The organism is Streptomyces lomondensis, from assembly GCF_014651035.1.
Lineage (GTDB): Bacteria > Actinomycetota > Actinomycetes > Streptomycetales > Streptomycetaceae > Streptomyces > Streptomyces lomondensis.
Genome location: NZ_BMWC01000001.1, coordinates 742049 through 799719, shown reverse-complemented (window position 1 = coordinate 799719; position 57671 = coordinate 742049). Strand labels below are relative to the sequence as shown.

The 57671-nt window shown below is 73.3% G+C and carries 45 protein-coding genes and 3 tRNA genes (2 of these 48 running past the window's edge); 31 read left to right on the top strand and 17 right to left on the bottom strand.

The window, feature by feature from the left end; translation table 11 throughout:
- Together IE255_RS03460 and IE255_RS03455 are read right to left on the bottom strand one after the other, a co-directional pair.
- Positions 1-603, bottom strand: partial view of a carbohydrate ABC transporter permease gene (locus tag IE255_RS03460; protein ID WP_190048588.1) — the 5' portion only. The gene continues 336 nt to the left of window position 1, outside the view; only the first 603 of its 939 coding nucleotides appear in the window; its start codon is at positions 601-603; the stop codon falls past the left edge of the window.
- Positions 600-1958: an extracellular solute-binding protein gene (locus IE255_RS03455; RefSeq protein WP_190048587.1), complete on the bottom strand. Its 1359-nt coding sequence runs from the start codon at positions 1956-1958 to the stop codon at positions 600-602. Before IE255_RS03455 ends, IE255_RS03460 begins: the two co-directional genes overlap by 4 nt.
- A 254-nt stretch (positions 1959-2212) precedes the next feature.
- Here IE255_RS03455 and IE255_RS03450 point away from each other — a divergent pair, with 254 nt between their 5' ends.
- The 3 genes from IE255_RS03450 to IE255_RS03440 are packed head-to-tail and all read left to right on the top strand — an operon-like array spanning position 2213 to position 5495.
- On the top strand, positions 2213-2878 hold the full coding sequence (locus IE255_RS03450; protein WP_190048586.1) for a toxin-antitoxin system, toxin component family protein: 666 nt from the start codon (positions 2213-2215) through the stop codon (positions 2876-2878).
- Positions 2875-4095: an MAB_1171c family putative transporter gene (locus IE255_RS03445; RefSeq protein ID WP_190048585.1), complete on the top strand. Its 1221-nt coding sequence runs from the start codon at positions 2875-2877 to the stop codon at positions 4093-4095. Before IE255_RS03450 ends, IE255_RS03445 begins: the two co-directional genes overlap by 4 nt.
- Complete coding sequence (locus IE255_RS03440; RefSeq protein ID WP_190048584.1) at positions 4092-5495, top strand: NAD(P)/FAD-dependent oxidoreductase; 1404 nt, start codon at positions 4092-4094, stop codon at positions 5493-5495. The genes IE255_RS03445 and IE255_RS03440 overlap by 4 nt, the downstream gene beginning before the upstream one ends.
- Before the next feature lie 198 nt (positions 5496-5693).
- On the opposite strand, the gene IE255_RS03435 is transcribed toward IE255_RS03440, so the two are convergent.
- Both IE255_RS03435 and IE255_RS03430 read right to left on the bottom strand, forming a co-directional pair.
- Positions 5694-6542, bottom strand: coding sequence for an SMP-30/gluconolactonase/LRE family protein (locus tag IE255_RS03435; protein ID WP_190048583.1), 849 nt, complete (start codon positions 6540-6542; stop codon positions 5694-5696).
- Positions 6539-7312, bottom strand: coding sequence for an IclR family transcriptional regulator (locus IE255_RS03430; protein ID WP_190048582.1), 774 nt, complete (start codon positions 7310-7312; stop codon positions 6539-6541). Before IE255_RS03430 ends, IE255_RS03435 begins: the two co-directional genes overlap by 4 nt.
- A 227-nt stretch (positions 7313-7539) precedes the next feature.
- Here IE255_RS03430 and IE255_RS03425 point away from each other — a divergent pair, with 227 nt between their 5' ends.
- Positions 7540-9555, top strand: coding sequence for a TerD family protein (locus tag IE255_RS03425; RefSeq protein ID WP_190049336.1), 2016 nt, complete (start codon positions 7540-7542; stop codon positions 9553-9555).
- Between the two features lie 31 nt (positions 9556-9586).
- On the opposite strand, the gene IE255_RS03420 is transcribed toward IE255_RS03425, so the two are convergent.
- Together IE255_RS03420 and IE255_RS03415 are read right to left on the bottom strand one after the other, a co-directional pair.
- Complete coding sequence (locus IE255_RS03420; protein ID WP_190048581.1) at positions 9587-10831, bottom strand: PucR family transcriptional regulator; 1245 nt, start codon at positions 10829-10831, stop codon at positions 9587-9589.
- Between the two features lie 3 nt (positions 10832-10834).
- Positions 10835-10987 (bottom strand): hypothetical protein, encoded by a 153-nt coding sequence (locus IE255_RS03415; protein WP_010042314.1) that lies wholly within the window; start codon positions 10985-10987, stop codon positions 10835-10837.
- 216 nt (positions 10988-11203) lie between these two features.
- Between IE255_RS03415 and pgfA the strand changes: the two genes are divergently transcribed.
- The 10 genes from pgfA (at position 11204) to IE255_RS03365 (ending at position 23098) form a co-directional block, all read left to right on the top strand.
- Positions 11204-12199, top strand: coding sequence for a cell envelope lipid trafficking protein PgfA (pgfA, locus tag IE255_RS03410; RefSeq protein ID WP_190048580.1), 996 nt, complete (start codon positions 11204-11206; stop codon positions 12197-12199).
- A gap of 218 nt (positions 12200-12417) precedes the next feature.
- Positions 12418-13569 carry a glycosyltransferase family 4 protein gene (locus tag IE255_RS03405; protein WP_190048579.1) on the top strand — a complete coding sequence of 384 codons (1152 nt, stop codon included), beginning with the start codon at positions 12418-12420 and terminating at the stop codon, positions 13567-13569.
- 107 nt (positions 13570-13676) lie between these two features.
- Positions 13677-14402: a class I SAM-dependent methyltransferase gene (locus IE255_RS03400; protein ID WP_190048578.1), complete on the top strand. Its 726-nt coding sequence runs from the start codon at positions 13677-13679 to the stop codon at positions 14400-14402.
- The gene (locus tag IE255_RS03395) at positions 14399-18571 is read left to right on the top strand and encodes an alpha-(1->3)-arabinofuranosyltransferase (RefSeq protein ID WP_190048577.1); all 4173 of its coding nucleotides are present in this window, start codon (positions 14399-14401) and stop codon (positions 18569-18571) included. The genes IE255_RS03400 and IE255_RS03395 overlap by 4 nt, the downstream gene beginning before the upstream one ends.
- Positions 18568-19815, top strand: coding sequence for a condensation protein (locus IE255_RS03390; RefSeq protein ID WP_190048576.1), 1248 nt, complete (start codon positions 18568-18570; stop codon positions 19813-19815). Before IE255_RS03395 ends, IE255_RS03390 begins: the two co-directional genes overlap by 4 nt.
- Entirely contained in the window at positions 19812-20546 is a 735-nt protein-coding gene (locus tag IE255_RS03385) for a class I SAM-dependent methyltransferase (RefSeq protein ID WP_190048575.1), read from the top strand. The genes IE255_RS03390 and IE255_RS03385 overlap by 4 nt, the downstream gene beginning before the upstream one ends.
- 15 nt (positions 20547-20561) lie before the next feature.
- On the top strand, positions 20562-21467 hold the full coding sequence (locus IE255_RS03380) for a hypothetical protein (protein WP_190049335.1): 906 nt from the start codon (positions 20562-20564) through the stop codon (positions 21465-21467).
- A complete protein-coding gene (locus IE255_RS03375) occupies positions 21464-21700 on the top strand; it encodes a Trm112 family protein (protein WP_190048574.1) in 237 nt (78 codons plus the stop codon). Before IE255_RS03380 ends, IE255_RS03375 begins: the two co-directional genes overlap by 4 nt.
- Entirely contained in the window at positions 21697-22524 is an 828-nt protein-coding gene (locus IE255_RS03370) for an FkbM family methyltransferase (protein WP_190048573.1), read from the top strand. The genes IE255_RS03375 and IE255_RS03370 overlap by 4 nt, the downstream gene beginning before the upstream one ends.
- Positions 22490-23098: a hypothetical protein gene (locus IE255_RS03365; protein ID WP_190048572.1), complete on the top strand. Its 609-nt coding sequence runs from the start codon at positions 22490-22492 to the stop codon at positions 23096-23098. Before IE255_RS03370 ends, IE255_RS03365 begins: the two co-directional genes overlap by 35 nt.
- A gap of 11 nt (positions 23099-23109) precedes the next feature.
- Here the strand turns inward: IE255_RS03365 and IE255_RS03360 are convergent, their stop codons facing one another.
- A complete protein-coding gene (locus IE255_RS03360; RefSeq protein ID WP_190048571.1) occupies positions 23110-23979 on the bottom strand; it encodes an ATP-grasp domain-containing protein in 870 nt (289 codons plus the stop codon).
- A gap of 161 nt (positions 23980-24140) precedes the next feature.
- On the opposite strand from IE255_RS03360, the gene IE255_RS03355 reads away from it, so the two are divergent.
- Positions 24141-25220 carry a MerR family transcriptional regulator gene (locus IE255_RS03355; protein WP_190048570.1) on the top strand — a complete coding sequence of 360 codons (1080 nt, stop codon included), beginning with the start codon at positions 24141-24143 and terminating at the stop codon, positions 25218-25220.
- Here the strand turns inward: IE255_RS03355 and IE255_RS03350 are convergent.
- Complete coding sequence (locus IE255_RS03350; RefSeq protein ID WP_190048569.1) at positions 25217-25921, bottom strand: FadR/GntR family transcriptional regulator; 705 nt, start codon at positions 25919-25921, stop codon at positions 25217-25219. The two genes, IE255_RS03355 and IE255_RS03350, sit on opposite strands and share 4 nt — an antisense overlap.
- 194 nt (positions 25922-26115) lie before the next feature.
- Between IE255_RS03350 and IE255_RS03345 the strand changes: the two genes are divergently transcribed.
- The 8 genes from IE255_RS03345 to IE255_RS03310 all read left to right on the top strand — a co-directional run bounded on the left by IE255_RS03345 (position 26116) and on the right by IE255_RS03310 (position 39032).
- Positions 26116-27384, top strand: a complete 1269-nt coding sequence (locus IE255_RS03345) for an SLC13 family permease (protein WP_190048568.1) — start codon at positions 26116-26118, stop codon at positions 27382-27384.
- Positions 27385-27433: 49 nt separating this feature from the next.
- Complete coding sequence (locus IE255_RS03340) at positions 27434-28879, top strand: acyl-CoA synthetase (protein WP_190048567.1); 1446 nt, start codon at positions 27434-27436, stop codon at positions 28877-28879.
- Complete coding sequence (locus IE255_RS03335) at positions 28872-30212, top strand: carboxyl transferase domain-containing protein (RefSeq protein WP_190048566.1); 1341 nt, start codon at positions 28872-28874, stop codon at positions 30210-30212. The genes IE255_RS03340 and IE255_RS03335 overlap by 8 nt, the downstream gene beginning before the upstream one ends.
- Positions 30213-30293: 81 nt before the next feature.
- A complete protein-coding gene (locus IE255_RS03330; protein ID WP_190049334.1) occupies positions 30294-30632 on the top strand; it encodes a CU044_2847 family protein in 339 nt (112 codons plus the stop codon).
- On the top strand, positions 30629-32317 hold the full coding sequence (locus IE255_RS03325) for a VMAP-C domain-containing protein (RefSeq protein ID WP_190048565.1): 1689 nt from the start codon (positions 30629-30631) through the stop codon (positions 32315-32317). Before IE255_RS03330 ends, IE255_RS03325 begins: the two co-directional genes overlap by 4 nt.
- Positions 32318-32385: 68 nt before the next feature.
- A complete protein-coding gene (locus IE255_RS03320; protein ID WP_190048564.1) occupies positions 32386-33396 on the top strand; it encodes an AAA family ATPase in 1011 nt (336 codons plus the stop codon).
- Positions 33397-33538: 142 nt separating this feature from the next.
- Positions 33539-37825, top strand: a complete 4287-nt coding sequence (locus tag IE255_RS03315) for an SAV_2336 N-terminal domain-related protein (RefSeq protein ID WP_190048563.1) — start codon at positions 33539-33541, stop codon at positions 37823-37825.
- 169 nt (positions 37826-37994) lie between these two features.
- Positions 37995-39032: a rod shape-determining protein gene (locus IE255_RS03310; RefSeq protein WP_190048562.1), complete on the top strand. Its 1038-nt coding sequence runs from the start codon at positions 37995-37997 to the stop codon at positions 39030-39032.
- A gap of 84 nt (positions 39033-39116) precedes the next feature.
- Here IE255_RS03310 and IE255_RS03305 read toward each other — a convergent pair whose 3' ends face one another.
- Positions 39117-40070, bottom strand: a complete 954-nt coding sequence (locus IE255_RS03305; protein WP_190048561.1) for an anti-sigma factor RsbA family regulatory protein — start codon at positions 40068-40070, stop codon at positions 39117-39119.
- Positions 40067-40423: an STAS domain-containing protein gene (locus IE255_RS03300; protein ID WP_229906266.1), complete on the bottom strand. Its 357-nt coding sequence runs from the start codon at positions 40421-40423 to the stop codon at positions 40067-40069. Before IE255_RS03300 ends, IE255_RS03305 begins: the two co-directional genes overlap by 4 nt.
- Before the next feature lie 186 nt (positions 40424-40609).
- Here IE255_RS03300 and IE255_RS03295 point away from each other — a divergent pair, with 186 nt between their 5' ends.
- The 4 genes from IE255_RS03295 to IE255_RS03280 all read left to right on the top strand — a co-directional run bounded on the left by IE255_RS03295 (position 40610) and on the right by IE255_RS03280 (position 45313).
- The gene (locus IE255_RS03295; protein ID WP_190048559.1) at positions 40610-41305 is read left to right on the top strand and encodes an ANTAR domain-containing protein; all 696 of its coding nucleotides are present in this window, start codon (positions 40610-40612) and stop codon (positions 41303-41305) included.
- A 125-nt stretch (positions 41306-41430) separates the two neighbouring features.
- Complete coding sequence (locus tag IE255_RS03290; protein ID WP_190048558.1) at positions 41431-41574, top strand: hypothetical protein; 144 nt, start codon at positions 41431-41433, stop codon at positions 41572-41574.
- 41 nt (positions 41575-41615) lie between these two features.
- Positions 41616-43424, top strand: coding sequence for a polyprenyl diphosphate synthase (gene uppS / locus IE255_RS03285; protein ID WP_372487565.1), 1809 nt, complete (start codon positions 41616-41618; stop codon positions 43422-43424).
- 125 nt (positions 43425-43549) lie between these two features.
- Positions 43550-45313, top strand: coding sequence for an eCIS core domain-containing protein (locus IE255_RS03280; RefSeq protein WP_268255751.1), 1764 nt, complete (start codon positions 43550-43552; stop codon positions 45311-45313).
- A gap of 93 nt (positions 45314-45406) precedes the next feature.
- On the opposite strand, the gene IE255_RS03275 is transcribed toward IE255_RS03280, so the two are convergent.
- From IE255_RS03275 to IE255_RS03265, 3 genes are all read right to left on the bottom strand, one after another.
- Positions 45407-45483: transfer RNA gene (locus tag IE255_RS03275), tRNA-Ile, on the bottom strand.
- Positions 45484-45672: 189 nt separating this feature from the next.
- Positions 45673-45745 (bottom strand) — tRNA-Asn (locus IE255_RS03270).
- A gap of 5 nt (positions 45746-45750) precedes the next feature.
- A tRNA-Asn gene (locus IE255_RS03265) sits at positions 45751-45823 on the bottom strand.
- Between the two features lie 158 nt (positions 45824-45981).
- Here IE255_RS03265 and IE255_RS03260 point away from each other — a divergent pair.
- From IE255_RS03260 to IE255_RS03245, 4 genes are all read left to right on the top strand, one after another.
- A complete protein-coding gene (locus IE255_RS03260; RefSeq protein WP_190048557.1) occupies positions 45982-46287 on the top strand; it encodes a YtxH domain-containing protein in 306 nt (101 codons plus the stop codon).
- 153 nt (positions 46288-46440) lie between these two features.
- The gene (locus IE255_RS03255; protein WP_190048556.1) at positions 46441-47886 is read left to right on the top strand and encodes an FGGY family carbohydrate kinase; all 1446 of its coding nucleotides are present in this window, start codon (positions 46441-46443) and stop codon (positions 47884-47886) included.
- Positions 47887-47988: 102 nt separating this feature from the next.
- A complete protein-coding gene (locus tag IE255_RS03250; RefSeq protein WP_190048555.1) occupies positions 47989-49722 on the top strand; it encodes an ABC transporter ATP-binding protein in 1734 nt (577 codons plus the stop codon).
- Positions 49722-51650: an ABC transporter ATP-binding protein gene (locus IE255_RS03245; protein WP_190048554.1), complete on the top strand. Its 1929-nt coding sequence runs from the start codon at positions 49722-49724 to the stop codon at positions 51648-51650. The genes IE255_RS03250 and IE255_RS03245 overlap by 1 nt, the downstream gene beginning before the upstream one ends.
- Positions 51651-51754: 104 nt before the next feature.
- Here the strand turns inward: IE255_RS03245 and IE255_RS03240 are convergent, their stop codons facing one another.
- The 4 genes from IE255_RS03240 to IE255_RS03225 form a co-directional block, all read right to left on the bottom strand.
- Positions 51755-53047: an RNA polymerase sigma factor gene (locus IE255_RS03240; RefSeq protein ID WP_190048553.1), complete on the bottom strand. Its 1293-nt coding sequence runs from the start codon at positions 53045-53047 to the stop codon at positions 51755-51757.
- A gap of 86 nt (positions 53048-53133) precedes the next feature.
- Entirely contained in the window at positions 53134-55047 is a 1914-nt protein-coding gene (gene dnaG / locus IE255_RS03235) for a DNA primase (protein ID WP_190048552.1), read from the bottom strand.
- Positions 55048-55076: 29 nt separating this feature from the next.
- Complete coding sequence (locus IE255_RS03230; protein WP_190048551.1) at positions 55077-56342, bottom strand: NAD(P)/FAD-dependent oxidoreductase; 1266 nt, start codon at positions 56340-56342, stop codon at positions 55077-55079.
- Between the two features lie 155 nt (positions 56343-56497).
- Positions 56498-57671 carry the 3' portion of a deoxyguanosinetriphosphate triphosphohydrolase gene (locus IE255_RS03225; protein ID WP_190048550.1) on the bottom strand. The gene runs 104 nt beyond the window's last position, so the window shows 1174 of its 1278 coding nt (coding positions 105-1278); its start codon lies off the right edge, out of view; it ends in the stop codon at positions 56498-56500.

Below are 57671 nucleotides of genomic sequence, written 5' to 3'. Positions count from 1 at the left end.
GTCGGGGATGCCCTGGAGCGCGGCGAGGTAGAGCAGGAAGCTGAAGCCGACCGTCCACCAGAGCGTGCAGACGACCACCGCGAGCATCGCGTAGGACTTGTCGGTCAGCCACGGCGTGTCGAGGCCGAAGACGTGGTTGATCATTCCGGTGCCGGGGTTGAACAGCCACTGCCACAGGTTGGCGGCGACGGTCGACGGCAGCAGGAACGGGGCGAAGAAGCACAGCCGCCACAGCCATTTGCCGCGCTCGATGTGGTGGGCGAGCATCGCGAGGAAGAAGGCGAGGACCGTGATGCAGGGCACGACCATGAGCGTGAAGTACGCGCTGTGGCCGAGCGTGTCCCACACCAGCGGGTCCTTGAGGGCCTCGCGGTAGTTGTCGAGGCCGACGAAGTTCGCGCTGTCGCCGGAGATGTTGGCGTCGGTGAAGCTGAGGTAGACGCCGCGCAGCAGCGGCCAGATCACGAAGAGCGCGAACAGGCTGAGGAACGGGGCGACGAACCAGCCGCCGTGCTGGAAGCCCTGCTTGCGGCGGACGGTGGCGGTGTGGGCGGCGGTCTTCGCGCGCGCCGGTGCGATGACGGTCTGAGCGCTGGTGGTCATGCGACCGCACCTCCCTGCGCGGCGGTCTTGCCGTCCATGGGGTTCTTCGTGGCGAGGAGCCTGGTGAGTTCGCTCTTCATGCGGCGGGCGGCGGTCTCCGGCTTGGCGGAGCCCATCGTGGAGGAGACGACGATGGGGCCGACGCGCTGGGCGAGGATGCCGGTGGATCCGGCGAACCACACCTTGGGCTCGGTGGCCTGGTGGTCCATGGCCGAGACGTACTCGTTCTGGGGGCTCATCTTCCGGTACGCGGCCGTGGACAGGACCGGCCGGTAGGCGGGGATGTGACCGCCGAGCGCCCACTGCTGGGCGTGCCGGACGATGTAGGCGGCGAGTCGGTGGGCGCCCTCGTTGGCGGGGCCGCCGCGGTCGGACTGGTGCGGCAGGACGAAGGCGTGCGACTCGGCGTGGGTGGCGGGCTTGCCGAAGACGGGCGGCAGCGGGGTCGCGCCGTAGTCGATCTTCGCGGTGTCGTAGACCGGCACCGACCAGTTGCCCTCCCAGACGAAGGGGGAGCCGTTGACGAACTGTTCGGCGCTCGCGGTGCCGCCGAAGCTCGGGATGGCGTAGCCGTCAGTGATGTGCCGGCGCAGGAACTGAAGGACCTGGGTGGCCTTGTCGGTGTCGAAGGTGACCTCGGTGTCGGTGTCGTTGAACCAGGTGCCGCCGAGCTGGGTGTAGAAGGCGACGAAGAACCACCACTGGAAGTTCTGGTCGCTGTTCCATATGCCGATGGTCTGCAGGCCCCTCTTGGTGGCCTTCTTGGCCTCCTTGAGCACGTCGAACCACTCGTCGGTCGACGTCACGGGCACCATCCGGCCGTCGTCGCCGAGCAGCCCCGCCTTCTTCAGCACGTCCTTGCGGTAGAAGCAGAGCTGGACGTGGCTGTCGAGGGGGACGGCGTAGAGGTTGCCGTCGATGACGCCGCGGTTCCACAGCTGGGGGTTGAAGTCCTGCTTGCGTACGCCGTACTTGGCGAGCAGGTCGACGTCCCAGGCGTCCAGGAGGCGGCCGGGCGAGAAGCCGGTGACCCGGCCCATGTGCATGACGCCGAGGTCGGGTGCGCGGTTGCCCGCGGCGGCCATGGCGAGCTTGGTGTAGAAGGGGCTGCCCCACTGGAGCGTGGAGTCCTTGACCGCGATGTCCGGATGCTCCTTACGGAAGGAGTTCAGCATCGCGATCATGTTGTAGCCGTCGCCGCCGCTGAAGAGGTTCCAGTACCGCACGCGCGTGTTGGCGTCCGAGGCGAGTGCGTCGGCTCCGGTGCCGAGTGCGGCGAAGCCGAAGCTGCCCGCGACGGAGAGCCCGCCGAGCCCGGCGAGAAGCTGCCTGCGATTCAGGCCAGGTCGTCCCATGCCCTGCCCTTACTGTTCGAGATCCCGAATAGTGCTCGTAACTTCGAACGGGACCGTAGGTTCGAAGCGCCTGCGCGTCAATGGGTCGGACAGGAAGTCGGGGCAGGACTTTTGGGTGAGTTCGGTCGTTCTCCGTTGAACTACGGACATCGGATCGCATGACGCGCACACTTTCAGGCGCGTAGGCTCGGACGCGCTGCCTGGGGTCCTCTTGAAGGGCCTTGGCCGTCGGCCGGTGGTGAGAAGGGGGAGCGATGGACATCGCGGGCGCGCGGAGGACGGTTGCCCGGGTCACCGCCGCGTTCCGGCGCTCGCGCAGGGGCTCCACCATGCGCGGCCTGGCCGAGGAGCTCGCCGCGGCGGTCCGGGCGAGACCGCAGTGTCCCACCGACGTGCGGTCGTTGTGCCGGGCGGTGTGCGAGGAGATGAGCGCGCGGCGCGGCGGACGGCCCGTCGAGCTGCGGTTCGAGCGCTTCCCCGACGAGATCGAAGTGACCGGCCTGTGGGTGGAGTTCCAGGACTTCGACCTCGTCATCGTCGAGGAGCGGGCCGAGGCGGTGCAGCAGTTGGTCATCCTCGGGCATGAGCTGTGGCATCTGTACGCGGGGCACGGCCACCACCATGTCGCCGGTACGGCGGCGGCCCGGGCCCTGGAACGGGAGCCGGGCTGGAAGTCCGTGGCGCTGGCGGTGGCGGCCCGGGACGGCTCGCGCGAGCGGGACGAGTCCGAGGCCGACGCGTTCGGGCACCGGCTGGCCGCCGTCTTCCGCTCCTTCGCGGAGGGCTGCCTCGCGGACGGCTCCCTCGCGGGCGGTTCCCTCGCTCATGGCCCCCTCGCGGGCGGGCGCGCGGCGGACGCCGCCCTCGACCCGGTGCGGCGGTCGATGGGCTACCGGGGACGCGGGGGCGGCGCGCGATGACCCACGCACGGGATGTCCTCGACGGGTTCGCCGTCTCCTTCTGGCTGCCGATCGGGGCGCTGACCCTCGCCCTGGTCATCAAGCTGCCCAGCCTGGTGAAGATGTGGCGGGACCCGATGCTGCGGGCCGTCGGCGGGCTGCTGCTGTTCGCCTGCGCGGTGTTCGTCTTCGCGTCCCCGTCGGTCATCGGCTGGACCAACCGTGTCACCGGCGTGCCCAACATCGCGGCGCCGCTGGTGTATTCGCTGCTCACCGCGTTGTGCGCGTCCTGGCTGCTGCTGATCGTCGCCTGGCGCAACGGCCTGTCCGACCGCTCCGGCTCGACGCGCCGCGCGGCCCGCTGGGTCGTCTTCGCCTACGCGGGTGTGGTCGTCGCCCTGTGGGTGCTGTTCTGGCTCGCGGACGTGCCCGTGGAACGCCGCCGGGACCTCGACACGTACTACGCGAACACGCCCTTCATGCGCGAGGAGATCCTGCTCTACCTGCTCGCGCACACCGTGGCCTGCTCGGTCACGGCCCGGCTGATCTGGAACTGGGTGCGCACCGACGGCCTCGACGCCTGGCTGCGCTGGGGCCTCAGGTTCCTCGGCGTCGGCTACGCGACGAACCTGCTGTTCGACGCCGCCAAACTCACCGCCGTCACGGCCCGGTTGACCGGCCACGATCTGGACTGGCTGAGCACCTACCTGGCACCGTCGGCCGCCTGCGTGTCGGCCACCATGGTCGCGATCGGCTTCATCATCCCGCACGGCGGCCAGTACCTGCACGAGCGGTGGCGCATCCGGCTCGCCCACTGGCGGCTGCGCCCCCTCTACCTGCTGCTGCGCACCGTGAACGGCGGCGGTGCCCCCTTCACCCCGCGCGCCACCGGCGAACTGCGCCTGATCCGCCGCGAGACGTACATCCGCGACGTGCTCCTCCAGCTGTCCCGGCATCTCGACGAGGATCTGCGGGAACGGTCCTACGAGGCGGCCCTGGACCTCGGGTTCGAGCCCGGCCGGGCGAAGGCCCTGGCCGCCGCCGTCACGATCCTGGACGCCGTCCCGGCCCGGGAGCGGCCCCCGCGGTCCGACAGCGCCGCCGCCCCGTCCGGCCCCGACACCACCTACCTGCTCCAGGAGATCCAGGCCGTGTCCCGCGCCCTGCGCCACCGCGACCACATCGAGGCGGTACGCTCGCGCGCGGCCGCCCCCGGGAGAGAGAACGCCCGCGCATGACTGACAGATCCGCCCCCGCCAGAACCGCCGTCGTCCTGGGGGGATCCCACTCCGGCATGCTCGCGGCCCGCGCCCTGGCCGATGTCGCCGACCGGGTCGTCGTCGTGGAGCGCGACACACTGCCCGCGGCGCCCGGCCCGCGCAAGGGGCTGCCGCAGGCCCGGCACGCCCACATGCTCTGGTCGGGCGGGGTGCGGGCCATGGAGGAGCTGCTGCCGGGCATCACCGGGGTGCTCCGGGAGGCCGGGGCGAACCGGCGCCCGGTCACCACGGACATCGTCGCCCTGGGCACGCGCGGCTGGTTCCGGCGCTGGGAGGAGTCCCACCACGTGGTCCTGGCCGGCCGGGACCTGCTCGACGCGACGGTCCGCGCGCGGGTCCTGGCCGACGAACGGATCGAACTCGTCGAGCGGGCGGAGGCGGTGGGCCTCACCGGCACGGACACCGCGGTCACGGGCGTACGGATCCGGCCGTCCGACGGTCCCGAGCGGACCCTCACCGCCGACCTGGTGATCGACGCCTCGGGCCGCGGCTCCCAGGCCGCGCACTGGCTGACCGGCCTCGGCCTGCCGCTCGCGGAGCGACGCGAGGTCGACGCGGGCCTGGCCTACGCCAGCCGCCTCTACCTCGCCCCCGCCGCGGCCCGCGACGACTTCCCCGTCGTCAACGTCCAGCCCGACCGGCGCGAGGGCGGGCCCGGGCGGGCGGGCTTCCTGCTGCCCATCGAGGAGGGCCGCTGGATCGTCACCCTGTGCGGCACGCGCGGCGGCCGGCCGTCCCCTCAGAACGACGACTTCGTCCGCTTCGCCCGCGAGGACCTGCGCCACCCGCTCATCGGCGACCTGCTCGCCCAGGCCGAGCCGCTGTCCGACGTGTCCTTCACCCGCACGACGGTCAACCGCCGGCACTTCTACGAACGCATGCCGGTGTGGCCCGCCGGCTTCGCCGTCCTCGGCGACGCCCTCGCCGCGTTCAACCCGGTCTACGGGCACGGCCTGGCCGTCGCCGCGCAGAGCGCCCTGCTGCTGCGCGAGACGGTACGGCGGCACGGCTGGGGCGCGCCCGGGCTGTCCCTCCGGATCCAGCAGGCGGTGTCCCGCCCGGTCGGCGCGGCCTGGGACCTGGCCATCGGCCAGGACGTCTTCTACCCGGGCGCGACCGAGCACGGCCCCACGCTGCGGGACCGGCTCGTGACCGCGTACGTCGACCGCCTGATGTACACGGCGACGGGCAACGGCCGCATCGCCCGCCGGGTGACCGATGTGACGTCCCTGGAGCGGGGGGCGGAGGTGCTGCTGACCCCGTCGGTGCTGCTGGCGGCCGCGGTGGGGCCGCTGAAGCCGCCGCTGGGCGGGCCGCCGTTGACGGCCGGGGAGCGGAAGGCGGCGGGGCTCCCCTAGGGCCTGTCGTTTGGATCACGCCGCAGACGCGGGGTCTGGCACGCGCATCTGCCGCGTTGTCGTCGGTTGCCGACGCTCCGCGTCGACGCCCTCCTCCGCCTTGCAGCTGTACGCACCAGACCCCGCTCACCGGCACTGAACAGCACCGTCACTTCCCTGCGACCTGATCCAAACGACAGGCCCTAGCCGCCTGGCCGCCTATCCTGCGAAGGCGGGTTGTGCCAGTCCCTTCCCCGCACCCGGCACCACGAACAGGGAGCCGGCCAGCGTGGGCGGCTCGCTCAGCCCCGTACGAGCCGTCGTGATGTACAGGTCGGACAGCCCCGCCCCACCGAACGCACAGGCCGTCACCAGCGGCACCGGCAACTCGATCACCCGGTCCAGCTGCCCCTCCGGCGTGTACCGCCGCACCGCCGACCCCTGCCACAGCGCGACCCACACACACCCGTCGGCATCCACGGTCAGCCCGTCGGGAAAGCCCGAGCCGTCCTCGATCTCGGCGAGGGTGCGCCGTCCGGAGACCCGCCCGTCCGCGTAGTCGAAGACGTCGACCCGCCGGGTCGGGGAGTCGATGTAGTACATGAGCCGCCCGTCGGGGCTCCACCCCGTGCCATTGCTGACGGCCACGTCGTCGAGGACGAGGTCGACCGTGCCGTCACCCGTGACGCGGGACAGCGTGCCGCCCCCCGGAGCCTCGTCGTACCGCATCGTGCCGGCCCACAGCGCGCCGTCGGGCGCGACGGCGGCGTCGTTGGCGCGGCGGCCGGGGACGGGCTCGTGGTGCAGCCAGCGGAAGGTGTCGTCGGGGTCGAGGAGCCCGACCCCGTCGCGCAGATTCAGCACGAGTCCGCCGCCGGCGCGCGGCTTGACGGCGCCCACGTGCTGTTCGGTGCGGCGGACCGTGCGGTGCCTGGTGGCCGGGTCGTACGTGTGCACCCGGCAGCCGAGGATGTCGATCCACAGCAGACGGCCGGCCGCCGCGTCCCAGGTCGGCCCCTCGCCGAGCTCTGCCTCGGCCCGTACCGCGACCTCGTACGGCGTCGTCATGCCACGCTCCGGTGGCCGAGGTGCTCGGACAGCTCGGCGGCGCCCTTCGCGGCGAGCTGCTCCAGCTCGGCCCGGCGCTCCTCGCTCCAGCGGATCATCGGCACGGAGATCGACAGGGCGGCGACGACCTGGCCGGTGCGGTCGCGGACCGGGGCGGCCACGCAGCTCACGTCCGGGTTGGACTCGCGGCTCTCCACGGCGAGGCCCCGCTCACGGATCTCGGCCAGGGTCTCGCGCAGGGCGGCCGGGTCGGTGATGCTGTTGGGGGTCATCGCGACCAGCTCGGCGCCGTCGGGGATGCGCGCGGCGAGCTCGTGCTCGGGAAGGGAGGCCAGCAGCATCTTGCCGACGGAGGTGCAGTGGGCGGGCAGCCTGCGGCCCGCCGCCGACACCATCCGCACGGCGTGCGTGGAGTCGACCTTGGCGATGTAGATGACGTCCGTGTCCTCCAGGATCGCCACGTGCACGGTCTCGTCGCAGGTCTCGGCGACGGACCGGGCGACCTGCTGCCCCTCGGCGGCGAGGTCGAGCTGCTCGGCGTAACGGGCGCCGAGCTGGTACGGGCGTACGCCCAGCCGGTAGCGTCCGGGCTGTCCGGGCACGGGGACGATGTACTTCCGGGCGGCGAGCGTGGTCACCAGCTCGTGCACGGTGGTGCGCGGCAGCTGGAGCTTGCGCACGATGTCGGGGGCGGAGAGCGTCCCGTCCCCGTCGAGAAAGAGCTCGAGAATGTCGAGAGCCCGGGTCACTGCTGGTACGAGGCGTCCCACGACCGGCCCCCTCCCTATGTGTCTCAGGCGCCTGTGTTCCAGACCTCGACGTTCGAGATATCAACAGGCGATCGGCATGACGAACACAGGCTAGCCACAGAGGTTTGCCCGGGCAATGGGGAGAGGCCGGCGGGCGGAAACCCACGAGCACGTTGTGTGCGCATTAAAGTGCCCGGTGTGCGACACGTCACAGGTGTCGCAAGGGTGGGGGGATCTCTGTGCATGACATGACCATGGGCTCGAACGTGGCTTTGACGGCCCTGAGCGAGAACGTCGGTTCCGCGATCGTCAGCCTGGGCTGGTCCAGCCCGACCGGTGAGGGCGACGCCGACGTGTCCGTGCTGCTGCTCGACGGGAACGGCAAGGTACGCAGCGACGCCGACTTCTACTTCTACAACAACCCGGTGGCCGCCGACGGCAGCGTGCAGCTGCTGGGCAAGGAACCGACCGCGGACGGCAGCGAGGACCGGATCAGCTTCGACCTGACCGCGGTACCGGCCGACGTGGAGCGGATCGTCGTGGCCGCGAGCCGCTACGAGCAGGCCCGATTCGCCGAGCTGGACGACCTGAAGGTGACACTGGCCGACGCCGGGGGCGAGAGCCTCCTGCGGTTCGTCATCGACGACCCCGGCCCGGTGAGCGCGATCATCTTCGGTGAGCTGTACCGGCGCGGGACGGAATGGAAGTTCCGGGCCGTGGGGCAGGGCTACGAGAGCGGACTGGCGGGGCTGGCGACGGACTTCGGCGTCGACATCGAGGACGACGAGGCGGAGTCCGAGGCGGCGGTCGCCGAGGAATCCGTCGCCGTCACCGCGCCGCCGGACACCCAGCCGCAGACGACGCTGGAGGCCGTCCCGGCACCGCGTCCGCCGGCCGGCGAGGAAGTCGCGCCGAAGAAGCGGACGGCCCGGCCCCGGACCGCGAAGAAGAAGGTCACGCCGCCCAGGGCGCCCGTGAAGAGCCTGGCCGAGAACGAGTCCTGGAAGCAGGCCCGGCTCTTTCCGGTGTCGGCACTCAAGAGTGACCGGGACCGGGAGATGCGCTCCACCTCGGTGCTGCTGTCGGTGATGGCCCAGGTCCCTCGGTTCGGCAGGCGGATCACCGCTCCCTTCGGTGCGCCGTCCGGCCGCATGGAGACCTTCACCGAGGTCTCCCTGCCCCACGGGGACACGCCTCGCCGCCCCGACGGAGTCATCCGCGTGGAGCGCGCCGGGAAGCTGTGGACGGCGCTCGTGGAGACCAAGACCAACGGCAATCCCCTGAAGTCCGATCAGGTGCAGGCCTACATGGACATCGCGGCCCGGCGCGGCTACGAGGCCGTGATCACCCTGTCGAACGACGTCGCGCTGGAGGGCAGCCCGCTGGTCGACGTCAAGATCGACCGGCGGCGCAAGCACCAGGTGGCCCTGTGGCACCTGTCATGGGCCGAAGTGGCCCATCAGGCCCAGATGCTGATCCGTCACGAAGGCGTCGGGAACGCGGCGCGCACCTGGCTGCTCCAGGATCTCCTGCACTACCTCCAGCACGAGAACTCCGGCTGCCACGGGTTCCAGAACATGGGCTCGGCCTGGGTGCCGGTCCGCAACGGCATCAGTGATGAGACCCTCTGCCAGGGCGACCCCCGCGCCCTGGGGGTCGTCGAGAGCTGGGAGCGGCTCATCCGTCAGGTGTGTCTGCGGCTCGGCGGCGAACTCGGGCAGAAGGTGCTGCCCGCCCAGCGCACCAGGCGCGGCACCGATCCCGGGGCCCGCCGCGCCCGCCTGGCGGACCAGCTGTGCCTGGAAGGCAGGCTCCAGGCGAAACTGCGCGTCGAGGGAGCGCCCGGGCTCCTCACCATCAGCGCCGATCTGCGTACCGCCAAGCTGCGCACGTCCGTGGAGATCCCGGCACCCGAGCAGGGCTATCCCCTGACCTGGGCCAAGCGTCTGGTCCGCCGTCTCGCCGAGGCACCGGCGGACCTGCACGTCGAGACCCTGGTGGAGGGCGAGACGGGCGGCCCCCGGGGCACGCTGGAGCGGCTGCGGCCCGAACCGGCGGACCTGCTCCCCAAGGACAGCGCCCTGCGGATCACCGGTTTCCGTCTGTCCCTCTTCAAGGGCATGGGCAGCGGCCGGGGCAACGCCGAGTCCGGTTTCATCCGCAGCGTCGACGACGCCGTGCACCGGTTCTACACCTCGGTGGTGGTCCACCTGGACGGTCCGGTCTCCGGGCGGGCGGCGTCGAGGGAACGGGCCGCTGTGTAAGGCGCGGTGGCGGTGATCTTCGCCTGCCCGCTCACCGCCGCCCCCGCATCACCCCCAGCTCCCCCCTCAACCTCTGCGCCCGCAGCACCAGTTCCAGTTCGAAACGCCGGTCGGGGTCGTCGATCTCGTCGCCCCACAGTTCGCGGATCTGGCGGAGGCGGTAGCGGACGGTCTGGGGGTGGACGCCGAGGCGGGTGGCGACCTCGGGGGCGCCGCCGCGGGTCTCCAGCCAGGCCAGGAGGGTCTCGGCCAGGCGGCGGCCGTGGGTGGGGCCGCAGTGGGTCAGGGGGGCCAGGCAGCGCAGGGCCAGGTCGTCGATCAGTTCCTCGGGCTGGAGGAGGACCAGGGCCTCGGTGTGCTCGGTGCAGTAGAGGACCTCGCCGGAGGGGAGGAGGTCGCGTTCCATCAGGCGGACCGCCGCCTCGGCCCAGCGCAGGGACTTCGCCGCGTCCGCGAGCGGGACCGGCGGGCCGATCGCGCCGGACCAGCCGGCCAGGGCCCGGTGCAGGAGTTCGGGGCGGCCGGCGGCGTCGGGCTCGGGGACGACCATCCGGGGCTGTTCGTATTCCATGTCGAGCAGGACGCCCTGGCCGACCGCGGGGGCCATCGCCTCCCGGGCGGGGCGCAGCAGGACGCCGACCGCGACCTTCTCGGGCAGCGGCCAGCCGATGCGGGCGGCCCGTTCGGCCAGGGCCTCGGCGGGGTCGCCGCGGTGGTGTTCGGCCAGCAGGAGTTCCATGAGGCGGCGTTGCAGGCGCAGGCGTTCGCCGGCCTGGCGGGCCGCCGCCTCGGCGTAGCCGCGTACGGACTGGTCGACCAGGCCGTCCAGGTACTCGTAGCCCGCGTCGACGAGTTCGTACATCGCCGGGGGCGGGATCTCCACGCGCTGGCCGATGTCGGCGAACCGGCGCCAGGCCAGGCGTACGCCCATGCGGTAGATGGCCTGGAGGGAGTCGAGGGAGCGGCCGTTCAGGCCCTCGCCGCGGCCGAAGTCCTGGAAGACGCCCGGCGGTACGGTCGGGCGGCCCTCGGAGTTCTCCAGGTGCTGCACGAAGACCTCGATGGCGCGGCGGATGCCGACCAGGGCCATCGGCTCACCGGAGTCGTCGAGGACGACGGGCAGATGCGGGTACTCGCGCTGTATCTCGCGGAGGATCTCCTCGGCGAGTTCGGGCGCCTCGGCCATGGCGATCGCGGCGAACCGGCGCACCTGGAAGCGCGGTACGTCGTGCCAGGCCGAGCGTGTGGTGACGGTTCCGGTGCGGGCGGCCGTCATCGGTCAACTCCCCTGCCCGGCCTGCTCGTACGTGATCAGGGGCGTGTTCGGCTGGTCGGGTGTGGCTTCGAGCAGCGCGACCACGCCCAGCGCGGCGCCCACGGCGAGGGCGGCGGCGAGCGCGACGGTCAGCGCGGCAGCGAGCAGTCTGGACATCGCAGGGTCAGCCTCTCTGTCCGGATTCGTCCGGAGATCGTCCGGAGGTTGTCCCCACCCCGGCACCCCGTCCCTGCCTGTCGCCGCCCAGTCTCGACAAGCATTGACACCCCGTCAAGAGCGGCCTACGGTTCCCGGCCCAACCGCACGCGCGCATTCCGCCGCCGTGCCGGTCCTCTCGTACGTCGAGCCGTCCCAAGCCACTGGAGTGCCCGGATGCGCCGTACAACCTCTCCGTTTTCCCTGGTCCTGCTGGGTCTCGGCACGTTCCTGCTGGTGCTGGCGCCCCTGCTCGCCTGGTACGTGCAGCCGCGCGCCGCGGTGAACCCGATCGACATCGACACGACCGCCGTCTACACCGGCCGGGGCAGCGTCTTCGACACTGACCGGATCGAGACGGTGCCCGACCGGAAGATCACCGTGACCCAGCGGGTGCGGGGCAACGTCGCGGACAGCGAACGCAGCGGCAACGCCGTCTGGGACGTGACGACCACGGTCGACACCGACAAGTCGCTGCCGGCCGCCGACCCGCACGACGCGCTGGACTTCACGCCGCACCGCTGGGTGATGGACCGGAAGACCACCCGGCCCGTGCACTGCTGCGGGGAGAAGCCCTACATCGAGGGCGAGGCCTATCTGAAGTTCCCCTTCGACGTGCAGAAACGCTCCTACCAGTGGTGGGACAACACCCTCGGCGACACGGTCGTGCTGCGCTACCGGGGCACCGAGAAGGTCCAGGGCTACACGGGTTACAAGTTCACCGGCTCCGTGCCGCCGACGAGGACCGGCACGCGCATGGTGCCCGGCACCCTCGTCGACCAGCCGAACCGGCCGCAGGTGCTGGCCGAGGAGTGGTACGCCAACCACGGCTTCGAGCTGATCGTCGACCAGGCCACCGGCCGGGTGCTGTACGCGCAGACCGGGCCGAAGCGGACTCTGCGGGCGCCGGGCGGTACGAAGGACGCGGCGGTGCTGCTGGACAGCCGGAAGATCTCCTTCACGACCGAGACGCAGAAGGAAGCGGTGCGGCAGGCGGAGCGCGACAGCGGTCAACTGCGCCTGGTGGGCGTGACGTTGCCGATCGGGGCGGCCGTGGCCGGTTTCGTACTCGCGGTGATCGGTGGTGTTCTTGTGGTGCGTGGGCGGAAGGAGCCGGAGCAGCCCGTTCCTTCCGATTCGTCTGACATGCCCCAGCCCACGCTCACGATGTGATGTGACGTCAGCTCTAACAAAGCCGGAAATTGTCACGTCGGTGAGTAGCCCTGGCGAACGTCCGGGCGAAAACTGTCCAACCCCACCCGAGCACAACCCGTCCACACCCCCCTCCCAGGAAGAGCTCAGGCCCCCCACAGGCCGACCCCCCTGCCACGCACACACCCCCCACGTTTCCCCACGCTGAGTTCCGCACCCCGAGACGAGTTGGAGCACCCATGCCCCAGCACGTACCGTCCCAGCTGCGCGCCGCGTCCCCCAGCGCGCCGCAGCACCCTCCGGCGCTCCCCCCACATCCGCGCCGGATCGTCTTCCTCGCCCATCGAGATCTGGACAACCCGTCCGCCGGCGGCTCCGAGCTGCTGGTCGACAAGCTCGCCGACGGGCTGACCCGGCTGGGCCACCAGGTGACCCTGCTGTGCGGGGGGCCCGCGGCCTTCCGCGACTACCGGGTCGTGTCGGCGGGCGGCCCGTACGGGCACTATCTGCGCGCCCGGTCGGCCTTCGCCCGGCAGGTCGGTGACTGCGATCTGCTGGTCGAGGTGTGCAACGGCATGCCGTACCTGGCGCCGTTGTGGCATCAGGGCCCGACCTTGTGTCTGGTCAACCACGTCCATACCGACCTGTGGACGATGCGCTTCGGCGGGCCGCTGGCCCCGGCGGCGCGGATCGGCCGAAGACTCGAACACTGGGCGCTGACCGGGGCGCAGCAGAAGAACCTGCTCGTCGCCGTGTCCTCCTCGACCGCCCACGCCCTGCGGGCGATCGGCGTCGAGCGGGAGCGGATCCGGGTCGTGCACAACGGCGTCGAGGAGCCCGGGCCGAGAGCCGAGCGCTCGCCGGAGCCGTTGTTCGTCGCCGTCGGGCGGCTCGTCGAGTACAAGCGGATCGATCTGCTGCTGCGGTTGTGGGAGCGGGTGCGGCCGGTGACCGGCGGGCGGTTGGTGATCGTCGGGGACGGGCCGGAGCGGGCCCGTCTGGAGCAGCTCGCCGGGCCCGGTGTGGAGTTCACCGGGTTCGTGCCGGAAGCCGAGAAGCACCGTCTGCTGTGTGCGGCTTGGTTGCTGCTGCATCCCTCCGCCGTGGAGGGGTGGGGGCTGGTCGTGACGGAGGCGGCGGCTCGGGAGACGCCGGCGGTCGCCTTCGACGTGCCCGGGCTCAAGGACTCCGTGGTCGATGGTGAGACCGGGGTTCTCGCGCGCGGTGAGTCCTCGTTCGCGGCGGCGTGGTGCGCGTTGGCTCTCTCCGGGCGGCGGCGGGAGTTGATGGGCAAGGCGGCCCGGGAGCGGGCGGCGCAGTTCCGGTGGGACCGGACCGTGCGGCAGTTCAGGGCTGTTGCCGCGGAGGCGGTGAGGGGCTGGGCTCCGTGACGTCGCCCATTCGCCGTGTCGGTGATGCCGTGTCGCGTGTGCGGGTTGTGCGTGGCTGGTCGCGCAGTTCCCCGCGCCCCTCGAAGGGCGATTCCCCGCACCACGACGTGAGGGATCCCTCCTTTCGGCGCTCCCTCGCCCTGTTCCGCGCCTTCCTTCACGAGCAGGACGACCCCGAGGCGTGCTACTCCCTGCTCGCCCGCGACGCCGTCGATCAGGTCGAGGCCTACGACGGGTCCGTCGCCGGGCGTACCGTCCTGGACGTCGGCGGCGGCAGCGGGTACTTCACCGAGGAGTTCCGGCGGCGTGGGGCGAACGCGTTCCTCTTCGAGCCGGACATGGCCGAACTCGGCGAGAAGCCCCCGGAGTCGGCCGTCGTCGCCGACGGGTATCTGCTGCCGCTGCGGGACGGCGTCGCGGACGTCACCTTCTCCTCCAACGTGCTGGAGCACGTGGCCGACCCGGAGACGTTCCTCAGCGAGCTGGCCCGGGTGACCCGGCCCGGCGGGCTGATCTACGTGTCGTTCACCAACTGGCTGTCGCCGTGGGGCGGGCACGAGTGGGCCCCGTGGCACTACTTCGGCGCGGAGCGGGCCCGGGCCCGCTATCTGCGGCGGACCGGCAGGCCCGCCAAGCACACGCTCGGCGAGAACCTGTTCGCGGTGCACATCGGCTCCACCCTGCGGCAGGTGCGCGCCCGCGACGACGTCACGGTCGTCTCGGCGCGTTCCCGCTACTGGCCCTTCCTCGCGGAGACCGTCGTCAAGGCGCCCGGGATCCGCGAGTTCGCCACCTGGAACCTCCTCCTCATCCTGCGGCGGTGTTCTGCATGACAACCACGGTCCAGGCTCCTCCCCCGGCAGCCGTCCCCACCACCGCGGCCGCGGCCGGTCCCCCTGAGGGCCCGCGGTCGCGGCGCTGGCTGCTGGGGTTCTGGGCCGTGGTGTTCGTGTTGTTCCTCGCGGTGCGGCCGGGCCGGCAGACCTTCGACACCAAGCTCGGCGTCACGGTCGACCCGGGGCAGTTCCTCGCCGACCTCGGGCAGTTGTGGCACGACCGGGCCGGGTTCGGCGGCATCCAGGACCAGTACGTCGGCTATCTCTGGCCGATGCTGCCGTTCTACTGGCTGTGCGACCTGGTGCGGTTGCCGGTGTGGCTGGCCGAGCGGCTGTGGATGTCGTTGATCGTCTCCGTCGCCTTCTGGGGGGCGTTGCGGCTGGCCGAGCGGCTGCGGGTGGGCAGTGGGGCCTCCCGGTTGCTGGGGGCCGTGGCGTATGCGTTGTGGCCGGTGTTCACGACCGTCGTCGGGTCGACGTCGGCCGCCGCGCTGCCCGGGGCGTTCCTGCCGTGGGTGCTGCTGCCGCTGACGAACGAGCGGTACGCGGCCCGGGTCGCGGCGCTGCGGTCGGCGCTGCTCGTGCCGTTCATGGGCGGGGTGAACGCGTCGGCGACGCTGGCGTCCCTGCTGCCGGTCGGGCTGTATCTGCTGTCCCGGCCGCCGGGGCCGCGGCAGCGCAAGCTGATCGCCTGGTGGGCCCCGGCCGTGATCGTGGTGACGGCCTGGTGGTGGGTGCCGCTGCTGCTGCTCGGCGTCTACGGCGAGAACTTCCTCCCCTATATAGAGACCGCGCGGACGACCACGGACACCATGTCGGCGACCGAGGCGCTGCGCGGCGCCGGGAACTGGGTCGCCTATCTGCACTTCGGTGAGGCGTGGCTGCCCGCGGGGTGGGCCGTGGCCTCGTCGGTCGTGGTGATCGTGTGCTCGGCGCTGGCGGCCGGTCTGGGGCTCGCCGGACTCGCCCGGCGGGACCTGCCCGAGCGGCGGTGGCTGGTGCTGACCGTGCTGGTGACGGCGCTGGTGCTGCTCGCCGGGTACGGCGGCGCGTTCGGGGCGCCGTTCCACGGGGTCGTGCAGGGCTGGCTGGACGGGTGGCTGTCGCCGTTCCGGAACATCTACAAGTTCCAGACCGGCCTGGCGCTGGCGCTCGTGCTGGGCCTGGCGCATCTGGTGGGTGTGGCGGCCGAGCAGCGCGGGGCCCGGCCGGTGCGCGGCCGGCGTTTCGCCCCGCTGGTCGCGGCCGTGCTGATCCTTCCGGGGCTGCTGTGGCCGTACCTCAACGGCTCGATCCTCAACCCGGGTTCCTTCCAGAAGCTGCCCACCTACTGGCAGGCCACGGCCGACTGGCTGGAGAAGTACTCCCCCGACTCCCGCGCCCTGGTCGTCCCGGCGACCGCGCACGGCATCTACACCTGGGGCTCGCCCATCGACCAGCCGCTCGACGTGCTGGCCGAGTCGCGGTGGGCGCAGCGCGACTACGTCCCGTTCGGCACGCCCGGCAACCGGCGTGCCATGGACGCCGTCGAGCAGGCGCTGCTGACCGGGGGCGAAGTGCCGGGCCTGGCCGACTACTTGAGCCGGGCCGGGCTGTACTACGTCGTCGTACGCAATGACCTGGATCCCGACCAGATCGGGTACGTGCCGACCGCGACCGTCAAGCGCACCCTCGAACAGTCGGGGTACGAGCGGGTGACGGGGCTCGGGCCGGTGATGACCGGCGGCAGGATCGCGCAGGACGCGCCGCTCCAGGTCGAGGGGCTGTACCCGCGGCAGCGGGCCGTGGAGATCTACCGGCCGGCCGGGGACGACGTGATCCGGCCCGGGCAGGCCGGGCTCGCCCCGGTCGCCGACACGGCCGTGGTGTCCGGCGGGCCGGAGGCGCTGCTGCCGCTGGCGTCCCAGCTGCGCGGCCGGGCGACCGTCCTGACCGGCGACCACCACCCCGGGCTCGGCACCCCGGCCGTGCAGGTGGTGGGTGACGGGATGCGGCGGGCGGACACCCGGTTCGGGGTGGTCAACGCCGGTACGTCGTACACGTACACGCGTGACGAGCGCAACGCGCCCGACGCCCAGCAGGACCCGGGCGAGAAGCCGCGCCAGATCCTGCCGGCCGAGGGCGTCGAGCACCAGACGGTGGCCGAACTGCGCGGCGCCCGCTCGGTGACGGCGTCCTCGTACGGCAACTGGCTCTTCCACCTGCCGCAGTACGACCCGGTGAACGCCTTCGACGGCAACCCGGACACCGCCTGGGCGGAGGGCGCGCCGGACACGCCGGACGGGCAGTGGCTGCGCATCGGCTTCACCGGCTCCTACGCCATGCCGTCCTCCTTCAAGGTCACGCCGCTGCCGCAGGAGAGCGTGCGGGCGGCGGCGACGAAGGTACGGGTGGAGACCGAGAAGGGCGCGAGGACGAGCTTCCTCCAGCCGAACGGCATGACGCAGCGGATCAAGGCGCCCGAGGGCGCGACGCGCTGGATGAAGCTGACGATCGTGGACTCGGTGGAGCGCCGGGCCGGTCTGACGGGCGCGGGCTTCTCCGAGATCGACCTGCCGGACGTGCGGGTGACGCGGCTGCTGCGGCTGCCGGCCGACGCGGACCAGGCCACCGCGGACGCCACCGTCGTCTCCCTGCGCCGCGCCTCCGACCCGACCGGCCTGTCCGCGACCGGCACGGAGGCCGGGCTGCACCGCCGCTTCACTACCCCCGCCGCCGGGACGTACGAGGTGAAGGCGAGCGCGGTGCCGGTGCCGGGCGAGGAGCTCGACGAGCTGCTGTACGAAGTGGCGCCCGAGCAGCAGGCCCGGATCGTCGCCACCGCCGACTCCACGGCACGCCTCGGCGCGGGCCTCGGGGCGCGCAACCTGACCGACGGCGACCTGACGACGGCGTGGATCGCGGGCGACCGGCCGACGATCCACCTGCGCTGGGACGGCAAGCAGCCGGTCGGGGAACTGGTCCTGGCCCCGGCGGGCGGCCTGTCCACCCGCGCCTCCGAGGTGCACATCAGCTCCCCGGACGGCGCGGCCATCGCCGGCGTCGACGAGAACGGCTGGGTCCGCTTCCCGCCCATCACCACCGACCGGCTCGACATCACCGTCACCGAGACGGCCCCGCTGACCCTCCACAACCCGGTCGCCGACGAGGACCTGCGGCTGCCGGTGGGCCTCACGGAGGCGTACATCCCGTCCCTCGACCAGTACCGCACCCCGCAGCCGGACGGCACCCGGACGTTCTCGCTGCCGTGCGGGAAGGGCCCGGACGTGGCGCTGGACGGCGAGCTGTACCAGACGAGCGCGAAGGGGACCGTCCGGGACCTGGTGGAGCGGCGGGGCGTGGAGGTGACGCTCTGCCAGGAGGGCCGCGGCGACACCGAGGTGCGGCTGCCCGCGGGCGAACACCGGCTGGAGGGCGGCGACGCGGGCCCGCTCGCGCTCACGGACGTGACCCTGACCCGCGGGACGGTCCCCGAGGCCGCCGCGGCCAGGCGTGAGCTGCGCGTCCGGGACTGGCTGGGCGACCGGCGCGAGGTGACGGTCGGCTCGGGCGCGGCCTCGTACCTGACGACGTACGAGAACTTCAACGAGGGCTGGCGGGCCACGCTGAACGGCAAGGAGCTGACCCCGGTGCGGCTGGACGGCTGGCAGCAGGGCTGGCGGATCCCGGCCGGGGCGGGCGGCTCGGTCAAGCTGTCGTACGAGCCGGCCACGACGTACGACGCCGGGCTGATCGGCAGCGGCGCCGGCATCGCGGTCCTGCTGGGCCTGGCCCTGTGGCGCCGCCGCGCCCCCAACCCGGACGCGCCGCAGCCGGCCCCGCCGCTGCCCGGCCTGTGGCTCGGCACGGTGGCGCTGACGCTGGTCGGAGCGGTGATCGCGGGCTGGTTCGCGCTGCTGGTCCCGGCGCTGGCGCTGCTCGCCGCGCGGCGGCACACGCTGCTGGTGCCGATCGCGTTCGCGGCGCTGGCGGCGGCGGGGATCGTCGCGGCGGCCGGGGCCGGGGAGCCGGTCGGGGCGGGTGCGGGCGCGTTCGGACACCTGGCCCAACTGCTGGCGCTGATCGGCCTGTTCGCGGGGCTGGTGAGCCTGCGCGAGCGGCCGCCCTCGGAGGCGCCCACCCGGCAGCTGCCGAGGACGGACACCGGGGAGGGCAGGCCCGCATGACGACACCAGTACGCATTCCGTTCCCGGTGGTGGACGAGGTCTCCCGGCACTGCCTCCAGGAGGAGGAACCCGAGACGGTCCACATCGAGGTCCACCTGCCGGGCACGCTCGACCGGACGCGTCTGCGCAAGGCGTTCACGGAGGCCCTGTACCGGCACCCGCGGATCCTGATGCGGGAGGCGCGGGGGCCCTGGTACCGGCGGCGCTACGAGTGGGAGCTGACGGCGGAACCGGACGTGGAGGTGGTGACCTTCGCCCCGCCGGGCCCCCGAGCCCTTCAGGACGCCAGGACCCGGGCCCTGGCGGAGGCACCGCCGCTGTCGATGTCACCGCCGATACGGCTCGAAGTAGTCGGCTCGGTCCTCATCCTCACCATCAACCACACCGCCCTGGACGGCCCGGCCTGCCTCCGTGTCCTGGCAACGGCCGCGGAGCTCTACGGCGGCAGGGACAACGCCCCCGCGGCGCCCCCGGTCCGTCCCGCGGAGCCGCACCGGGAAGCCCCGGACACCCCGGCCAACTGGTCACCCCCCGCGCGGGTCGCGCACGGCACGCCCGACCGCTCCCCGGGCAACGGCATGCTCGTCACCGAACTGCCCGTCCCCCACCGCCCCAAGGGCTCCCCCTACACCGTCAACGACCAGCTCATGGTCACCACGGCCCTGACCCTCGCCCACTGGAACCGGGAACACGGCTCCCGGCCCCGACCTCTGCGCATCACCATGCCCGTGGACGACCGGCCCCGCGACACGAGCATGCCCATCGGCAACGGCACCCGCCTGGTCGAAGTCCCCTTCGCACCCGGCGAGTTGAGCGATCCCGACCTGCCCACCCTGCTCCGCCGCACCGCGGAGCGCACCCGCGCCCTGAAGTCCCTCCCCCGCCCCCAGCTCGGCCACGGCGCCGCCCTGCTCACCGCCCCCTGGGCCCCGGTCGCCGCCCGCGCCGCCCTCACCCGCGCCCTGCGCAGGGCCGCCGCGCCCTGGACGTCGACGACCCTGCTCAGCAACATCGGCCGCATCCCGTACCCGCTGGACTTCGGCGAGGAGGCGGGACGCGCGCACGCGGTCTGGTTCTCCGCCCCGGCCCGGATGCCGCGTGGTCTGACCGTGACCACCGCCTCCACGGCCGGCCGCCTCCACCTGGCCCTGCGCTGGTCCCGGGCCCTGCTCGGCCACGGCGACGGCGCCCACCTCCGCGACCTCTTCGAGCACTATCTGCACACCACGGAGGTGACCTCGTGACGACCTCCCCTGTGAAGCCCCGCGATCTGCGCGACTTCTACGAGAACCCGGCCGTGCCCGTCGCCTCCGGCACCCCGCGCAGCCTCCGCCAGGCCCGCATGCTGGCCCGGGCCCTCGGACCGGCCGCCGACCACCCGCAGACCGTCCTCGACATCGGCTGCGGAGACGGCACCGCCGCCGCCACCGCCGCCCCCCTCCTCCCCGGCCACCGCGTCATCGGCGTCGACTGGTCCCAGGACGCCCTGCGCCGCGCCCGCACCCGCATCCCCTACGCCGTCCGCGGCGAACTCACCGGCGGTGGGCTGCCGTTCGCCGCCGAGTCGGCCGACGCCGTGCTGTTCAGCGAGGTCATCGAGCATCTCGTCGACCCGGACGCCGCGCTGGACGAGATCCGGCGGATCCTGCGCCCCGGGGGCCATCTGATGCTGTCCACCCCGAACCTGGCCGCCTGGTACAACCGGGCCCTGCTGCTGGCCGGCGTGCAGCCGGTCTTCTCGGAGGTCAGCCTGCGCGGCATCCACGGCCGCCCGGGCAAGGAGGTCGTGGGACACCTGCGCCTCTACACCCCGCGCGCGCTGCGGGAGTTCGTCGCCGCCTCCGGGTTCACTGTCGTGAGGCTCGAAGGCGCTCCCTTCCACGGCGTGCCGCGCCCGCTGCGGCCGCTGGACCGGCTGGCCTGCGCCCGGCCGCAGCTGGCGTCGATCCTGCTGCTGCACGCCAGGAGGACGTAGCCCATGTGGTGGGGAGTGGCCGCGGCCCTGCTGGCGAACACCCTGTACAGCCTGGGCTTCGTGCTGGAGAAACGGGCGCTCACCTCGCTCCCGGAGGTGACGATCCGGCAGCCGGCCCGGCTGCTGCGCCTCGTCCTCGGCAGCCCCCTGTGGATCGGCGGCTCCCTCGCCCTCGCCGCCGGGTTCGCCGCGCAGCTCGTCGTCTACCGCACCCTGCCGATCGCCGCCGCGCAGGGCATCTTCGTCTCCGGTCTGGTGCTGCTGGTGCTGCTGTCGGCCCGGCTGCTCGGCGAGGAGACCAGCGGCCGGGAACGGTACGCCCTGGGTGCGATCCTGCTCGCGCTGCTGATGGTGGTGCTGTCGCTGCGCGAGGGCGCGGACACCGTCAGCCAGGACGCGCCCTACCAGCTGATCCTGCTGGTGTGCGTGCCGTCGCTGGCGGCCGGGTTGTGGCTGTACGGCTCCGCCGAGCGGCGCGCCCGCAACCGGCACCGGCGGCCGACGACCGGCGTCGAGTACGGCGTGGCGGTGGGCCTGCTGTACGGCGTCAGCTCGCTGGCCATCAAGGGCGTCTCCAGCCACCTGACGACCAGCGGGATCGGCGCCGCGCTCCTGGACCTGCTCAGCTCCCCGTATCCGTATCTGCTGCTGTTCACCGGCGTGTTCGGCCTGGTGATGTCGCAGGCGGCGCTCCAGCGCTGCCGGGCCTCGCTGATCGTGCCGGTGTGCACGACCGTGACCTCCCTGTTCACGGCGGTCCTCGGCACGCTGTCGTTCGGCGAGGCCCTGCCGGGCGACCCGCTGCGGCTCGCGCTGCGGGTGGCGGGCACGGCCCTGGCGGTCGCCGTCCTGCTGACCATGCCGAAGCACGACTCCGCTCCCCAGCCCCCCGCACCAGCCAAGGAGTTGGCATCACCATGAAGCCCGACGACCCGCTGCTGAAGATCCTGGCGTGCCCGCTCGACAAGGGCCCGCTGCATCTGCTGCCCGAGGAGGCCGGGCAGGAGGAGGCCAGGCAGGAGGAGGCGCTGTACAACCCGCGCCTGCACCGCCGCTACCCGATCGTCGACGGCATTCCGCAGCTGCTGCCGTCCTCGGGCGAGCAGGTCCCGGACGACGTGCACGAGGAACTTCTCAAGAGGATGGCCCCATGACCAGCCTGGCAGCCCGCCTCGCTCCCTTCCTGCCCGCCCGCCTGGTGGCCGCGACGGCCCGGGCGCTGTACCCCCGGTTCGAACCGGAGCTGTCCCGGCTCGCCGAGCTGTGCCCCGCCGACTGCGGTACGGCGGTGGACGTCGGCGGCTGGTACGGCCCCTGGACGCACCGGCTGTCCGGACGGGCGGAGCAGGTCGTGACGGTCGAGCCGGTGCCCCATCTGGCCCGGCTGCTGGCCGCCGCGGCCCCGCCGAACGTGCGGGTGATCCGTGCCGCCGCCTCGGACCGCCCGGGCATCGCCCGGCTGTGGCTGCCGTCGGACGACTCGGGCGACCGGGGCGTGTCCTCGCTGGTCCGCCGCGACATCCACGGCCGGGCGCTGGACGTCCCCTGCGTCACGCTGGACGAGCTGGGCCTGCGCGACGTCGGCTTCATCAAGATCGACGTGGACGGCAACGAGCCGGCGGTACTGCGCGGGGCGACGGGTCTGCTGGCCCGCGACCGGCCGGCCCTGTTCGTGGAGCTGGAGTCCCGCATCCAGCCGATCGCGCCGGTGGTGACGTACCTGTCGCTGCTCGGCTACGAGGGCTGGGTGCTGCCCGGCGACAGCTGGGTGCCGCTGGCCAAGTTCCCCCTGGAGGACCATCAGGCGGGCGCCTCGTACGTCGTCTCCCACGGCCTGCTCCGCCGCGTCCTGCCGTCCCCGCTCCGCAGGGGCCCGCGCTACGTCAACTCCGTGCTGTTCCTGCCCGACGGCCGCCGCCCCGGCACGGCCCCGGTGGGCGACGATGGGTCCCATGCCCTCCGGAAAGCGCCCCGCTAGCCCCTTCACCCCGCTCGACTTCCAGCTGGTGCTGCTGCGCCGCATGGCCGACCACAATCCGGGCCTGGTGGAGGACGCCCGCCATGAGCTGGGCGTCTCGATCGCCGACATGCGCGAGGCCAACAAGCGCTGGCAGGCGATGGTCCGCTCCCCGCGCGGCCGCGCGCCCCTGTCCCGCTACCGCTCGGTCCTCGGCGACCCCGAGTCCCGTACGGCACGCCGGATCGGCGACCTCGACTGCGAGGCCTGGCTCTGGCCCGTGCCCCTCTGGCCCGATCTGCGCTTCGAGGCGCTGACCGCCCCGAACGGCGCGGTGTGGAACGAGTGGCTGGTCCGCGCCCCGGGCCAGAAGGGCCCCGGCCTGCACACCCTGGACGACCTCACCCCCTGGTCCTGCACGGTCGACGAGGCGTCCCGCGCCTTCGCCCCGGCCCGTCCCCTTCAGGGCTCGGCACCGACCCGGTGGGGGCTGGCGTTCACGGCGCCGGACGCGGAGGGGGTGCGGCGGGAGGTCGTCGCGGAGTTCACCTGGGGGTTGCTGCAACGGGTGGCCGTCACCGGCACGCAGGGCTGAAGGGCTCCGGATCAGCCGGCGGCGGCCAGTACCGCCCGCACGACCCTCGGCACGGAGTCCGCGTGCAGCCACAGGAACAGGTTCGGCTCGATCAGCTCCAGCTCCATCACGCACGGCTCCCCGTCCGCCCCGGTGACGAGGTCCACGCGCGCGTAGAGCAGCTCCGGGTCCCCGGGCACGGCGGCCAGCGCCCGCTCGGCGACGGCCAGTTCGGCGGCGGTCGGCTCCCAGGGGCGCAGGTCGGGGTGGGCGTCCTTGTCCGCGTCGTACGGTGTGCCCGGCGCGAGGACGGCGCCCTTGACGCTGGCGTGCAGCAGGCGCCCGCCGAAGAACTGCAGGGCCCGCTCGCCGGCCGTGTCGATGCTGCGCACGTACGGCTGCACCATCGCCGTGAAGCCCTCGGCGTGCATCCGCTCCAGCTGCCGTACGGCCGTGTCGTGCTCGTCGTGCGTGTAGCGGGCGGCGAAACGGGCGCCGGCGCCGGAGGTGGGCTTGACGACGTACTCGTGGTGGTCGGGCAGGTCGGCGGGCTCGCCGGGCGCTATGTACCGGGTGGGGACGACGGGCACGCCGGCGGCCGCCAGATCCCCGAGGTACCGCTTGTCGGTGTTCCACCGCACGACCGCGGGCGGGTTGGCGAGCCGCGTCAGCTTCCCGCAGCGCTCCACCCACGCCGTGAACTCCTCCGCCCGCCAGCTGTAGTCCCAGGTGGACCGGATCAGCGCGAGGTCGAAGCCGCCCCAGTCGGCGCCGGGGGCGTCCCAGGGCACGGCGACGGCCTCGGCACCGGCGTCCCGCAGCGCCCGTACCAGGAGCGGAAGGTCCCGGTCCTTGCTGGGCTCGGGGCCGGAGTCGTAGGTGACGAGTGCGATACGGGGCACAAGGGGCTCCCTCTTCGTGTGACCGGGTGACCGGGTGACCGGGTGACCGACCGGCAGGCTAACAACCGCCGCCGGAACCAAACAGCCCGCTTGACCTTCACCTTCGGTGAAGCCCCAGCATCGGTGGCGGAACGGGAGGAGGTGGCGAGGTGCGCGGGGACATGCTGACGATCGGCGCGTTCGCGAAGGCGTGCCGGCTCTCGCCGAAGGCATTGCGCCTGTACGACGAGCTGGACCTGCTGCGGCCCGCCCGGGTGGACCCGGACACGGGTTACCGGTACTACGCGGTGGCGCAGCTGGAGCGGGCGCGGCTCGTGGCGTGGCTGCGGCGGCTCGGGATGCCGCTGGCCGAGATCCGCCGGACCGTCGCCCTCGATCCGGCGGCCGCCGCCCGGGAGATCCGCGCCTACTGGGCGCGGGTCGAGGCGGAGACGGCGGTACGGCGGGACCTCGCCGCGTTCCTGGTCGATCACCTGACGACGGACTCGCGAGGGTCCGGAGAGGACACCACCATGCTGGAACTGCGTTATTCCGCCCACTCGGACACCGGCCGCGTCCGCCCCGCCAACCAGGACACGGCGTACGCGGGCACGCGGCTGCTCGCGGTGGCCGACGGCTTCGGACCGGCGGGGGCGCCCGCGAGCAGCGCCGCCGTGGAGGCGCTGCGCCGCCTGGACACGGACGAGGTCCCGGCCGGCGGCGTCCTCAACCTCCTGGAGGACGCGGTGCGGGGCGCCGAGCAGGCCGTCCGGGACGTGGCCGGCGGCGCCGACGACATCGGCACGACCCTGACGGCCCTGCTGTGGACGGGCTCGCGGCTGGCGCTGGTGCACATCGGCGACTCGCGCGCCTATCTGCTGCGCGACGGCGAGCTGTTCCGCATCACCCATGACCACACGGTGGTCCAGTCGATGATCGACGAGGGCCGGCTGACCGTCGAGGAGGCCACGTCCCACCCCCAGCGCGCCCTGCTCCTGAAGGCACTGACCGGTGACGGGACCAACGCGACCCCCGACCTCCGCCTCCACGACGCCCACCGCGGCGACCGCTATCTGCTGTGCTCCGACGGCCTGTACGGGGTCGTCCCCGAGGACCGGATCCGCGGCCTCCTCGCCGCGCCCGCCGCACCCGACGAGACGGTGGCGGCCCTGGTCGGCGCGGCGAACGAGGCCGGCGGGCCGGACAACGTCAGCTGCGTGGTGGCGGACGTGGTGCAGACCGTGGACCGCGCGGGCGTCTAGGACTCCCCCGGCTCCCAGTCCAGCAGCCGCACCTTCGCCACCGTACGGACGTGGCGGCGCATGGCCGTGGCCGCCTGGCGGGGCTGCCCGGCGGCGATCGCGTCGAGGATGGCCCGGTGCTGGGAGAGGGAGCGGGAGGGGCGGCCGGGCTGGCGCAGGGACTCGGTGCGGCTCTCGGCGATCTGCTCGGCGATGGAGCGCATGAACTCGGCGAGCAGACTGCTGTGGGCGGCCGCCGTCACGGCCGCGTGGAACAGCCGGTCGCCCTCGACGCCGTGCCCGCCGGCCTCGATCTCCTCCGCCATGTGCGCGAGCGCCGAGCGCATCGCCGCCAGGTCCTCCTCCGTGCGCCGCTCGGCGGCCAGTTCGGCGAGCTTCGTCTCTAGCGCCTCCCGCGCCTCCAGGACGTCGGGCAGGCGCCGGCGGCGTTCCACCATCCGCTCGACCGGCTCGGTGTCGAGGCTGTCCCGCACGAGGTAGGTGCCCCCGCCGTGCCGGGCCTCCACCAGGCCCTGGACCTCCAGCACGACGATCGCCTGCTTCACCGAGGCCCGGCTGACCCCGAGCCGCTGCGCGAGATCACGCTCGGGCGGCAGCCGGTCGCCGGCGCGCAGGCCGCCCTCGGCGACGTACTGGCGCAGCCGCTCCAGCACCTGTTCGTAGAGGCGCTGCTTCGTCATGGGGCGCAGGGCATCGGTCATGGGACCCCCCTCTCGTCGGGAGCGTAGCACCGGCCCTTCACAGTGGCGGAGTGGCTGAGCCAATTTTCGCGCACCCCCTTGACGGGCGCCCGGCCCGCACCCACGCTGTTCGACCAACGCACCTCAAGTGGCTCAGCCACTCGGCCACTGTCTGGTGCTCCCAGCCGCTCCGGGGCCCAACGACGGGAGCCCGCATGTCCCCCGAACTCATCTCGATCCTTGTCCTCGTCGTGGTGTTCGTCATCGCCACCACCCGTTCCGTGAACATGGGCGCGCTCGCCTTCGCCGCCGCCTTCGGGGTCGGCGGGCTGGTCGCCGACCTCGACGCGGACGGCGTCTTCGCCGGTTTCCCCGGTGACCTGTTCGTCGTCCTGGTCGGCGTCACGTACCTCTTCGCGATCGCCCGCGCCAACGGCACCACCGACTGGCTGGTGCACGCCGCCGTCCGGCTGGTGCGGGGGCGGGTGGCGCTCATCCCCTGGGTGATGTTCGCCCTGACGGGCGCGCTCACGGCGATCGGCGCGGTCAGCCCGGCCGCGGTCGCGATCGTCGCGCCGATCGCGCTGAGCTTCGCCGCGCGGTACGGGATCAGCCCGCTGCTGATGGGCGCGATGGTGGTCCACGGCGCCCAGGCCGGCGGCTTCTCCCCGATCAGCATCTACGGCTCGATCGTCAACGGCATCGTGGAACGCGAGAACCTCCCGGGCAACGAGGTGGTGTTGTTCCTGGCGTCCCTCGCCGCGAACTCGGTCATCGCGGGGGTCGTGTTCGTGGTGTGCGGCGGCCTGAAGCTGTGGGCCCAGGGGGTGGTGGACGAGCCCGACCCGGCCTCGGCCACTCCCACCGTCACAACGGAAACCACCAGTCTCACTCCGTCCCGCATCGCCACCCTCACCTCCCTCCTGGCCCTGGTCATCGCCGTCCTCGTCTTCGACCTGGACGCCGGCCTGACCGCCATCACCCTCGCCGTGGTCCTCAGCACGCTCTGGCCGGAAGACAGCCGCAAGGCCGTGGGCGAAATCGCCTGGCCGACCGTCCTCCTCATCTGCGGCGTCCTCACCTACATAGGCGTCCTCGACGAGATGGGCACCATCACCTGGGCCGGCGAGGGCGTGGGCGGCATCGGCGTCCCGCTCCTCGCCGCGGTCCTGCTCTGCTACATCGGCGCGCTGGTCTCCGCCTTCGCCTCCTCCGTCGGCATCATGGGCGCCCTCATCCCCCTGGCCGTGCCGTTCCTGGAGCGGGGCGAGATCGGAGCCATCGGCATGGTCGCCGCACTCGCCGTGTCGGCGACGGTCGTGGACGTCAGCCCCTTCTCCACGAACGGCGCACTCGTCCTGGCCGCCGCCCCGGACGTGGACCGCGAGCGTTTCTTCCGGCAGCTGATGGTGTACGGAGGGATCGTGGTGGCCGTCGTACCGGCGGTGGCCTGGCTGGTGATGGTCGTCCCCGGCTGGGGATAGCCGCACCGGCCCAGGACAACCGCAGGCAACAGCTAAGGAGATGTGACGCGTGCCCCCTCTCTTCCCGGCCCTGACCGAGGCCCCCGCCGACCACCCCGCCCTCCGCTTCGGCGAGCGCTCCCTGACCTACGCGCAGCTCGCCGCCGCGGCCGGAGCGTTCACGGGCCGCATCGGCGGGGCCACGCGGGTCGCCGTCTGGGCGACGCCCACCATGGAGACGGCCGTCGCCGTCGTCGCCGCGCTGCTGGCCGGAGTGCCCGCCGTGCCGCTCAACCCGAAGTCGGGCGAGAAGGAGCTCGGGCACATCCTGTCCGACAGCGCGCCCGGCCTGGTGCTCACCGCCCCGGACGACCAGCTCCCCGCGCCCCTGCAGCACCTCCCCCGCGTCGACGTCGACGTGCACGGCACCGGCCCCGTCCCCGAGGACCGCGCCGCCGACGCCGACCCGGCCCTGATCGTCTACACCTCCGGCACCACCGGCCCGCCCAAGGGCGCCGTCATCCCGCGCCGGGCGATCGCCTCGACCCTGGACGCGCTGGCCGACGCCTGGCAGTGGACCGGCGACGACGTCCTCGTGCACGGCCTGCCGCTGTTCCACGTCCACGGCCTGGTCCTCGGCACGCTCGGCCCGCTGCGCCGCGGCGGCTCGGTACGGCATCTGGGCCGTTTCAGCACCCAGGGCGTCGCCCGCGAGCTGAACTCCGGCGCGACCATGCTGTTCGGCGTGCCGACGATGTACCACCGGATCGCGGAGGCCGTGACGAGCGACCCGGAGCTGGTGAAGGCGCTGACCGGGGCGCGGCTGCTGGTGTCCGGTTCCGCCGCGCTGCCCGTGCACGATCACGGGCGGATCGCGACGGCGACCGGGCGGCGGGTGATCGAGCGGTACGGCATGACGGAGACGCTGATGAACACCAGCGTCCGTGCCGACGGCGAGGCCCGCCCGGGCACGGTCGGCGTGCCGCTGCCGGGCGTGGAGCTGCGGCTGGTCGAGGAGGACGGCTCGGAGGTCACCGCGTACGACGGGGAGACCGTCGGCGAGATCCAGGTGCGCGGGCCGAACCTGTTCACCGAGTACCTCAACCGCCCCGACGCCACCGCCGCCGCGTTCACCGCCGACGGCTGGTTCCGCACCGGCGACATGGCGGTGCGCGATCCTGACGGCTACGTCCGGATCGTCGGCCGCAAGGCCACCGACCTGATCAAGAGCGGCGGTTACAAGATCGGGGCCGGTGAGATCGAGAACGCGCTCCTCGAACACCCGGGCGTGCGGGAGGCCGCCGTCACCGGGGAGCCGGACGCCGACCTGGGCGAGCGGATCGTGGCGTGGATCGTGCCGGCCGATCTCCAGTCGCCGCCGTCCCTGGAGGAGCTGGCCGATCATGTGGCCGGGCGGCTGTCCCCGCACAAGCGCCCCCGGGTCGTCCACCACCTCGACGCGCTGCCCCGCAACGACATGGGGAAGATCATGAAGCGGGCGCTGCCCCATGGCTGAACGCCTCTCAGCCCGCGAGATCGTCACCGCCCTGGCGGACGATTCCACCTTCGCCGAACTCCCCACCGCCACAAGGCCCTCGAAGCCCGACGGCCCGCTCGCCTGGCCGGGCTACGACGCCTCGCGCGCCCGTGCCGCCGAGCGCACCGGCGAGCAGGAGTCCGTGGTGTGCGGCAGCGCCCGCGTCGGCGGCACCCGGGCCGTGCTGATCGCGTTCGAGTTCGGCTTCCTCGGCGGCTCCCTGGGCGAGCGCACCGGCGACCGGCTGGAGGCGGCGTACACGTACGCCCGTGAGCGCCGCCTCCCGGTCGTGCCGCTGGTCGCCACCGGGGGCAGCCGGATGCAGGAGGGCATGCTCGCGCTGACCCAACTCCAGCGGGTGGCCCGTCAGTCGGCGCTCACCCGGGAGGCCGGTCTGGCGCAGGTCGCCGTCCTGCGCGACCCGACCACCGGGGGCGGCTGGGCCACCCTGGGCGCGGGCGCCGACGTGGTGCTCGCGCTGCCCGGGGCGCAGGTCGGTTTCGCCGGTTCCCGGGTGCGGCCGGCGGACGCGGACCCGGCGGCGTACACGGCGGAGGCGCAGGTCGCCGCGGGGGCGGCGGACGCGGTCGTGCGGCCGGAGGAGCTGCGGGAGACGCTGGGGCGGTGGCTGCGGCTGCTGACCTGCCCGTCGAGCACGCCCGCCCCGCCGCCCGGGGCGCTCGGCGACACCGCGGCCCTGCCCGCCACCGGCTGGGATGCCGTGCAGCGCGCCCGTTCGCGCCAACGGCCGCGTGCCGCCGCCTACTTGGACGCCTACTTCACCCACCGGGTCGCGATCAGCGGTGACCGCTGCGGCGGCACCGACCCGGACGGCATGCTGTGCGGCTTCGGCGAGCACCAGGGCCGTACGGTCGCTTACGCCGCGCAGACCGGGACCGCGACCCGCCCCGCCGGCTACCGCACCGCCGCCCGCCTGATCCGCCTCGCGGACCGGCTGGGCATCCCGGTGCTGACGCTCGTGGACACCCCGGGCGCCGCCAACGACGCGGCGGCGGAGCGGCAGGGCGCGGGCGCCGCGATCGCCGAGCTGTTCGGCGCGGTGGCGGGCGCCCGTACCGCGGTGACCACGCTGGTGATCGGCGAGGGCGGCTCCGGCGGCGCGCTGGCCCTGGCCGCGCCCGGCAACACCTGGGCCACGCCGGACAGTTACTTCTCCGTGATCGCGCCGGAACTGGCGGCGGCGATCCTCAAGCGGCCGCCGCGCGAGGTGGAGGCGACGGCGGACCAGCTCCGTATCCGGCCGCAGGACCTGGTGGAGCTGGGGGTGATCCGGGGGACCGTCGGACCGTGAGTTCCCGGTGGCTGCCCCTCACATCATCAAGTACCGTCCGTCACAATGGGAATGCCCAACGCAAGGGACGACGGGGGTGCCGTGGACGGGTTGGTCGAGTTCAGAACCGGTGACGGTGCGGTGGTCACGGTCGAGGCGGCGGAGGAGCGGACCGGCTCCCGCCTGGTCTCCAGGGGCGACGGCACGGTCCAGGCGACCCGCACCTTCGAGGGCGCCCTGGACGGGGTGCGGGCCGCCGCGGAGTCCGCGCTGCGGGTGTTCCGCGACGGCTCCCTGAAGCCCGACGGCGTGGAGATCGAGTTCGGGGTCAAACTCTCGGCCGAGGCGGGCGCGTTCATCGCCAAGGGCACCGCCGAGGGCCATCTGGTGGTCAGGCTGACCTGGTCCCCGGCCGGCCCGGAGGCAAGCCCCGCGTCATGAACAGCGCCGAGTGGCACGCCCGGATCGCGTTACGGGGCCGGGTGACCGGGGCGGGTTTCCTGGTCGCCCCCGGCACGGTACTGACGTGCGCGCATGTCGTCGGCGACGGCGAGGACCTGACGGTGACGTTCACGGAGCGGCCCGGCACCCCGGCCGTGCCCGCCCGGGTCGTCGCCCACGGCGGCTGGGCCGGCGGCGCCACCGACCTCGGCGACCTCGCCGTGCTGGAGCTGGACGGGGAGATGTCCATCGCCCCGGCCGCGCTGGCCCCGGTCGACGCCGCCCACGGCACGGCGCCCCGCAAGCTCGTCGTCTACGGCTTCCCGGCCGGGTTCGACGAGGGCACCCTCGCCGAGTACCGGGTCACCGCACCGCAGTTGATCAAGCGGGAGTGGATCCAGCTGGAGGCCTGGCACCCGGGAGGCCAGCCCCTGGCCCCCGGCTTCAGCGGGGCTGCGGTCGCCCTGGCCGACACCGGCGAGGTCGTCGGCATGGTCACGGCGGCGGCCGGCACCGGGGACGTGCGCACCGGCCGGATGATGCCCACGCAGGTCATGGCCCGCTACTGGCCCGGCCTGGAGAGCCTGGTCCCCACCTCCGGCCATGCCAGTGCCGACCGGGCCCGGCTGCGCGCCCTGGTCGAGAAGGCCGCCCGCGCGGGCGTCGACTGCGACCCGGTACGGCTCTACACCGCCGCGGCCGACCCGTTCGACCCGCCGCCGCCGGAGGAGGGGTTCGACTCGCTGTGGTCGGCGGCCCTGTTCGTGCTGTGCGAACTCGACGGCCCGGGCGCCGCACGGACCGTGGCCCGGTTCGCCGACCGGCTTCAGGCCCTGCTGCACACCCCGGCCGTGGAGCCGTCGGCGCCCGACTGGTCGCCCATCCTCGTCGAACTCGGGCACAGCGGAGCGGGCGACGGTCTGGTCCGCGTCGAGGTGTCCGCGTACAGCGGGGGGCGGCGGCACCCGGTCGACTCCGGCACGGTCGAGCAGCACCGGCTGCACGCCTATGTGCGGGACCGTATCGAGGCGGCCTTCCGGTATCTGACGCCCGGCGCCGACGAGTTGGTCGCGTTCGCGCTGCCCCGGGACTGGCTGGACTGGCCCGTCGACCGCTGGGAGAGCGCCCCGGACGACCCCACCCCGCTCGGCTGCGTCTATCCGCTGGTCGTCACCGACCACGCCCGGCGCAAGGCCAGCACCCGGCATGTGCTGACCCGGGCCTGGAAGCGGCTCGACGCCCTTCCGGGCGCGCGGCTGCACCGCGTGGAGTGCGGCGGGCCGGAGGAGCCCGGGCGGCTGCGGATGCGGCTGCGGCGGCCCGACGCCTGCCTCGCCGGGTTCGGCACCGCCCCGGCCGCCTCGCGGACCCGGCCGCAGTTCGACGTCTCGCTCACCGCGCCGGCCCCGGTGATCGTGTGGTCGCGCGGTGGCTGCGGCTCGGGGCAGGAGGAGTGCGCCGGGGCGGACGGCTGCACCGGCAAGGCGTTCCTCGACGCGCTGGACGCGTGCGTGGCGGGTACACCGCCCGCCGAACTCCCGCGCCGCATCCTGGCGTTGCGCGAGGAGGCCGACGCGGAGGAGGACCACTGGGCCGGGGGCATCCAGCTGCTGTGGGACGACCCGCGCGTCTTCGCCGACCCGCACGCCGTCGCCGCAGCGCACGCGGGGTCGCCGGTGGCCTGACCCACCCGGACGCGGTCCGGCGCGCCTGAGGAACACCAGCACGAAACGGAGAGCGGAGACCCACCCCCATGCCGCACTGGTCCGTCTACACCGGCGACAGCGAGCCGCACGACGGTATCGACCACCTCCCCGCCCCACCGCCGTGGCGGGCCTTCGACGGCGGTCCGGCCCTGCCGCCGCCCGACGACACCGACGACGCGTCGGCCGTCTCCCCCGACCGCGTGCACCGCGCGAAGTCGTACGTCGCCACGCCGGAGACCGTCCGCCTCGTCAACGCCGCGCTCTGCCTGCGCCGCCCGCTGCTCGTCACCGGCCCGCCCGGCACCGGCAAGTCCTCGCTGGCCTACGCGGTGGCGCGCGAGCTGCGGCTCGGCCCGGTGCTGCGCTGGAACATCACCAGCCGCAGCAGCCTCGCCGACGGCCTCTACCAGTACGACCCGCTGTCCCGGCTGTACGCGGCCCGGGACCGGCCCGACACGTCCGCCGGGGGCGTCGAGGACCACCTGCGGCTCGGCCCCCTCGGCACGGCCCTGCTCCCCTACGGCCGGCCCCGCGCCCTGCTCGTCGACGAGATCGACAAGAGCGACCTCGACCTGCCGAACGACCTGCTGAACGTCCTGGAGGAGGGCCAGTACGAGATCCCCGAACTGGTCCGCGCCGCCCGCCACTCCGGCGACGGCGCGGCCGAGGTCCTCGCGGACGGCACGGACACCCCGGTCACCGTCCACCGCGGCCGGGTCCGCTGCCGGGCCTTCCCGTTCGTCGTGCTGACCAGCAACGGCGAGCGCGAGTTCCCGCCCGCCTTCCTGCGCCGCTGCGTCCGGCTGAAGCTGCGCCGCCCCGACCGGGACCAGCTCACCGACATCGTCCGCGCCCACCTCGCCACCCCCGACGGCGACGCGGACCGGCTGATCACCCGCTTCCTGGAACGTGCCTCCGGCGGCGAACTGGCCACCGACCAGCTGCTGAACGCCCTCTACCTCACGGGGGTCGCGGGCCTGGACGCCGAGTCCCGCGACGACCTGGCCGAACAGCTGATGCCGTACCTCAGCGCCACGGCCGACGGCGATGGCTTCTGACACCGGAGCGAGGCCGTCCCCGGAGAGCCGGCCCGCGACGCCGCCGACGCCGCCGACGGCAGACGGCACGCCGACGACACCGCACAACGCCGGGCCCTCGCCGGACGCCCGACCCGCGACGCCGCCGGCGGCGGGCTCGCCCATGACACCCCACGACACCGGGCCGTCCCCCGTCGCCCGGCTGGCGGCGGCGCTGTCGGCTGCCGGCGCGCCGCCGACGCCCCGGGAGATCGCGGAACTGCTGTGGCTGGCAGGGCAGTTGGCCGCCGACGAGGAGCAGCCGCCGCCCCTGGTGCCCGGGCGGCCCCAGGTCGGCCCGCCCGCAGCGCCCGTGGACGACGCCCCCGTACCGCCGAGGTCGCCCGAACCGCCGACACCGGCACCGGCCCCGGCACCGGCGCCCGCCGCACCCACGCCCGACCGCGTCACCCTGCGCCTGCCCGCCCCGCGCTCTGCGCACCACGAGCACGCGCACCCCGGCAGCGGCGGATCGCCCCTCCTCGCCCCCGCGCCCCCGATGCTGCCCCACCCCCTCGCGCTCCAGCGCGCCCTGCGCCCGCTGAAGCGCAAGGTGCCCTCCCCGCACCTGCGGGTGCTGGACGAGCGGGCGACGGCCGACCGGATCGCACGGCTCGGCGCCCACCCCGACGTGTGGCTGCCCGTGCTGCGCCCGGCCCCCGACCGCTGGCTGCGCCTGAACCTCGTGCACGACACCGGCCCCACCATGCCGGTCTGGCGCCCCCTGGTGAGCGAACTGCACACGGCGCTCGCCCAGTCGGGCATCTTCCGCACGGTCACCCTGCACCCGGCCACGCCCGACGGCAGCGCCCGCCAGGTCCCCGTCCTGGACGACGGCCGTACGGTCACCCTCGTCGTCAGCGACTGCATGGGACCGCAGTGGCGCCCGGGCGCGGCGGGCGAGCGCTGGTACCGCACCCTGCGCCACTGGGCCCACCACATGCCGCTCGCGGTGGTCCAGCCGCTGCCCGAACACCTGTGGCCCGGCACGGCGTTGCCCGCCGAGCCGGGCCTGCTGACGTCCCCGTCGACGGCGGCCCCCTCGGCAAGGCTCGCCTTCGCCCCGTACGGCGACGCGCCGCCCCCGGAGCAGGCCCTCCCCCTGCCGGTCCTGGAGCCGGGCGCCCCCTGGCTGGCCCACTGGGCGGCCCTGGTCGCCGACCCGGGCGGCGCCCGCACCCCGGGCGCCGCGGCCTGGCTGCCGCCCGCTCCCGCGCCGCCCGCCGAACCGGCCCCCGACCTCACCACCGCCTCCCCCGAGGACCTGGTCCTGCGCTTCCGCGCGACCGCGTCCCCGGAGGCCTTCCGCCTCGCCGGGCACCTCGCGCTCGCGGTCCCCTCGGTGCCGGTGATGCGCCTGGTGCAGCGCACCGTGGACCGCGACCCCCGGCCCCAGCACCTCGCCGAGGTGATCCTCAGCGGCATGCTCACCTCCGTCCCGGGCCCGCCCGGCTCGTACGAGTTCCGGCCCGGCGTACGGGAGTTGCTGCTGCGCTCCCTGCCCCGTACGGCCCGGGGCCGGACCCGGGAGTTCCTCGCCCGGGTCGGCGGCCTGATCGACGAGCGGGCGGGGCTCGCGGCCGGGGAGTTCCAGGCCGAGGCGGACGGCGGACAGGGCGGCCCGGGACCGGCGTTCGCGACGGTCAGCGAGGAGACGGTGCGGCGGCTGGGCGGGGAGCCGCCCGAGCGTCTGGTCGGCGGGCGGTACCGGCTGGTCGGGCGGCGCGGGTGGAACGGGCGGGTGTCCAAGGCCGTGGACACCCGCACCGACCGGCAGGTGATCGTCCGCCGGTACCGCGACCAGCCCCCGCCGCAGGAGCGGTTCCTGGCGGAGGCGCGCGTGGCGGCCGGGGTGGACGACCCGCATGTGGTGCGGGTCCTCGACTTCGGGGTGGAGGGCGAAACGCCCTACCTGGTAACGGAGTTCGTGGACGGCCTGACCCTCTCCGAAGTGCTGTCGGGCATCTCCTTCCGTACGTTCGCCCGCCTGGTGTGCCAGGGCATGGCCGGCCTGAAGGCCCTCCACGCACGGGGACTGGTGCGGGGGGAGCGCGGGCCGGCGGGACTGCTGCTGCGGCCCGACGGCACCGTGCTGCTCAGCCGCTTCGCCCTGGGCGAGGAGTCCCGGGGCAAGGATCCGGAGTCGGACCTCGCCGAGTTCCGGTGGCTGCTCAAGCAAGTGGCCGCGGGCCTGCGGGTGCCCGCCGAGCACCAGGAACTGCTCGACCTGATCGACCAGCACCGGCTCCCCGAGGCCGCCGACTATGCGGCCCCCCTGCCCGCGACGGTCCGATTGCAGCTGCCGCGCTTCTTCACCCTGCTCGGTCCGCTGCGCATCAGCGACGGCTCGGAGGACATCGCGCCCCCCTCACCGGAGGCCCAGGCGCTGCTGTGCATGCTCCTGCTGCGCCAGGGCCGGCGCGTGCCCCACACCGAACTGGCCCGGGGGCTGTGGGAGGAGCCGGTGCCGGAGAGCGAGGCCGCCCACCGCCTCGACCGTCTGGCGGCGGAGGTGCGGCAGGTACTGCCGCCCGGCGGCCTGGTCTCCTTCTCGCACGCGTACGCCCTGCACGTGCCGGACCTGTACGTCGACGTGCTGCATGTGGAGCAGTTGCTCACCGGCGACACCGTCGACCCCCGGTACGCCCTCGACTTCTGGTACGGCGACCCGCTCGACGGCATCCCCGGTCCCGCCGCCGCGGCCACCCGGGACCGCCTGCGCGCCCTCAGGAACCGGTTCGAACCGGAGGCCACCCCCACCATCCTCTTCGAGGCCGACGACCTCACCGGCCACCCCGAGGCCCGCATCACCCTCGAGCACGCGGTGCACGAGATGCTCTCCCGCGGCGCCCTGGCCGCCCACCAGTTCGACGTGCGCGTCCGCCCCCACGGCTACGACGTCCACACCGTGCCCGGCACCTTCCTCCTCCCCGTCCTCGTCGCGGTCCTGCGCGGCCTGCCCGAGGTCCTCACCGGGCTGGTGGATCCGCCGCCCCTCACCGTCACGTTCTGGGACCGGCCCGGCCCACCCCCCGTCCAGCCACCGGTCCCGGCCGACATCCAGGTGGTGGTCTCCCCGGCCGTCTACGAGCAGTTCGCCGCCAGCTCCGCCGCCCAGGGCCCCCAGCGCTTCCAGCCCCTCTACCAGGGCGGCGCCACCGACACCCCGCCGATCGCCTGGTACTGCCCGCTGACCCCGGCCACGGCCCCCGAACCCGAGGTCCGCGACCTGGTGCGGGGCCCCTTCATCACGCACGACCTGCGGCGGCTCGGGATCCCGGCCCCGGGCCGCACGGCCGTCGTCCACACCCAGCCCGACGGCCCGCTCACCCTCCTCAACCCGGCCCAGCCGCACGGCGACGGGCCGCCACGCCTCGTGACGTACTACGAGGTGGACCTCACCACGCAGCACGCGCAGCACCGCGTCTCCCTGCCCAGCTCCGGCAAGGGCGCCTTCGCCGCCGCGGTGGAGCTGTCCTGGCACGTCGACGACCCGGTGGCCTTCGTCCGCGGCGAGGTCGGCCGGGTGTCCGAGCCGCTGCTCGACCACCTGCTGGAGGAGGCGGCCCGGATCACCCGCCGCCATCCGCTGCGCCGGGCGGGCGCGGCCCAGCGCGCGGTCAACGCCGGGCTGCGCCGCTGGCCGGTGCCGGGGCTGTCGGTGACGGCGTCGGTGCAGCTCGCCCCGGAGGGAGCTGCCCTGCCTGGACCGCAGGCCCCGGCCCCGTCCGACCGCCCGCTGCCCGGCCTCCTCGGCGACGCCGAGACCGTGCTGCTCGGCTTCGACGGCCCCGTGGCCCGGCTGTTCTCGGCGAACGCCGCGCGCGAGGCCGTACTCGACCTGCTCGCGCTGGTCGCCGAGCACCGCGACCCCCGGGACACCATGGCGGGAGGGGGGCAGGAGGCGTTCGCGCATCCTCTGGACGTCCTGCGGGCCTTCGCGCGGGACCGGCTCGGACCGCTGCTGCGGGAGCGCCTCGACGACCTCGAACTCCAGGCCGTGCCGCACGCTCCGGCCACGCACAACTCCGCGCCCCTGATCCGCGCCCTGCACGCCTCCGGCCGCCGCATCTGCGTGGTCACGGACGCCTGCGCCGATGCCGTACACCGCTATCTGAGGCCGTACGGCACCCTCCCCCTGGCCGGCGTCCACGGCCGCGCCGAGGACCTCGGCCTCCTCACCCCGCACCCGGACTGCCTGCTGCGCGCCCTGGACTCCGCCGACGGGACCGCCGGCACCGGCCTGGTCATCGGATCCACGGTCGCCGAACTCGCCGCCGCCCAGCGGGCCGGGCTGCGCTTCGTCGGCCTCGCCCGCAACGCCACCACCGGCCGGCAGCTGCGTGAAGCCGGCTGCGAGACCACCGTCACCTCCCTCGCGCCCCTGCTGGAGGCCGCGCGCTCACTGTGACCGGCCGTCGAACCCCCCGTTCGGCGGCGCCCCGCCCGGCCCCCTCCGGAAGGCGGCCCGGTCCCCTCCCGCGCACGATGCGAGGGAGGCCCGCCACCCGGCGGCCCCACGTCTGCGAGGCCCGCCACCTGGCGGCCTCCCACGGTCTGTGCTCTCGGGAGGACCTGCCATGACCGCCAGTCTGGAGCAGCTGCGCCGCTGCCACTTCGCCGTCGACCTCGGGGCGGCCCGCACGCGCGTCTATGTCAAGGGCGCGGGGCTCGTCGTCGACCAGCCGTCCGCCGCCGCCGTGAACACCCGCACGGGCGCGCTGATCGCGGTCGGCGAGCTCGCGGAGAAGATGACGGGCCGCACACCGGACTACATCCGGGTGGTGCGGCCGGTCTCCGGCGGCACCGTCGTGGACATCGAGATGGCCCAGCGCATGCTGCGCCACCTGCTCGGCGACAAGATGCGCCGCAGCCTGCGCCGCAAGCCGATCCTGCGCGCCGCGGCCTGCACCCCGCACGACGCCGACCCGCTCGCCCAGCGCGCCGCGATCGAGACGCTGGTCGGCCTCGGGGCCCGCCGCGTGGAACTGGTCGACACGCTGATCGCCGCCGCCGTCGGCTGCGAGCTGCCCGTGGAGCAGCCCGAGGCCACGATGATCATGGTGTGCGGGGCGGCGGCCACGCAGGTGGCCGTGCTGTCCCTCGGCGCGATCGTCACCGCCGAGCGCATTCCGGTGGGCGGCGAGGCCGTCGACAACGCGATCGTGCAGCACCTGCGCCACGAGCACGAGCTGATGCTGCCCAGCCAGTCGGTACGGCCGCTCCAGCTCGCCCTGTCCGGCAACGGCCTCACCCCGCAGGGCCCGGCCTCGACGGAGATCCACGGGCGGGACGTCGCCACGGGCCTCGCCCGCTCCGTCCAGGTCGACACCGCGGCCGTACGGGACGCCATCCAGACACCGCTCACCGCCATCCTGGACGGCATCGGCAAGGTGCTGCGGTCCTGCCCGCCCGACCTGGTCGCCGACCTGGCCGACCGGGGGATCATGATGGTCGGCGGCAGTGCCCTGCTGCCGGGCCTGGACCAGATGCTGCGCCAGGCGACCGGTATGCCCGTGCACATCGCGGAGCGCCCGGACGTGTGCGCCGTGCAGGGTCTCGGCGCCATGCTGGAGGGCAGGATCGAACCGCTGGCGCTGGATCCGCTGGGGAGCTGACCGGAGCCGGGACCTCCGCGGACTCAGCAGTCTCAGCGGACTCACCAGTCTCAGCGGTCAGGGACTCAGCGGACTCAGCGGCTCTCAGGTGGCGAACCAGCAGCGCACGGTCGTCCCGTCGTCGCCCCGGTGCACCCGCACCAGGTCGGCGATCAGGTTGACCAGCAGCAGCCCGCGCCCGCCGCGCTGGTCGCGGGGTACCGGCTTGCGCCCGGCCAGGACGTCCGCGAGCCGCCCCCTGTCGCGCACCTCGCACACCACGTACCCGTCCTCGGTCCACACCCGCAGCACGCCCGAACCGCCGCCGTGTACCACGCTGTTCGTGGTGAGCTCGGCCGTGGCGAGGGCCAGGTCGTCCAGCTTGACGCCGGCCAGGCCGAGCCGCGCGGCCTCCCCGACGGCCACGTGCCGGGCCTGGGAGAGCGAGTCGGAGTCGAAGGCGAACGTCAGCGCGTCCGGCACGGGCGCCAGCGGCTCGTTGTAGCGGTCGACGACGGCCCCGGGGGCGTACGCGTCGCTGGCCTGCTCCGCCCGGGAGCCGGAGGGGATGACGGTGGGGTGGGTGGCGTAGGCGTCGGCGAGGACGTGGTCGGGGAGCCCCTGGACGTCGTACGGGCACAGGATGGTCGCCGTACGGCCCCGGAAGGCCGCGTTGATCAGCGCCTCGTGCTGGACGCAGGCCGGGTACTCGGTGTCCGAGCGCCCCGCCCAGATGGGCTCGCCGATGATCCGCACCCGGCGGCCGGCCGGCTGGGTGTCGGCGAACGCGCGCAGCACGCCGGGGATGATCCGCCCGGGGTTGCGGCCGGCCTCCCGCATGTCGAGGAGCCGCACCGCCCCGGCGGCGTCACCCAGGGCGTCCCGGATGAGCGCGAGGTTCTTGCCGGGCACGGCGACCGCGACCGGCTCGCCGGCCTCCAGGCCGTCGCGTACGAAGGGCACGGTGACGTCGAGGTACTCCTGCTCGTCCCGGTAGAAGAGCGCGGGATGGACGAACGGCTCCAGGGGACCGAAGGGCTCCGCCACGGCAGCGGTCATGACGTCGACACCTCGATTCCCGCATGGTCGGGCCACAGCAGGTCGAGCGTCCGCCGCAGAGCGGCCGGCGGACGCCGCACCACGAACCGCCGCCCGTCCCGCAGCTGCCCGGCGGCGGCCGCGAGCGCACCCGCGCCCGCGACGTCGACGAACGTCACGTCGGACAGCTCCAGGTAATACACGTCCTCACCCTCGCGAACCGCCTGCTCCAGCACGCCTTCCCAGATCGCACGTGTCGTCAGGCCTACTTCACCGGCTGCCCGGACGCCCCGCTGCCCGGGCAGCGGGTACACCGCCAGGCCTGGCACGGGGCCACTGGGCCCGGTGGCCGGCACCGGAAATTGAGTGTTCACGCCCCTCTCCCCACGCTTCTCGACCAGAGCGCTCGTACCCGCCCGGGACAAGCTCATTCCCCCGAACCGTGTGTAGTACGCCGTACGGCGGGCAGGCGCACCTCACACCGACGTCCACGGGGGCGAATGACGTCGTGCAGTCCGGCGAGACGAACGACGACCGACGAGGACCGACAAGGCGGTGACATGACGTCAGCGGCATCACCACATCTCACAGGAGGGCTGAACACCCTGGTCATCTGTGGCCGCGTCGACGCGGACCGCGCCGAGCTCACCCCGCGTGGTGAGCTCGTCCACGGCTGTGCGGAAATCCTGGCCAGAACCCTGGCCGACCTGCCGTCCACGCTCACCCGGGTCGACCTGGACATGGGGGACGTGCACTTCATGGACACGGCCGGTCTCCAGTTCCTGGACGTGCTCGGGGACTACGGCCGGCAGCGGTCGCTGACGGTCACGGCCACGAACTGGAACGGCCAGCCGCGCCGGATCCTGGAACTGGCGGGCCTGGACACCAGCGACCCGCTGGCCGGACCGGACACCACCGGCCAAGACCGCGTGCCGCCGCCGGCCCCGGCCTCCTCGGTGGTCGCCATGGAACGCGCGGAGCGCCTGCACGTCCTCCAGGAGGAGGTCGAGCAGCTCCGGCAGGCCATCGTCTCCCGCCCGGTCATCGACCAGGCCCGGGGCATCCTCATGGCCACCCACGGCTGCACGTCCGACGAGGCCTGGCACATCCTGCGCGAGGCGTCCCAGCTGTCGAACACGAAGTTGCGGGAGGTGGCCGCCGCGGTGACGGCCAGCGCGGAGTCCGACGGCCCGGCGCCGTCGCCCGAGCTCCGCACGGCTCTCCAGAGGGCGATCGCGCGGCGCCGCGGGGTCTGAGGGGCGGCGCGGCGGCCGGAGGAAACCCAGCGGTGCCACGTGCTGGGCCGGGTGCTCGCCCGCCGTGGTGCCGCGCGGCCCATCGGGGTACTCAGGCGACGACAGCGACCCCAGGAGGCACGGCCATGAGCGAGGACATCTGGACCACCCCGTCCCAGGCCGAGGGCGACCGCGACGACGAGCAGGACACGACTGCCCGGCCCACCCCGTCCCAGGCGGAGGGCGACCGGGACGACACCGACACGGAGGACGACGACACGGCGTCGTAGACAGGTACGCGCCCGCACGCCCAGGACGTACCGTCCTCGGTGTGAGCGATGTGCCTCCCGCGACCCCAGCACCGGCGGACCGACTAGAGCCCTCCGCGCCGCCGGTGACCGGCGACGACCCGGCCCTGCGGGCGGCCTACCGACTGTGCCGGCGCCGGACCAGGGACCAGGACCCGGCGGAGTACGCGCTGATCCAGCTGGTGCCGGCCCCCTTGCGCCCGGCGCTGCACGCCCTGTGGGCGGCGGCCAACGCCCTCGACGACCTGGGCGACGACCGCACCGCGCCCGCCGCCGAACGGGCCGCCCGGGTCGAGGCCTGGATCACCGCCCTGCACCGCGAGCTGCCCACCGGAACCAGCCCGGACCCGATCCGCCGCGCCCTGGTGGACACCGCCAACCGCTGGCGCCTGGACCTGTCCGAACTGCACGGCGCCATGACCCAGGTCCACGACGACACCCGCGGCAGACGCTTCGGCGACTGGGCCGCGTGGCGCACCTGGGGCCGGGACAACCTGCTGCCCTGGTTCGGCCAGGTCCGCGCGGTCTTCGACCGGTCCGGCGTACCGGTGGCGCTGCGTCTGGACACGCGGGAGAGCTACGAGGAGTTCCTCGACGGCGTCCGGCTCACCGACATCCTCACCGACCTGTCCGCCGACCTCGCCCAGGGCGACCTCCTCCTGCCCGACGAGGCTCTGGACCGGCACCCCGGGTCGGCGGACGACCTGGCCCGCCGCCGCTGGAGCCCCGCCGTGGCCGCCCTGGTCGCGGACCTGACCGGCCTGGCCCGCCGGTGGGTCGCCCAGGACGCCCTGGTCCGCGGCATGCACCCCGGCCCGGCCACCGTCCTGGAGACGATGGCCGCCCTGCTGCGCGCCCAGCTCGACGCCATCGACTCCGCCGGCCCCGCCGTCCTGCGCGCCCGGCCCCGGCCCACGCCGCTCACCCGGGCCCGCGTCCTCGTCCCGGCCCGGGCCCGCGCCGCGCTGGCGTGGAGCCTGACCCCGCTGACGGCGCCGCCACCCCAGCGCCCCGGCCCGCACCGGCCCCCCACGCCCGCCCGGCCGACGCCCACCCGGGCCTTCCGCCTTCCGCCGCCCCACCCCAGCGGCCAGCGCCCCCCGCGGATCCCGCCCGGCCGGCTCCCCCACCACGTCGCCGTGATCATGGACGGCAACGGCCGCTGGGCCCAGCAGCGCGGCCTGCCCCGGCACGAGGGCCACCGCGCCGGCGCCACCGCCGCCCGCGACGTGGTCCACGGCGCCCTGGACCTCGGTCTGCGGCATCTGACCCTGTACACCTTCTCCACGGAGAACTGGAGCCGCGACACCGAGGAGGTCGACGCGCTCCTCGACGTCCTGCGCCGCGAACTGGCCGAGGACCCCTTCCGCGCTCTCGACGTCCGCCTGCGCTGGCACGGCCGCACCGGCCGCCTGCCCCCCGACCTGGTCGATCTCCTCCACCTCCGGGAGCGCACCACCCGCACCCGCACCGGCCTGACCCTGACGATGTGCATCGACTACGGCGGCCGGGACGAGCTCACCCGCACCGCCGCCGCCCTCGCGCGCCGGGTCCGCACGGGCCACCTCGACCCCGACCTGATCACCGAGGACGACTTCGCACGCCACCTGCCCCACCCGGACATGCCGGACGTGGACCTGCTCTGGCGCACCGGCAACGAGCAGCGCACCTCCAACTTCCTGCCCTGGCACACGAGCTACGCCGAGCTGCACTTCACCCCCGGCCTCTGGCCCGACACCGACCGGCGCGACCTGTGGCGGGCCGTCACCGCGTACACCCACCGCCAACGCCGCCACGGCACCGCCCCGGCCAGCCCGGCGCCCGCGCCCTGAGCGGCCCCGCGCCCGCGCACTCCGCGTGCCGTGCCCCCGGGTCTGCCCCCGAGGCCCTTACGGCGCCCGGCCCCGGACGGGCAGCGTGGTCGGCTGACGTATGTCCGTTGTCGGAGGGAGCGCCCGTGCGCACACAGGACCAGGAGAACGAGCGCGGCGGCGGCCGCCCCGGCGCCACGCGTGCCGCCGCACGGGTGTCGTCGCCCGCCGGCCCGGCGGCCGGGCTGCTCGCCCTGCAACGCGCGGCGGGCAACGCGGCGGTGACCCGGGCGGTCGAGGAGCAGCGGCACCGGCACGGCCCGGGCTGCGGCCACGAGGACCGGGCGGTCCAGCGCCGGGAGGCACCCCGGGGGGCCGGGCAGGACGCGGTACCGGGGCCGGAGGCACTCGCCGCGGCGACCGGCTCCGGCGGCAGCGGACTGGAGCCGCGCATCCTCGCCAAGGCGCAGCAGGCGTACGGGATGGAGCTGGGCCATGTGCGGGTGCACAACGACGCGGTCGCCCAGCGGGCCGCCGCCGGTTTCGACGCCCGCGCCCTGACGGTCGGGCACCACATCGTGCTCGGCTCGGCACGGGTGGACGACGAGACGATGTTCCACGAGCTGGACCACGTGCGGCAGCAGGCGCAGGGCCAGGTGGCCGGCCGGGACAACGGTTCGGGCGTGAAGGTCTCCCACGAGCACGACCCCTTCGAGCGCCAGTCGGCCGCCAACGGCCGCCGGGTCGCCCAGGGTTCACCGCCCGACCTGTCGCTGCCCGGCGGGGCGGGCCACGGCGCTCCGGTGCAGCGGGCGAGCGTGCAGCGGGCGCCCGTGGCCGACGGCCGGGTGACCAAGGCGAAGGGGCGCGGGAAGGCGAAAAAGCAAGAAAGCGCCCGGGACGTGGCGGAGGCGGTCACGAAGGAGCTGCAGACGAAGTACGACTGGGACGTGCGCGGCGGGCAGCAGGACAGGACCCTGCACTTTCCGCTCATGTCCGACAATCCCCCGGCCTACGCGAGCAGCGAGGGTCTCCTCGCCACCGAGCTGGGCAAGACCTACCACGGTTCCGGCAGCAACATCCGCCCGGAGCGGTCCTTCGAGCCGGACCGGGTCGAGCAGGCCCTGCGCTGGATCTCCACCGTCGTCTTCAACTACCTCAACGACCACGGCAAGGAGCCCGTGGAGGTGCAGACGGGCGTGGCGACCGTGGACTCCGACGAGGCCGTGGAGCCGAACGCCGCGCCGGCGAAGAAGTACGAGCTGTACATCTCCTCGAACAAGGACGCCGCCAACAAGGCCCTCTCCGACCTGTACGAGGGCAAGAGCAACGCCCGGGCTTTCCTCACCGAGATCCTGACGAGCAACAAGGCGAACGCCGATGCGCGCACCCCGCGCGAGAAGCGCCACGCCGAAAAGGTGTCCCGGCGGCTCCTCGAGTCGCGGGAGGGCATGGAGCGGTACGGGGAGGTCCTCCAGGCCCTCGCGGGTCCGGTCAGGGTGCCGGGGAAGCGCGAGGATCCGAAGGAGGACGGTATGCACGCCGAGCGCCGGATCATGGAGAGCGCGCCGCAGGGCAGCATCGCCAACAACCGGATCGCGGGCGTCAAGCGGCCCTGCATGGTCTGCTACATGGAGCTCTTCGCCGGGGACGACACCAAGCGGCCGGGCCCGTTCTGGCCGAGCCGGTCCTCCAGCATCGGCATCGACAACTACACGGTCGCGGGCGCCGCGGCCCTGGCGGCCAGCATCCACGAGGCGGCCCAGAAGGCCGGCGGCACCCACGTGACCCTGAGGGTCGACTGCGAAGGCAAGGAACGCCTGGAGACCGGCTACGGCACCGATTCGGACTCCCCGGCCTCCGGAAGCGACCGTCAGTCGAGCCCGGAGGCGATGGACACGACGCCCTGATCGACACGGCCGACGAGGGCGGGCCCGCTCGACGGGACCGTCCTCGTGCTGGGAAACCTCCACGGGCAGAAACGGTTCTGCGCGGGTAGCGCCTGGTGGGGCGGGTGGGACTCGAACCCACGGCCGACGGATTATGAGTCCGCTGCTCTAACCGGCTGAGCTACCGCCCCATAGCGGCGTGTCGCGTACATGTGTGCGCGCCGTCTGCCGCAGCATAGCCGCTCATACGATCTCCTGCTTCGGATGGTCGGCTTCGCACGGCCTACGTGACCATGAGGACTGCGACCAGCCCTGCGCGGTTCCAGGAAGATCGGAACGGACATGAAAAAGGACCCCGGCGGGGGCCCTCGTTCATCATGCTCCCCCGACTGGACTCGAACCAGTAACCTGCCGGTTAACAGCCGGCTGCTCTGCCAATTGAGCTACGGAGGACCGAGCTCCCCGGACTGGACTCGAACCAGTAACCTGCCGGTTAACAGCCGGCTGCTCTGCCAATTGAGCTACCGAGGAAGGTCTCGTTGCATCGAACGTACCTACCTGGGTATTCGCCAGGGGGCGCGCGTTCGCTGCGACACATACATTAGCGCAAGCAGGGGGGTGCTCCGCCAATCGGCACTCCCCGGCGCCGACGCCGCACCGGAGACCTACGCAAGGAAAGGGTGGCCGCCATGCGTTACCGGCTCACGTTCGTCGCCGGAGTCGTCCTGGGTTACGTGCTGGGCACGAGGGCCGGACGCGAGCGCTACGAACAGCTGAAGAAGTCGGCCCGGCAGTTCGCACAGAACCCCGCCGTCCGCAACACCGCGGAGTCCGCGGCCCAGCAGGGCCGCGAGATCGCGGGCAAGGCCTACCACGTGGTCAGCGACAAGGTCGGCGACCGCGTCCCCGACTCGGTCGCCGACCGGGTCCGCCACCTCAAGGAGCGAGCCACCCACAACGGCGGCGAGGACGACTGGGGCACAAGCAACACGTAACAGTTCCTTCTCAGGCGCCGGGCGCAGCCGCGCCCCCAAGGGGCGCGGGGAACTGCGCGACCAGCCACGACGCGCCCCGCGCCCGAAACCCGGCGTCAAGATCCACGGCGCCCACGGCTCAAGCCGGCGCAGCGGTACGGCAGAATTTTGGCCATGGGGATAGTCGCCGGGTTGGACAGTGCACCCGATTTCACTCGCATCGTCGTCTGTGACTCGGACACCGGAGCCGTGCTCAGGCAGGGGTATGCGCCGCATCCGGTGGAGAGCCCCGACGGCGGCCGCCCGTCCGACGTCGACCCGCAGGCCTGGCTGCTGTCCCTCGGCGAGGCCGCGGGCGGCGGACTGCTGGAGGGCGTGCAGGCGATCGGCGTCTCGGCGCAGCAGAACGCCGTCGTGCCGCTGGACGCGCAGGGCAACACCGTGCGGCCGGCGATGGTCGGCGGTGACAAGCGGACGCAGGTCGCCGCGGCCGATCTGGTCGACGCGCTCGGCGGGCGCGAGGCCTGGGCACAGGCCGTGGGGTGTGTGCCGCAGGCCGCCCACCCGGTGACGAAGCTGCGCTGGCTGGCCCGGACCGAGCCGGAGAACGCGCAGCGCACCGCGATCCTCCTCCAGGCGCACGACTGGCTGGTGTGGCAGCTGCTGGGCCGGCCGGTGCGCAGGACCACCGACCGGGGCGGGGCGTCCGGCACCGGGTACTGGTCGGCGGCGACCGGCGCCTACCGGCCCGATCTGGTCGAGCTGGCGCTCGGGCACCAGGTGATGCTGCCGGAGGTGATCGGCCCGGCGGACGCGGCCGGTACGACGCCGGAGGGGCTGCTGATCTCCGTCGGGACCGGCGAGACCATGGCCGCGGCGTTCGGGCTGGGCATCAGCGTCGGCGACGCGGTCGTGTCGCTGGGGGCGTCCGGGTCCGTCATGGCCGTGCACCCCGAGGCGCTGGTCGACGGCTCCGGGATGATCACCGCGCTCGCCGACGCGACCGGCATGCACCTGCCCGTCGTCACCACGCTGAACGCCGTGCGGACCCTGCGCGGGGCCGCCGAGCTGCTGGGGATGCCCGATCTGGAGAGCCTGTCCGAGCTGGCGATGAAGTCGACGCCGGGGGCGCACGGGCTGGTGCTGCTGCCCTACCTGGAGGGCGAGCGGACGCCGAACCTGCCGCACACCGCCGGGACCCTGGCGGGGCTCAGGCGCGAGTCGATGAAGCCGGAGCATCTGGCGCGGGCCGCGTTCGAGGGCATGCTGTGCGGGCTCGCGGACGCGCTGGACGTGCTGCGCGGCCGGGGCGTGGAGGTGCGGCGGGTGTTCCTGCTCGGGCCGGCCGCGGAGCTGCCCGCCGTGCAGGCCGCCGCGCCCTCGCTGTTCGGGACGCAGGTCGTGGTGCCGCAGCCGGCGGACTACGCGGCGATCGGCGCCGCCCGCCAGGCGGCCTGGGCGCTCGGGGCGTCCCAGGGCGCGCTCGACGCGCGGACTCCGCCGGCCTGGCAGGGCGCGGTCGCGCAGGTGCTGGAGCCCGGGGAGGAACTGGCGGTGGGGCAGGCGGTGCGGCAGCAGTTCGTGTCGGTGCGGGAGCAGACCCATCCCGGAGCGTTCTGACCACCTGTTGGGTTAATTCGGTTGAGGTAACGCCGGTGGAGTGTTCGACGATAGGGGCCAGGGGCAACCAACCGCCCCGTCGTCCACTCCGAGAGAAGCAGCGTGCTCATACGTCTCCTGCGAACCCACCTCAAGCCCTACAAGAGACCCATCGCCCTGCTGGTCCTGCTCCAGTTCCTGCAGACCTGCGCCACGCTCTACCTGCCCACGCTGAACGCGGACATCATCGACCGGGGTGTCGTCACCGGCGACACCGGCTACATCCTGCGCCACGGCGGCCTGATGATCGGCATCTCGCTGGTGCAGGTCGTGTGCAACATCGGGGCCGTGTACTACGGCGCCCGTACGGCGTCGGCGCTGGGGCGGGACGTGCGCGGCGCCGTGTTCGACCGGGTGCAGTCGTTCTCCGCGCGTGAGGTCGGACACTTCGGCGCGCCGTCGCTGATCACCCGGACGACGAACGACGTCCAGCAGGTGCAGATGCTGGCGCTGATGACGTTCACGCTGGTGGTGTCGGCGCCGATCATGTGCGTGGGCGGCATCGTGCTGGCGCTCGGCCTGGACGTGCCGCTGTCCGCTGTGCTGGTGGCGGTCGTGCCGGTGCTGGGCGTCTGCGTGACGCTGATCGTGCGGCGGCTGCGGCCGCTGTTCCGGTCCATGCAGGAGCGGCTGGACACGGTGAACCGGGTGCTGCGCGAGCAGATCACCGGCAACCGTGTGATCCGCGCCTTCGTCCGGGACGAGCACGAGCAGCAGCGGTTCCGGAAGGCCAACACCGATCTCACCGACTCCGCGCTCGGCGCCGGCAACCTCATGGCGCTGATGTTCCCGATCGTCATGACGGTGGTGAACCTGTCGTCGATCGCCGTGGTGTGGTTCGGTGCGCACCGCATCGACAGCGGGGGGATGCAGATCGGTGACCTGACCGCGTTCCTCGCCTATCTGATGCAGATCGTCATGTCCGTGATGATGGCCACCTTCATGTTCATGATGGTGCCGCGTGCGGAGGTGTGTGCCGAGCGGATCCAGGAGGTGCTGGAGACCTCGTCGAGCGTCGTGCCGCCGACCGCGCCGGTGCGGGAGCTGCGCCGGCACGGGCATCTGGAGATCCGCGGGGCGGGCTTCCGCTACCCGGGTGCCGAGGAGCCGGTGCTGCGCGCCGTGGAGCTGGTCGCCCGGCCGGGTGAGACGACCGCCGTCATCGGTTCGACCGGCAGCGGCAAGTCCACGCTGCTCGGGCTGGTCCCCAGGCTGTTCGACGCGACCGAGGGGCAGGTGCTCGTGGACGGGGTCGACGTGGCGGAGATCGATCCGGAGCTGCTGGCGAAGACCGTCGGGCTGGTGCCGCAGAAGCCGTACCTGTTCGCGGGGACGGTGGCGACCAATCTGCGCTACGGCAACCCGGACGCCACCGACGAGGAGCTGTGGCACGCGCTGGAGGTGGCGCAGGCCAAGGACTTCGTCCAGCGACTGGAGGGCGGGCTTAACGCGCCGGTCGCGCAGGGCGGGGCGAACGTCTCCGGAGGCCAGCGGCAGCGGCTCGCGATCGCCCGGACGCTGGTGCAGCGCCCGGAGATCTACCTCTTCGACGACTCCTTCTCCGCGCTCGACTACGCCACCGACGCGGCCCTGCGGGCCGCGCTCGCGCGGGAGACCGCCGAGGCGACCGTCGTGATCGTCGCCCAGCGGGTGGCCACCATCCGGGACGCCGACCGGATCGTCGTCCTCGACGAGGGCCGGGTCGTCGGCACGGGCCGGCACCACGAGCTGATGGCGGACAACGACACCTATCGGGAGATCGTGCTCTCCCAGCTCACGGAAGCGGAGGCTGCCTGATGGCGGGGCCCATGGGGCGGATGATGGCCGGGGGCGGCCCCGACCAGCACTCGCTGGACTTCAAGGGGTCGGGCAGACGGCTCGTCGGGCAGTTCCGGCCGGAGCGGCTGACCATCTGCATGCTGCTGCTGTGCGTGGTGCTCAGCGTCGGCCTCAGCGTCGTCGGACCGAAGATCCTCGGCAAGGCCACCGACCTGGTCTTCGCGGGGATCGTCGGGCGGGGCATGCCCGAGGGGGCGAGCAAGGAGCAGGTCCTGGAGCAGATGCGGCAGCGCGGGGACGGTGACGTCGCCGACATGCTCCGCAGCACCGACTTCACCCCGGGCGAGGGCATCGACTTCACCGCCGTCGGGCATGTGCTGCTGCTCGCGCTGGGCGTGTTCACGGTGGCCGGGCTGCTGATGGCGGTGGCGACGCGGCTGGTGAACCGGTCCGTGAACCGGACCATGTTCCGGATGCGCGAGGAAGTGCAGACGAAGCTGTCGCGGCTGCCGCTGTCGTACTTCGACAAGCGCCAGCGCGGCGAGGTGCTGTCCCGGGCGACCAACGACATCGACAACATCGGGCAGACGCTCCAGCAGTCGATGGGGCAGCTCATCAACTCGGTGCTGACCATCATCGGCGTGCTCGCGATGATGTTCTACGTCTCCTGGATCCTGGCGCTGGTCGCGCTGGTGACCGTGCCGCTGTCGTTCGCCGTCGCCACGCGCGTGGGCAAGCGGTCGCAGCCGCACTTCGTGCAGCAGTGGCGCACGACGGGCAAACTCAACGCGCACATCGAGGAGATGTACACCGGGCACACCCTCGTGAAGGTGTTCGGGCGGCACGAGGAGTCGGCGCGGCAGTTCGCCGAGCAGAACGAGGCGCTGTACGAGGCGGGGTTCCGGGCGCAGTTCAACAGCGGGGTGATCCAGCCGCTGATGATGTTCGTGTCGAACCTCAACTACGTGCTGGTCGCGGTGGTCGGCGGGCTGCGGGTCGCCTCGGGCTCGCTGTCCATCGGGGACGTGCAGGCCTTCATCCAGTACTCGCGGCAGTTCTCCATGCCGCTGACGCAGCTCGCGTCCATGGCCAACCTGGTGCAGTCGGGTGTCGCCTCGGCGGAGCGGGTCTTCGAGCTGCTCGACGCGGAGGAGCAGAGCGCCGATCCGGTGCCGGGCGTGCGGCCCGAGGAGCTGCGCGGGCAGGTGGCGCTGGAGCATGTGTCGTTCCGCTACGACCCCGACAAGCCGCTCATCGAGGACCTGTCGCTCAAGGTCGAGCCGGGGCAGACGGTGGCCATCGTCGGCCCGACCGGCGCCGGCAAGACGACACTGGTGAACCTGCTGATGCGGTTCTACGACGTCACCGGCGGGCGCATCACCCTCGACGGCGTCGACATCGCGCGGATGTCCCGGGACGAGCTGCGCGCCGGGATCGGCATGGTGCTCCAGGACACCTGGCTGTTCGGCGGCACGATCGCGGAGAACATCGCGTACGGGGCCGCCCGGGACGTCACCCGCGGGGAGATCGAGGAGGCGGCCCGGGCCGCGCACGCGGACCGGTTCATCCGGACGCTGCCGGACGGGTACGACACGGTGATCGACGACGAGGGGACCGGGGTCAGCGCGGGCGAGAAGCAGCTCATCACCATCGCGCGGGCGTTCCTGTCCGACCCGGTGATCCTGGTGCTGGACGAGGCGACGAGTTCGGTCGACACGCGAACCGAGGTGCTCATCCAGAAGGCCATGGCGAAACTGGCGCACGGGCGGACCTCGTTCGTCATCGCCCACCGGCTGTCGACGATCCGGGACGCGGACACGATCCTGGTCATGGAGAACGGGTCGATCGTGGAGCAGGGCGCGCACGCGGAGCTGCTGGCGGCGGGCGGGGCGTACGCGCGGCTGTACAAGGCGCAGTTCGCGCAGGCGGTGGCCGAGGTGGACTGAGTCGCATTCGGGGGTGCCAGGTGGGGTCGTGGGGCGGCTGCGGGCCGGTTGTGGCTGGTCGCGCAGTTCCCCGCGCCCCTTGGGTACGTGCAGCTGACGCCCCATCAGTCCAGATAGCCCCTCAGCTGGTCCGCGAAGGCGTGGTCCCGCAGTTTGTTCAGAGTCTTGGACTCGATCTGCCGTATCCGCTCCCGCGTCACGCCGAAGATGCGGCCGATCTCCTCCAGGGTGCGGGGACGGCCATCGGCGAGGCCGTAGCGGAGCTGGACGACCTTCCGTTCCCGCTCCCCCAGGGTCGACAGCACCGCCTCCAGGTGCTCCCTGAGCAGGAGGAACGCCGCCGACTCCACCGGAGAGGTCGCGTCGCCGTCCTCTATCAGGTCGCCGAGGGCGACATCGTCCTCCTCGCCGACGGGCGCGTGCAGCGACACCGGCTCCTGGGCGAGGCGCAGCACCTCGCTGACCCGCTCCGGCGGCAGGTCCAGGTGCGCGGCGACCTCCTCGGACGTGGGCTCGTAGCCCCGCTCCTGGAGCATGCGGCGCTGCACCCGGACGACGCGGTTGATGAGCTCCACGACGTGCACGGGCACCCGTATCGTGCGGGCCTGGTCGGCCAGGGCGCGGGACATGGCCTGGCGGATCCACCAGGTGGCGTAGGTGGAGAACTTGTAGCCGCGGGCGTAGTCGAACTTCTCGACGGCCCGGATGAGTCCGAGGTTGCCCTCCTGGACGAGGTCGAGCATGGTCAGGCCGCGGCCGACGTAGCGCTTCGCCACGGAGACGACCAGGCGCAGGTTGGCCTCGATGAGGCGGCGCTTGGCCATCCTTCCCATGACCACGAGCCGGTCGAGGTCCAGCGCCAACTGGCTGTCCAGATCGGGGGTGTTGCTCAGCTTCTCCTCGGCGAACAGGCCGGCCTCGACCCGGCGGGCGAGTTCCACCTCCTCGGCCGCGGTCAGCAGCGGGATGCGGCCGATCTCCCGCAGGTACTGGCGGAACAGGTCCGAGGAGGGGCCGCCGGTCTCGGTGCGGGCCGGCGGCGGTTCGACGGCTTCGGGGGGCTCGGCCGTCTCGACGGCCTCGGCGGGCGGCTCCTCCGGCTCCGTCTCGGGGTGGTGCGCGACGCGGTTCTGCGCCGGGACCGCGGACAGGGCGTCGGGCTCCGCGTCCGGGGCTGTGCCGTCGGCGCCGAGGGCAGCACCGACGTCGGTCTGGGTGAGGGTCTGGGTCTGCACGGGGGCGACCTCCAGGATGATCGCTGCCAAGGTGTGCGGCAGCGGTACTTCGGGGGCGGAGTCGACGGCCTCGCCGCTTTCCGTCCCGTACGCGATGAGCGGAACCGCGGGGATCTGGGTCCCGTCGGTGACGGACCGGCCGCGCTCCGAGGACTCAGGCACCGGAACCCAGTGTGGGGTAAGACACGTCGTCGCCACGAGGGGCGTGCGTTGACTTTTTGCTTCCCGTGCGTGACCGCGCGGTGACGTCAGAGCGCGGCGGCGCCGTGTTCGCGGAGGGACTGGTCGTACTGCTGGAGGACCCACAATTCGTTCTGGACGGCGGCCAGCTGGGCCGGGTCGCCGTGGGAGCCGAGACGCGTGAGCTGGCTGGTGATGTCGCGGATGCGGCGCTCGACGGCGCGGCGGCGGACGGTGACCAACTGGGCGCCCGCGTACGCCTCGTCGACCGCTCGGCGCAGCAGGATCGCCTCGACGGCCAGCTCCGTCACCATCGCGCGGACCGCGTCGTCCGGGGCGGCCTCGCGGACCTTGACCAGGTAGCCCTGGGGGTCGGCGACGCCCGGTTCGGCGCCGCCCGCGTCCAGGATGGCCTGGCGTACGGCGGCGTAGGGCGGGGCGGTGAACTCGTCGACGCCGTACGCGTCGAAGGCCGGGGAGACCAGCTCGGGGCGCTGGAGGGCGAGTTTGAGCAGTTCGCGTTCGGTGGCGTAGACGGGGTTTCGGAGGTTGAGGGCCGGGCCGCGCGGGGCGGCCTGCTGGGGCGGTCCGGCGTACTGCTGCGGCGGGTGGTGCCGGTCCGGGCCCGGGCCGGTCTTGCCGCCGCGGTCGCGGGCCCAGCGGGCCAGCTGGGCCACGCGCTTGACCACGAACTGCGTGTCGAGGATGCCGAGCATGCCGGCGAGCTGGACGGCGACCTCGTGCTGGGCGCCGCTGTTCTTGATGCGGGCGACGATCGGGGCGGCCTCGTCCAGGGCGGCGGCGCGGCCCGCCGGCGTGTCGAGGTCGTAGCGGCTCACGATCTGGCGCAGCGCGAACTCGAAGAGGGGGGTGCGGGGTTCGACCAGGTCGGCGACCGCCTCGTCGCCCTTGGCGAGGCGCAGGTCGCAGGGGTCCATGCCGTCCGGGGCGATGGCGATGTACGTCTCGGCGGCGAATTTCTGGTCGTCCTCGAAGGCGCGCAGGGCCGCCTTCTGGCCGGCGGCGTCGCCGTCGAAGGTGAAGATGACGCGGGCCGAGCCGTTGTCCATGAGCAGCCGGCGCAGGATCTTGATGTGGTCGCCGCCGAAGGCGGTGCCGCAGGTGGCGATGGCGGTCGTCACGCCGGCGAGGTGGCAGGCCATGACATCCGTGTAGCCCTCGACGACGACCGCGCGGGACGTCTTCGCGATCTCCTTCTTCGCCAGGTCGATGCCGTAGAGGACCTGGGACTTCCGGTAGATCGCCGTGTCGGGCGTGTTGAGGTACTTGGGGCCGTTGTCCGCCTCGTAGAGCTTGCGGGCGCCGAAGCCGACGACCTCGCCGCCGATGTCGCGGATGGGCCACATCAGACGGCCGCGGAAGCGGTCGATGGGGCCGCGGCGGCCCTCCTGGGAGAGGCCGGAGAGGAGCAGCTCCTTGTCGGTGAAGCCCTTGCCGCGCAGGTAGCGCGTCAGGTGGTCCCAGCCCTGGGGGCTGTAGCCGACGCCGAAGTGGACGGCGGCGGCCTGGTCGAAGCCGCGCTCGGCGAGGAAGACCCGGCCGGTGTCGGCCTCGGGGCTGGTGGCGAGCTGTTCCGCGTACCACTCGGCGGCGATCTTGTGGGCCTCGACCAGGCGGATCCGCTCGCCGCGCTGGTGGGACGGGTTGTACCCGCCCTCCTCGTAGCGCAGGGTGATGCCCGCCTGGCCGGCCAGGCGCTCGACCGCCTCCGAGAAGGAGAGGTGGTCGATCTTCATCACGAACGTGATGGTGTCGCCGCCCTCCTGGCAGCCGAAGCAGTGGAACAGGCCCTTGCTGGGGCTGACCTGGAAGGAGGGCGACTTCTCGTCGTGGAACGGGCACAGCCCCTTGAGGTTGCCGCCGCCCGCGTTGCGCAGCTGGAGGTACTCGGACACGACGGCGTCGATCGGGACCGCGTCCCGTACCGCCTTCACGTCCTCGTCGTTGATCCGTCCTGCCACGCGTGAATTCTACGGGGGCGGACTGACACTCACGGTGCGAGGTTTTCGAGTGGAATGCGGGGATCCGCGAGGTTCTCCGTGTTCACCCGGGCCTTGCCGCGGACCAGTCGCTGGATCTTGTCTGTGACGTCCCACACGTTGACGTTCATGCCCGCCAGCACCCGGCCGTCCTTCACCCAGAACGCGATGAACTCGCGCTTCCCCGCGTCACCCCGGATCACCACCTGGTCGTAGCTGCCCGGGGGCGCCCAGCCGGAGTACTCCATGCCCAGGTCGTACTGGTCGGAGAAGAAGTAGGGCACGCGGTCGTACGTGACGTCGTGGCCCAGCATGGAGCGCGCCGCGGCCGGGCCGCCGTTGAGGGCGTTGGCCCAGTGCTCGACGCGCAGCCGGGTGTCGAAGAGGGCGTGCGGGAAGGAGACGACGTCGCCGGCGGCGTAGACGTCCGGGTCGGAGGTGCGCAGCCGCTCGTCGACGACGATGCCGCCGCCGTGGGCGCGGTCGGCGATCTCCAGGCCGGCCGCCTCGGCGAGGTGGGTGCGCGGGGCGGCGCCGATCGCGGCCAGGACGTCGTGCGCCGGGTGCTCCTCGCCGTCGTCCGTGCGGGCCGCGAGGACCATGCCGTCCTGGCCGACGATCTCGGTGAGCCGGGCGCCGAAGTGGAAGCGGACGCCGCGCTCGCGGTGCAGCTCGGCGAAGAGCTGGCCCAGCTCGGGGCCGAGGACCGAGTGCAGCGGGGTCGGCCCGCGGTGGATCACGGTGACCTCCGCGCCGTACTCGCGGGCCGCCGCCGCCACCTCCAGGCCGATCCAGCCGGCGCCGGCGATGACGAGGTGGCCGTTGTCCCGGCCGAGGTTGGTCAGGACGTGTTTGAGGCGCTCGGCGTGGGCGAGGCGGCGCAGGTGGTGGACGCCGGCCAGGTCCGTGCCCGGGATGTCGAGGCGCCGGGGCTCGGCGCCGGTCGCCAGGAGCAGTTTGTCGTAGCGGACGACCGTGCCGTCGTCGCCGAAGCGGACCGTCTTCGCCGTGCGGTCGATGGCGTCGACGGTCTGGCCGAGGTGCAGCTCGATGTCGTTCGCCGCGTACCAGGCGGGCTCGTGCACGAAGACGCTGTCGCGTTCCTCCTTGCCGAGGAGGTAGCCCTTGGACAGCGGCGGGCGCTCGTAGGGGTGGTCGCGTTCGTCGCAGATCAGTATCACGCGGCCGGTGAAGCCCTCCGCGCGGAGCGTCTCGGCCGCCTTGGCCCCGGCCAGTCCGCCTCCGACGATGACGAATGTCTGATCCGCGTCGACCACTTGATGCCTCCTCGTAAGGGTGTCGCCACCTGCGAGCGTCCCGCACGGAGCGTGATGCGGGAAGAGGGAGTGACCCGATCAGGCCACGGAGGGTCACCACCGGGCGTGCCGCGGCCCTCTGTTTCCCGGATGCCGTCCCCTGTTTCCCGTCAGTTTCACGCGTGCCCCGTCAGACGGGCGTGAAGCGAACGGGCCGAGGTGTCGGTGAGGGAGGCGATCTGGTCGACGATCACGCGCTTGCGGGCGCGGTCGTCCGGCGCCCGGTCGAACAGGGCGCGGAACTGCGGGTCCAGGCCGTCCGGGGCGCGGGCGGTGAGTGCCTCGGCCAGTTCGGCGACGACGATCCGCTGGTCGGCGCGCAGGCGCTCCTGCTCGGCGCGCTGCATGACGTACAGGTCGGCGACGGCCTTGAGGACGGCGCACTCCAGGCGGGTGCCGCGCGGGACGACCAGTTCGGCGGCGTACCGGGTGAGCCGTCCGCCGCCGTACGCGGCGCGGGTCGTGGTCTCGGCGGCCAGGCAGAAGCGGCCGATGAGCTGACTGGTGGCGTCCTTCAGCCGGGCCTGGGCGACGGCGGTGCCGTCGTAGCCGTGCGGCCACCACTCCTGGGCGAGGAGGCGGTCGAGGGCCTCGGCGAGTTCGGCGGGGTCGGTGTCCGCCGGTACGTACCGGCCCAGGGCCACCTGGAAGACGTCCTGGCGTTCGGGTTCGGCGTGCAGGCAGTTCGGGTCGATGTGGCCGGCGTGCAGGCCGTCCTCCACGTCGTGCACCGAGTAGGCGACGTCGTCGGACCAGTCCATGACCTGCGCCTCGAAGCAGGTGCGGGTGCCGGGGGCGTCCTTGCGGACCCAGTCGAAGACGGGGCGGTCGTCCTCGTAGACACCGAACTTGCGGGAGGCCGGGTCGGTGGGGTGGGCGCCGCGGGGCCACGGGTACTTGGTGGCGGCGTCGAGGGCGGCGCGGGTGAGGTTGAGGCCGACGGAGCCCTCGGGAGTGAACCGTTTGGGCTCGATGCGGGTGAGGAGTCTGAGGGACTGGGCGTTGCCCTCGAAGCCGCCGCAGTCGGCCGCGAACTCGTTGAGGGCCTGTTCGCCGTTGTGGCCGAAGGGTGGGTGGCCGAGGTCGTGGGAGAGGCAGGCGGCCTCGACGAGGTCCGGGTCGCAGCCGAGGGCCGCGCCCAGCTCGCGGCCGACCTGGGCGCACTCCAGGGAGTGGGTGAGGCGGGTGCGGGGGCTGGCGTCCCAGGCCGGGCCCAGGGTGCCGGGCGTTACCACTTGGGTCTTGCCGGCGAGTCTTCTCAGGGCGGCGCTGTGCAGGACTCGGGCTCGG

What these genes read in the sequence shown, in the direction of transcription:
- IE255_RS03455 (WP_190048587.1), bottom strand. Translation starts at nt 1,958, where the DNA reads ATGGGACGACCTGGCCTGAATCGCAGGCAGCTTCTCGCCGGGCTCGGC.
- IE255_RS03450 (WP_190048586.1), top strand. Translation starts at nt 2,213, where the DNA reads ATGGACATCGCGGGCGCGCGGAGGACGGTTGCCCGGGTCACCGCCGCG.
- IE255_RS03445 (WP_190048585.1), top strand. Translation starts at nt 2,875, where the DNA reads ATGACCCACGCACGGGATGTCCTCGACGGGTTCGCCGTCTCCTTCTGG.
- IE255_RS03440 (WP_190048584.1), top strand. Translation starts at nt 4,092, where the DNA reads ATGACTGACAGATCCGCCCCCGCCAGAACCGCCGTCGTCCTGGGGGGA.
- IE255_RS03435 (WP_190048583.1), bottom strand. Translation starts at nt 6,542, where the DNA reads ATGACGACGCCGTACGAGGTCGCGGTACGGGCCGAGGCAGAGCTCGGC.
- IE255_RS03425 (WP_190049336.1), top strand. Translation starts at nt 7,540, where the DNA reads ATGACCATGGGCTCGAACGTGGCTTTGACGGCCCTGAGCGAGAACGTC.
- IE255_RS03420 (WP_190048581.1), bottom strand. Translation starts at nt 10,831, where the DNA reads ATGACGGCCGCCCGCACCGGAACCGTCACCACACGCTCGGCCTGGCAC.
- IE255_RS03415 (WP_010042314.1), bottom strand. Translation starts at nt 10,987, where the DNA reads ATGTCCAGACTGCTCGCTGCCGCGCTGACCGTCGCGCTCGCCGCCGCC.
- pgfA (WP_190048580.1), top strand. Translation starts at nt 11,204, where the DNA reads ATGCGCCGTACAACCTCTCCGTTTTCCCTGGTCCTGCTGGGTCTCGGC.
- IE255_RS03405 (WP_190048579.1), top strand. Translation starts at nt 12,418, where the DNA reads ATGCCCCAGCACGTACCGTCCCAGCTGCGCGCCGCGTCCCCCAGCGCG.
- IE255_RS03395 (WP_190048577.1), top strand. Translation starts at nt 14,399, where the DNA reads ATGACAACCACGGTCCAGGCTCCTCCCCCGGCAGCCGTCCCCACCACC.
- IE255_RS03390 (WP_190048576.1), top strand. Translation starts at nt 18,568, where the DNA reads ATGACGACACCAGTACGCATTCCGTTCCCGGTGGTGGACGAGGTCTCC.
- IE255_RS03375 (WP_190048574.1), top strand. Translation starts at nt 21,464, where the DNA reads ATGAAGCCCGACGACCCGCTGCTGAAGATCCTGGCGTGCCCGCTCGAC.
- IE255_RS03370 (WP_190048573.1), top strand. Translation starts at nt 21,697, where the DNA reads ATGACCAGCCTGGCAGCCCGCCTCGCTCCCTTCCTGCCCGCCCGCCTG.
- IE255_RS03365 (WP_190048572.1), top strand. Translation starts at nt 22,490, where the DNA reads ATGGGTCCCATGCCCTCCGGAAAGCGCCCCGCTAGCCCCTTCACCCCG.
- IE255_RS03355 (WP_190048570.1), top strand. Translation starts at nt 24,141, where the DNA reads ATGCTGACGATCGGCGCGTTCGCGAAGGCGTGCCGGCTCTCGCCGAAG.
- IE255_RS03350 (WP_190048569.1), bottom strand. Translation starts at nt 25,921, where the DNA reads ATGACCGATGCCCTGCGCCCCATGACGAAGCAGCGCCTCTACGAACAG.
- IE255_RS03345 (WP_190048568.1), top strand. Translation starts at nt 26,116, where the DNA reads ATGTCCCCCGAACTCATCTCGATCCTTGTCCTCGTCGTGGTGTTCGTC.
- IE255_RS03335 (WP_190048566.1), top strand. Translation starts at nt 28,872, where the DNA reads ATGGCTGAACGCCTCTCAGCCCGCGAGATCGTCACCGCCCTGGCGGAC.
- IE255_RS03325 (WP_190048565.1), top strand. Translation starts at nt 30,629, where the DNA reads ATGAACAGCGCCGAGTGGCACGCCCGGATCGCGTTACGGGGCCGGGTG.
- IE255_RS03320 (WP_190048564.1), top strand. Translation starts at nt 32,386, where the DNA reads ATGCCGCACTGGTCCGTCTACACCGGCGACAGCGAGCCGCACGACGGT.
- IE255_RS03315 (WP_190048563.1), top strand. Translation starts at nt 33,539, where the DNA reads ATGACACCCCACGACACCGGGCCGTCCCCCGTCGCCCGGCTGGCGGCG.
- IE255_RS03310 (WP_190048562.1), top strand. Translation starts at nt 37,995, where the DNA reads ATGACCGCCAGTCTGGAGCAGCTGCGCCGCTGCCACTTCGCCGTCGAC.
- IE255_RS03305 (WP_190048561.1), bottom strand. Translation starts at nt 40,070, where the DNA reads ATGACCGCTGCCGTGGCGGAGCCCTTCGGTCCCCTGGAGCCGTTCGTC.
- IE255_RS03295 (WP_190048559.1), top strand. Translation starts at nt 40,610, where the DNA reads ATGACGTCAGCGGCATCACCACATCTCACAGGAGGGCTGAACACCCTG.
- IE255_RS03290 (WP_190048558.1), top strand. Translation starts at nt 41,431, where the DNA reads ATGAGCGAGGACATCTGGACCACCCCGTCCCAGGCCGAGGGCGACCGC.
- IE255_RS03260 (WP_190048557.1), top strand. Translation starts at nt 45,982, where the DNA reads ATGCGTTACCGGCTCACGTTCGTCGCCGGAGTCGTCCTGGGTTACGTG.
- IE255_RS03255 (WP_190048556.1), top strand. Translation starts at nt 46,441, where the DNA reads ATGGGGATAGTCGCCGGGTTGGACAGTGCACCCGATTTCACTCGCATC.
- IE255_RS03245 (WP_190048554.1), top strand. Translation starts at nt 49,722, where the DNA reads ATGGCGGGGCCCATGGGGCGGATGATGGCCGGGGGCGGCCCCGACCAG.